The 44345-nt window shown below is 72.2% G+C and carries 44 protein-coding genes; 30 read left to right on the top strand and 14 right to left on the bottom strand.

The genetic code is table 11. The annotated features are described in order from the left end of the window. Positions 1 to 891: 891 nt before the first annotated feature. From L6E12_RS25965 to L6E12_RS25950, 4 genes are all read right to left on the bottom strand, one after another. The gene (locus L6E12_RS25965) at positions 892 to 1680 is read right to left on the bottom strand and encodes a hypothetical protein (RefSeq protein ID WP_236230535.1); all 789 of its coding nucleotides are present in this window, start codon (positions 1678 to 1680) and stop codon (positions 892 to 894) included. Between the two features lie 472 nt (positions 1681 to 2152). Further along, positions 2153 to 2491 (bottom strand): hypothetical protein, encoded by a 339-nt coding sequence (locus tag L6E12_RS25960; protein WP_236230534.1) that lies wholly within the window; start codon positions 2489 to 2491, stop codon positions 2153 to 2155. A 404-nt stretch (positions 2492 to 2895) separates the two neighbouring features. Next, positions 2896 to 3252 (bottom strand): hypothetical protein, encoded by a 357-nt coding sequence (locus tag L6E12_RS25955; RefSeq protein ID WP_035283535.1) that lies wholly within the window; start codon positions 3250 to 3252, stop codon positions 2896 to 2898. A gap of 423 nt (positions 3253 to 3675) precedes the next feature. Beyond that, positions 3676 to 4059, bottom strand: coding sequence for a hypothetical protein (locus tag L6E12_RS25950; protein WP_236230533.1), 384 nt, complete (start codon positions 4057 to 4059; stop codon positions 3676 to 3678). Positions 4060 to 4426: 367 nt separating this feature from the next. Here L6E12_RS25950 and L6E12_RS25945 point away from each other — a divergent pair, with 367 nt between their 5' ends. Both L6E12_RS25945 and L6E12_RS25940 read left to right on the top strand, forming a co-directional pair. Next, positions 4427 to 5797 carry a DUF2252 domain-containing protein gene (locus L6E12_RS25945; RefSeq protein ID WP_236230532.1) on the top strand — a complete coding sequence of 457 codons (1371 nt, stop codon included), beginning with the start codon at positions 4427 to 4429 and terminating at the stop codon, positions 5795 to 5797. Positions 5798 to 5953: 156 nt separating this feature from the next. Then, positions 5954 to 6565 carry a malonic semialdehyde reductase gene (locus L6E12_RS25940; protein ID WP_236230646.1) on the top strand — a complete coding sequence of 204 codons (612 nt, stop codon included), beginning with the start codon at positions 5954 to 5956 and terminating at the stop codon, positions 6563 to 6565. 53 nt (positions 6566 to 6618) lie between these two features. On the opposite strand, the gene L6E12_RS25935 is transcribed toward L6E12_RS25940, so the two are convergent. Further along, the gene (locus tag L6E12_RS25935) at positions 6619 to 8031 is read right to left on the bottom strand and encodes an LVIVD repeat-containing protein (protein WP_374201949.1); all 1413 of its coding nucleotides are present in this window, start codon (positions 8029 to 8031) and stop codon (positions 6619 to 6621) included. Between the two features lie 162 nt (positions 8032 to 8193). Between L6E12_RS25935 and L6E12_RS25930 the strand changes: the two genes are divergently transcribed. From L6E12_RS25930 to L6E12_RS25915, 4 genes are all read left to right on the top strand, one after another. After that, positions 8194 to 8835 (top strand): DUF305 domain-containing protein, encoded by a 642-nt coding sequence (locus L6E12_RS25930; protein WP_236230531.1) that lies wholly within the window; start codon positions 8194 to 8196, stop codon positions 8833 to 8835. Next, entirely contained in the window at positions 8832 to 9419 is a 588-nt protein-coding gene (locus L6E12_RS25925; protein ID WP_236230530.1) for a GNAT family N-acetyltransferase, read from the top strand. The genes L6E12_RS25930 and L6E12_RS25925 overlap by 4 nt, the downstream gene beginning before the upstream one ends. A gap of 103 nt (positions 9420 to 9522) precedes the next feature. Beyond that, positions 9523 to 11550, top strand: a complete 2028-nt coding sequence (gene thrS / locus L6E12_RS25920; protein WP_236230644.1) for a threonine--tRNA ligase — start codon at positions 9523 to 9525, stop codon at positions 11548 to 11550. A gap of 46 nt (positions 11551 to 11596) precedes the next feature. Further along, positions 11597 to 12142 carry an HIT domain-containing protein gene (locus L6E12_RS25915; RefSeq protein WP_236230529.1) on the top strand — a complete coding sequence of 182 codons (546 nt, stop codon included), beginning with the start codon at positions 11597 to 11599 and terminating at the stop codon, positions 12140 to 12142. Positions 12143 to 12578: 436 nt separating this feature from the next. Here the strand turns inward: L6E12_RS25915 and L6E12_RS25910 are convergent, their stop codons facing one another. Then, positions 12579 to 13136, bottom strand: a complete 558-nt coding sequence (locus L6E12_RS25910; RefSeq protein ID WP_236230528.1) for a YceI family protein — start codon at positions 13134 to 13136, stop codon at positions 12579 to 12581. Between the two features lie 96 nt (positions 13137 to 13232). On the opposite strand from L6E12_RS25910, the gene L6E12_RS25905 reads away from it, so the two are divergent. The 6 genes from L6E12_RS25905 (at position 13233) to pdxS (ending at position 18536) form a co-directional block, all read left to right on the top strand. After that, positions 13233 to 13808 (top strand): MarR family winged helix-turn-helix transcriptional regulator, encoded by a 576-nt coding sequence (locus L6E12_RS25905; RefSeq protein ID WP_236230527.1) that lies wholly within the window; start codon positions 13233 to 13235, stop codon positions 13806 to 13808. A gap of 86 nt (positions 13809 to 13894) precedes the next feature. Further along, a complete protein-coding gene (gene pgsA, locus L6E12_RS25900) occupies positions 13895 to 14506 on the top strand; it encodes a phosphatidylinositol phosphate synthase (protein WP_236230526.1) in 612 nt (203 codons plus the stop codon). Then, positions 14503 to 15414: a phosphatidylinositol mannoside acyltransferase gene (locus L6E12_RS25895; RefSeq protein ID WP_308075299.1), complete on the top strand. Its 912-nt coding sequence runs from the start codon at positions 14503 to 14505 to the stop codon at positions 15412 to 15414. Before pgsA ends, L6E12_RS25895 begins: the two co-directional genes overlap by 4 nt. Beyond that, complete coding sequence (locus tag L6E12_RS25890; protein WP_236230525.1) at positions 15411 to 16535, top strand: glycosyltransferase family 4 protein; 1125 nt, start codon at positions 15411 to 15413, stop codon at positions 16533 to 16535. The genes L6E12_RS25895 and L6E12_RS25890 overlap by 4 nt, the downstream gene beginning before the upstream one ends. Further along, positions 16532 to 17512 (top strand): NUDIX hydrolase, encoded by a 981-nt coding sequence (locus tag L6E12_RS25885; RefSeq protein WP_236230524.1) that lies wholly within the window; start codon positions 16532 to 16534, stop codon positions 17510 to 17512. The genes L6E12_RS25890 and L6E12_RS25885 overlap by 4 nt, the downstream gene beginning before the upstream one ends. Before the next feature lie 121 nt (positions 17513 to 17633). Continuing rightward, complete coding sequence (gene pdxS / locus L6E12_RS25880) at positions 17634 to 18536, top strand: pyridoxal 5'-phosphate synthase lyase subunit PdxS (RefSeq protein ID WP_308075295.1); 903 nt, start codon at positions 17634 to 17636, stop codon at positions 18534 to 18536. Positions 18537 to 18617: 81 nt separating this feature from the next. On the opposite strand, the gene L6E12_RS25875 is transcribed toward pdxS, so the two are convergent. After that, complete coding sequence (locus L6E12_RS25875; RefSeq protein WP_236230641.1) at positions 18618 to 19175, bottom strand: helix-turn-helix domain-containing protein; 558 nt, start codon at positions 19173 to 19175, stop codon at positions 18618 to 18620. Positions 19176 to 19248: 73 nt separating this feature from the next. Between L6E12_RS25875 and L6E12_RS25870 the strand changes: the two genes are divergently transcribed. From L6E12_RS25870 to L6E12_RS25850, 5 genes are all read left to right on the top strand, one after another. Then, positions 19249 to 19938 carry an AzlC family ABC transporter permease gene (locus L6E12_RS25870; RefSeq protein WP_236230523.1) on the top strand — a complete coding sequence of 230 codons (690 nt, stop codon included), beginning with the start codon at positions 19249 to 19251 and terminating at the stop codon, positions 19936 to 19938. After that, positions 19938 to 20243, top strand: a complete 306-nt coding sequence (locus L6E12_RS25865; protein ID WP_236230522.1) for an AzlD domain-containing protein — start codon at positions 19938 to 19940, stop codon at positions 20241 to 20243. Before L6E12_RS25870 ends, L6E12_RS25865 begins: the two co-directional genes overlap by 1 nt. 52 nt (positions 20244 to 20295) lie before the next feature. Continuing rightward, positions 20296 to 20925: a pyridoxal 5'-phosphate synthase glutaminase subunit PdxT gene (pdxT, locus tag L6E12_RS25860; protein WP_236230521.1), complete on the top strand. Its 630-nt coding sequence runs from the start codon at positions 20296 to 20298 to the stop codon at positions 20923 to 20925. A 33-nt stretch (positions 20926 to 20958) separates the two neighbouring features. Then, positions 20959 to 21708, top strand: coding sequence for a YebC/PmpR family DNA-binding transcriptional regulator (locus L6E12_RS25855; protein ID WP_236230520.1), 750 nt, complete (start codon positions 20959 to 20961; stop codon positions 21706 to 21708). A gap of 97 nt (positions 21709 to 21805) precedes the next feature. Next, complete coding sequence (locus tag L6E12_RS25850; protein ID WP_236230519.1) at positions 21806 to 22318, top strand: DUF4262 domain-containing protein; 513 nt, start codon at positions 21806 to 21808, stop codon at positions 22316 to 22318. Here L6E12_RS25850 and L6E12_RS25845 read toward each other — a convergent pair. Continuing rightward, positions 22315 to 22752, bottom strand: a complete 438-nt coding sequence (locus tag L6E12_RS25845) for a cupin domain-containing protein (protein WP_236230518.1) — start codon at positions 22750 to 22752, stop codon at positions 22315 to 22317. The genes L6E12_RS25850 and L6E12_RS25845 overlap by 4 nt on opposite strands. An 88-nt stretch (positions 22753 to 22840) precedes the next feature. Between L6E12_RS25845 and L6E12_RS25840 the strand changes: the two genes are divergently transcribed. From L6E12_RS25840 to L6E12_RS25795, 10 genes are all read left to right on the top strand, one after another. Further along, positions 22841 to 24601 (top strand): metallophosphoesterase, encoded by a 1761-nt coding sequence (locus tag L6E12_RS25840; RefSeq protein ID WP_236230517.1) that lies wholly within the window; start codon positions 22841 to 22843, stop codon positions 24599 to 24601. A gap of 52 nt (positions 24602 to 24653) precedes the next feature. Further along, entirely contained in the window at positions 24654 to 25244 is a 591-nt protein-coding gene (gene ruvC / locus L6E12_RS25835; RefSeq protein WP_236230516.1) for a crossover junction endodeoxyribonuclease RuvC, read from the top strand. Next, entirely contained in the window at positions 25241 to 25843 is a 603-nt protein-coding gene (gene ruvA, locus L6E12_RS25830) for a Holliday junction branch migration protein RuvA (RefSeq protein ID WP_236230515.1), read from the top strand. The genes ruvC and ruvA overlap by 4 nt, the downstream gene beginning before the upstream one ends. A gap of 38 nt (positions 25844 to 25881) precedes the next feature. Beyond that, entirely contained in the window at positions 25882 to 26955 is a 1074-nt protein-coding gene (gene ruvB / locus L6E12_RS25825) for a Holliday junction branch migration DNA helicase RuvB (RefSeq protein WP_236230640.1), read from the top strand. Positions 26956 to 27073: 118 nt separating this feature from the next. Then, positions 27074 to 27445, top strand: coding sequence for a preprotein translocase subunit YajC (yajC, locus tag L6E12_RS25820; protein WP_236230514.1), 372 nt, complete (start codon positions 27074 to 27076; stop codon positions 27443 to 27445). A 193-nt stretch (positions 27446 to 27638) separates the two neighbouring features. Continuing rightward, complete coding sequence (gene secD, locus L6E12_RS25815) at positions 27639 to 29486, top strand: protein translocase subunit SecD (RefSeq protein ID WP_236230513.1); 1848 nt, start codon at positions 27639 to 27641, stop codon at positions 29484 to 29486. Between the two features lie 70 nt (positions 29487 to 29556). After that, complete coding sequence (gene secF / locus L6E12_RS25810) at positions 29557 to 30708, top strand: protein translocase subunit SecF (protein WP_236230639.1); 1152 nt, start codon at positions 29557 to 29559, stop codon at positions 30706 to 30708. A 12-nt stretch (positions 30709 to 30720) separates the two neighbouring features. Next, on the top strand, positions 30721 to 31242 hold the full coding sequence (locus tag L6E12_RS25805) for an adenine phosphoribosyltransferase (RefSeq protein ID WP_236230638.1): 522 nt from the start codon (positions 30721 to 30723) through the stop codon (positions 31240 to 31242). A gap of 247 nt (positions 31243 to 31489) precedes the next feature. Continuing rightward, positions 31490 to 33793, top strand: a complete 2304-nt coding sequence (locus tag L6E12_RS25800) for a bifunctional (p)ppGpp synthetase/guanosine-3',5'-bis(diphosphate) 3'-pyrophosphohydrolase (RefSeq protein ID WP_374201950.1) — start codon at positions 31490 to 31492, stop codon at positions 33791 to 33793. Positions 33794 to 33847: 54 nt separating this feature from the next. Beyond that, a complete protein-coding gene (locus L6E12_RS25795) occupies positions 33848 to 34741 on the top strand; it encodes a hypothetical protein (RefSeq protein ID WP_236230636.1) in 894 nt (297 codons plus the stop codon). Here L6E12_RS25795 and L6E12_RS25790 read toward each other — a convergent pair. The 3 genes from L6E12_RS25790 to L6E12_RS25780 are packed head-to-tail and all read right to left on the bottom strand — an operon-like array spanning position 34735 to position 36982. Continuing rightward, positions 34735 to 35433, bottom strand: coding sequence for an AraC family transcriptional regulator (locus L6E12_RS25790; RefSeq protein WP_236230512.1), 699 nt, complete (start codon positions 35431 to 35433; stop codon positions 34735 to 34737). The two genes, L6E12_RS25795 and L6E12_RS25790, sit on opposite strands and share 7 nt — an antisense overlap. 14 nt (positions 35434 to 35447) lie before the next feature. After that, entirely contained in the window at positions 35448 to 36197 is a 750-nt protein-coding gene (locus L6E12_RS25785; RefSeq protein ID WP_236230511.1) for a peptidylprolyl isomerase, read from the bottom strand. After that, positions 36194 to 36982, bottom strand: a complete 789-nt coding sequence (locus L6E12_RS25780; RefSeq protein WP_236230510.1) for a peptidylprolyl isomerase — start codon at positions 36980 to 36982, stop codon at positions 36194 to 36196. The genes L6E12_RS25785 and L6E12_RS25780 overlap by 4 nt, the downstream gene beginning before the upstream one ends. Before the next feature lie 133 nt (positions 36983 to 37115). Between L6E12_RS25780 and L6E12_RS25775 the strand changes: the two genes are divergently transcribed. Both L6E12_RS25775 and L6E12_RS25770 read left to right on the top strand, forming a co-directional pair. Continuing rightward, entirely contained in the window at positions 37116 to 37823 is a 708-nt protein-coding gene (locus tag L6E12_RS25775; RefSeq protein WP_035290850.1) for an MBL fold metallo-hydrolase, read from the top strand. A gap of 1 nt (position 37824) precedes the next feature. Next, positions 37825 to 38445 (top strand): hypothetical protein, encoded by a 621-nt coding sequence (locus tag L6E12_RS25770; RefSeq protein WP_236230509.1) that lies wholly within the window; start codon positions 37825 to 37827, stop codon positions 38443 to 38445. A 25-nt stretch (positions 38446 to 38470) separates the two neighbouring features. On the opposite strand, the gene L6E12_RS35160 is transcribed toward L6E12_RS25770, so the two are convergent. The 3 genes from L6E12_RS35160 to pnuC are packed head-to-tail and all read right to left on the bottom strand — an operon-like array spanning position 38471 to position 41656. Continuing rightward, positions 38471 to 39964 (bottom strand): YibE/F family protein, encoded by a 1494-nt coding sequence (locus tag L6E12_RS35160; protein WP_374201948.1) that lies wholly within the window; start codon positions 39962 to 39964, stop codon positions 38471 to 38473. A gap of 13 nt (positions 39965 to 39977) precedes the next feature. Beyond that, on the bottom strand, positions 39978 to 41027 hold the full coding sequence (locus tag L6E12_RS35535; protein ID WP_236230507.1) for an AAA family ATPase: 1050 nt from the start codon (positions 41025 to 41027) through the stop codon (positions 39978 to 39980). Further along, positions 41024 to 41656: a nicotinamide riboside transporter PnuC gene (gene pnuC, locus L6E12_RS25755; RefSeq protein ID WP_236230506.1), complete on the bottom strand. Its 633-nt coding sequence runs from the start codon at positions 41654 to 41656 to the stop codon at positions 41024 to 41026. The genes L6E12_RS35535 and pnuC overlap by 4 nt, the downstream gene beginning before the upstream one ends. 256 nt (positions 41657 to 41912) lie before the next feature. Here pnuC and L6E12_RS25750 point away from each other — a divergent pair, with 256 nt between their 5' ends. Beyond that, positions 41913 to 43823, top strand: coding sequence for an intein-containing Rv2578c family radical SAM protein (locus tag L6E12_RS25750; protein ID WP_236230505.1), 1911 nt, complete (start codon positions 41913 to 41915; stop codon positions 43821 to 43823). Positions 43824 to 44345 lie beyond the last annotated feature (522 nt).

Raw genomic sequence — 44345 nt, 5'->3', positions numbered from 1 at the left:
GGGGGTGCCCGACTTGGCTGGTGTGCCCGACTTGGCTGGTGTGCCCGACTTGGCTGGTGTGCCCGGCTGGGTGGATGTGCTTGGCCGGGGCCCCTACGGCGATCATGTGGCCCAGCGTGACAGGGTGGGGCTGAAGGGATGCCCCACCGCCCAGGCAGGCTTGCACATGATCGCCACCCCCGGCCAAACACATCCACCCACCCGGGCAGTTGGGTAGCCGAGCCTGCGGTTTTCGGGGTGGCTGGTTGTCGCTGTGCCGGTGAGGTTTTGGGTGGCTGGTAGCCGGGCCGCCGGTTGGCGCTGTGCCGGTGGGTTCGCGGTGGCTGGTAGCCGGGTGGCCGGTTTGTGAGGCGGCTGGTTGGCCGCTGTGCCGGATTGCCTGGGTGGCCGCCAGGCCGGCGTTCGGCTGGCTGATGGCTGCGCCGATGGTGTTGGTGTGGCGGGTGGTCAGGCCGCCGGTCCGCTGAGTGGTTGTCGCTGCGCCGATGGTGTGGGGGCGGGGATGGTCAGGCCGCTGGTGTGGAGGGTGACTGGGTGTTGCTGCGCCGGTGGGGGTTGGGTGGCTGGGGCCGAGGCGCAGGTCGGGGGTGAGTCGTGGCTGTGCTGGTGGGGCTGGGGGCGGGCGGCAGTCGGGTCCGGTGGTGGAGGGGGCCTGGTCGGTCTGCTGGTCCGGTGGGGTTCGGGGTGGTTGGTGGCGTGGTGCCGGAAGCGCAGGCGCTCGAACCGGTGGCACGTGGACGTGTCCGGGCAGCGCTGTGGCCGGTGTCGTCCCTGCCGACACCGGCCACAGGTGGTCCACCCGGGTCACTCGCGGCTCGGCCCGAGCCGGGTGCGACCCGCCGAGCCCACCGGGTTGCCGTGCGTGGTGAGCTCGGTCGGGCTGGTCTGGTCTCAGTAGGCCGCCTGGTCCCGGTAGGGCGCCTGCTCCCGGTAGGTCGTGGTCCGGCGGGACCGGCGCGGCCAGGTCTTCGCCCCGAGCATGCCGCCGAGGGCCGCCGCGCCCAGCGACAGCGCCAGCCACAGGGCGCCCCACCCGGCGCTGCTGCGGGCGATCCGGAGGGCGGTGTCCTCGTCGACCCCGGGCTGCGGGTTCGCGCCGACCTGGACTGCCGCCTCGAAGGCGCTGCCGAGGAGGGCGGTGCCGCCGACCAGGGTGAGCAGGAGCAGGGCGGTCAGGCCGACGGCCCAGACCAGGGCGCCGTGGAAGGCTCCCTCGCCCACGCCGCGCCAGATCGCCGACGAGCCTGCGGCGAGGCCGCCGATGAAGAACGCGACGAGGGAGAGGATGCCGCTGGTGACGGCTGCCGCCGTCTCGTGGCCGTCGGTGACGTTGAGCCAGCCCGCCGCGAAGAAGGCGAGTTGCAGCACCAGGAAGACGGGCAGCGCGATCGCGGTGCCCGCCCAGACCGCGCCCCACCGCACCCGGTCGCGGCGGCGGCTCATGCCGTCGTTCGGGTCGCTGTCGACCTCGACCGCGGGGGCGCTCTCGGTGGGCCAGGCCGGTACGCCCTCGGGGTGGACGGGGGTCCTGGGGGACGGGGTGTGCGCCGTGGCGTGTTCGCTCCCCGGGTGGCTGCCGTAACCGGGCGCCCCGGTTCCGGGCACCGTCGTGGTGCCGCGGTCGGGGGTCGCGTAGCCGGGCTCGTACGCGTGGGTGCCGGACATACGTGGATCGGTCATGGCGCCATCTCCAGGGATGCGTGGGGTGGATCGAGCAGAACAGACCGCGAGGGCCGTACTCGGAATGAGCGGTGCGGCGGCCGGGGAAACACGCCAGACCCTGTTTCACCAGGTTGTGGTGGCTGCCAGTGGGACCCCGGCGGCTTCGGTCACGCTCGGTGGTCCGATATCGGGGTGGCGGGCAGGGGCCGAGGGCTCCTCCAGTCCACAGGCGACACCACGATCAGTCCTCTGTGTCCTGCGTTGTCACAACCGTGCTGTGGGGGTGAGTCCACCTCCGCAAGCGTTTGCCACCGGGTTTGCAGGTGCCTGCTCGGTGGCGCTGTCCTGGGCGAGCTGCTGCGGTGTGCGCTGCTCGGGCTTGTGCTGCCCCGCTACGCGAAAAGCGGTGGCGCGGAACCCGTTGTCGGGTTCCGCGCCACCGCGTGTCACTGCTCACGCCTCCTTCGCGGGAGGCGACGAAAGATCCGGGTCAGTTGGACTGGCCGATCCCGTTGTCGAGGATGCCGCCCTGGCCGCAGATGTCGGTGGCGATGCCCTCGTTCTCGTGCTCACCCGCGGAGCCCACCGGCGCCTGGACGCCGTTGAGGAGCTCCTCCACCGGCACCTGGACACCCAGGACGTTGATGTTGTTGTCGCACACGCTGGCGATGACGTTGACGTTGTGCGCCAGGCTGGTGTTGTCCAGGTTGATCAGACCCACCTGCGAGAGCTCGCTGGAGTCGACCGTGCCGGAGTTGCCCACGCCGTCGTGGCCCTGGGGGGTCGGGAGGTCCGCCTCGGGCGCACCCGCCGTGGTGGCAGAAGCCATACCGCCCAGCATGACCATGCCGGCAGCGGTCGCAGCCACAACGGCACCAAGCTTCTTGATCACTGAAAAGTCCTTTGGTAGTCACTAGCTCATGTACACCGGAGATACAGCCGCTCCGCATCGGCGCGAGGCGCGAACGGGCCCAGGGGCATTTCGGAGTCGGCTGCGAAGCGAACGTACAGCGTCCCCGTGGGGGATTCCAGCGGGATACCCGATCGTGTATTTCTGAACGGGTGGGAGTCGTGAGGACCTGCGGTTTTGTCGTTCCTGCCGGAGTGGATCGGGTACAAAGCGAAGCGGTGGTGCGAAGCTCCACACGGGAGTTCCACACCACCGCTTCACGGCCTTGAGATGACGAAGGCCGACCGATCGTGCCGCGTGCGCGGCTTGATCACTGGCTCAGCTCAGTTGTTCTGGCCGACGCCGCCGTCGAGGATGCCACCGGTGGCGCACAGGTCGGGGACCTCGGCCTCGTTCTCGGACTCGCCCGGGGACAGGATCGGCAGGTTGAGGCCGTTGGCCACGTCCTCGACCGGCACCTGGACGCCCAGGACGTTGATGTTGTTGTCGCACACGCCGACCACAGCGTTGACGTTGTGCAGGATGTCGGTGTTGTTCAGGTTGAGCAGGCCAACCTGGTCGAACTCGCTGTGGTCCACGCTGTCGTCGTTGCCGACCACCGGGCTGGCCGAGGCCATGCCACCGAGCATCACCATGCCTGCGGCGGTGCCAACGGCGATAGCACCCAACTTCTTGAACACAGAAAACTCCTCATTGCATCAATGGATCGGCTTGACTGGCAATCGTCTTACGGGTTCCTTATCGAAGGAAATCCACCGTATCGAGCTGAACCTGACTGCCGTGGAATGAACATACATCGGGCGTTCGGCTAAATCCACTTGGCGACACTATCGTGTGATAGTTGATCACAGAGTAAGGAGGAGCCCCCTCAATCGGGTGAGTCATTACCGGTTCGTGGCGGCGGTGGTCCCGAAGAACATAAAAGTGAATTCACTTTCACCGGTACACCTGATCGACCCGACACCCCCGGGAGGAGCTTGTGTCCTTTGTGGAGGAACGCGGCGGTGGGCCCCCGGTCCGGGGGGCCGCGCCCGGTTCGCCTGCGGGGGCGGTACGCCGCGGGCGGCGCCGGAGCGCCGCCCGCGGTGCATCCCCGCCCGCGGTCAGTTCCCCGCGGTGGCGCTGATGCGGGTGGAGGAGGCGCCCCCGTTCCCGGCGACGTCCTCGCCGCGGAAGTAGGCGACGTCACCGTCCTCGTCCGCGACGGCGATCACGTACTCGCTCACGGCACCCTCGGGGCCTGCGGCCGAGTGGGTCCCCACGAAGGCCGAGCCGTTGTCGTCGTCGTCGTGGCGGTAGCCGTGGTGGTGGTGGTGACCGAAGTGGTCGTTGTCGGTGCTCGCCGCGACCTGGGTGGTCGAGGCGCCCCACGGCCCGGCGACGGACTCCTGGGCCTGGTAGTCGTCCGCCAGGGCGGTTCCCGCGCCACCGAGCGCGAGGGGGACGGCGATGGCACCGGCGACGAACATGCGACGAAGCGAAAGCATGGAATTGCCTCCTACCTGCTGCTGCTGCTTGTGCTATTGACCGATCCCCGCGGTGCGGCGCCGGTGGAAACGGGGCGACGCTCCGCAGGATGTACGTAAATCTGCTTGGCCCCTCCCGCGGTCGCTCAGCGAAATTGCTGTGACCAGGGTCACGCGATTTTGGTGCATGACGGACATTTCCCATCCTGACGTCGAACTACGCGGAGCCGGATTCCGCTGATCAGCGCGTTCGACGCCCCCCGTGGTCACCTGGTCGAATGACGCACCTCCCGGTGGTTTAGCAGGCCCCGACCGGGGCTCGGCCCGCTCGCGCGCCGTCGACGATCGGAGGGTTGGGGGATCGACCCGCGGACTGGATGATGTGGACATGGGAAAGAAGGTCGAGGAGGAGGCGGCGCTCGCCTTCGGGCAGCGGGTCGACGCGGCCGAGGTGGCGGCCAGGGGTCGGGCGCTGCGCGACGAGGTGGGGCACGAGGAGCAGGGGGCGCTGTCGTTGGCCGCCGACCGGCCGAGCGCGGTGGAGTTCGTCGAGGCGAGCAACGCCGGGCGGCTGGCCGAGCTGGTGCCGCTGCGGGTGGGGCGGATGGTGGCCTCGCCGTTCTCCTTCTTCCGGGGCGCGGCCGGGCTGATGGCCGCCGACCTGGCGGCCGGGGTGCGGACCGGCGTGCACGCGCAGCTTTGCGGGGACGCCCACGCGGCCAACATGGGCCTGTTCGGCACGCCCGAGGGCAGGGTCGTGATGGACATCAACGACTTCGACGAGACGGTGCCCGGCCCGTGGGAGTGGGACCTCAAGCGGTTGGCGACCAGCCTGGTGCTGGCGGGCCGGGAGGGCGAGGTCTCCGAGGACGGGTGCCGCAAGGCCGCCGAGGACGTGGTGAAGTCCTACCGCAGGACGCTGAACCGGTTGGCCGAGCAGCCGTTCCTGGAGTCGTGGAGCGCCCTCGGCGACGAGTCGGCGCTGCGCGACGCCGAGGCGGACGCGCTGGAGGACGACTTCGCCAAGGCCGCCAAGAAGGCCGGGCGCAACACCAGTTCCCGGGTGGCGGCGCGGTGGACGCACCGGGCCGACGACGAGTGGCGGTTCGTCCCGGACCCGCCGCTGCTGTCCGCGGTGGACGAGGAGGTCCGGGGGGCGGTCGTCGCCGCGCTGCCGCACTACGTCACCTCGCTGCGGGAGTCCCGGCGCAACCTGGTGCTGCGGTACGGGGTGTCCGACGTGGCGTTCCGGGTGGTCGGGACCGGCAGCGTCGGGTTCCGCAACTACCTGGTCCTGCTGCACGGCAACGGTGACGAGGCGCTGGTGCTCCAGGTCAAGGAGGCGCCCCGGTCGGCGGTGGCCGAGGTGCTCGGCCTGCCGCCCGCCAAGCACGAGGGCAAGCGGGTGGTGCACGGGGCCCGGCTGGTGCAGGCCGAGACCGACATCCTGCTCGGCTGGACGACCGTGCAGGGCAGGCACTTCATCGTCCGCCAGTTCCGCAACCGCAAGGGTGAGATCGACCCGACCGCGCTGGGGCGCGGCCACCTCGACGACTACGGCAGGCTGGCGGGCGCGCTGCTGGCCCGCGCGCACGTGCGCTCGGTGGACCCCCGGCTGCTCGCGGGCTACTGCGGCAAGGACCTCGACGACGCGGTCGGCGGGTACGCGGTGGCCTACGCGGACCGGACCGAGGCCGACCACGCCGAGCTGGTGACCGCCGTGCGGTCCGGTCGGCTGCCTGCCGCCGGCGGGGTCTGACGCGGCGGAGTGTCCGGGCGAAGTGGACAGTTCGTACCAAGTGGACATATTCGGCCAGTCGGTCCACGTGGGCGTGGTCACACCAGCTCGGGAATCGTCAAGCGCTCAAGTATGTTGAGTCTGATTGAACGCTTGACTACCGTGGAGGCGGACGACATGACCATCGACCAGGGCACCCGGGAACTCCGGTTGGCGCAGGAGGCCCAGGACCTGCTGTTCCGGGAGGCCCGCACGGCGAACACCTTCTCCGCCGAGCCGGTGACCGAGGAGCAGGTCCAGGCCATCTACGACCTGGTGAAGTGGGCGCCGACCTCGATGAACACCCAGCCGCTGCGGGTACTGCTGGTGCGCTCGCCGGAGGCCAGGGCCAAGCTCGAACCGCTGATGTCCCCGGGCAACCGGGCCAAGACCGCGAGCGCGCCGCTGGTGGCCGTGCTCGCCGCCGACGTCGACTTCCACGAGCACCTGCCCAGCCAGTTCCCGCACTACCCCGGCGCGAAGGACAACTTCGCCGACGAGGGCGGCCGGGTCGACTTCGCCCGGTTCAACGCGCTGCTGCAGGTCGGCTACTTCATCCTCGGCGTGCGCGCCGCCGGGCTGGCCGCGGGCCCGATGACCGGGTTCGACGCCGCCGGGGTCGACGCGGAGTTCTTCCCCGACGGCAGGCGCCGCTCGCTCGTCGTGGTGAACATCGGCAACCCCGGCGACGACGCCTGGTTCGACCGCAACCCGCGGCTGGGCTACGAGCAGGTCGTCGAGACCGTCTGACGAGAACGGCGAAGGCCCCCGCGGGCAACCCGCGGGGGCCTTCGCCCGGTCGGTCAGTACGTGCCCTGGGTCTGCACGTTCAGCTCGGTGGAGCGGTGGAACTTGGCCAGGTCGGTCCGCGGGTCGTCGATCCGCAGCACGTCGAAGCCCTTGCCCAGGTCCGAGGCGTAGATGTAGCCGTTGTAGTAGTACGCCGACCAGACACCGCCGCTCTCGTCCGGGTCGGCCGCCGGGCCGCGCTCGAAGAAGCCGATCTCCTTCGGCGCCGTGGAGTCGGTGAAGTCGATGATCTGCACGCCGCCCATGTACCAGGCCTGGACCATGATGTCGCGGCCGGGCACCGGCAGCAGCGAACCGTTGTGCGCCACGCAGTTCTCTTCCTCGGTCTGCGTGCGGTTGATCTTGTAGAAGCTCTTGAACTCCAGCGCGCGCCGGTCGCCGCGGCCGGTGATGTCGTAGATGCCGTCGGCGCCGCGGGTCGGACCGATCTCCGGGTTGCAGGTGGCCGCGCCGCCGCCGCCCAGCTCGTCGGTGAACAGGACCTTGGTGCCCGCGTTGTTGAACGTGGCCGAGTGCCAGAACGCGAAGTGCTCGTCGTCCTGCACCCGGCTGATCACCCGGGGCTTCTCCCGGTCGGAGATGTCCATCAGCACGCCGTCGCCCATGCACGCGCCCGCCGCCAGGTCCTTCGCCGGGAAGACGGTGATGTCGTGGCAGCCGGTGGTCGCCGAGGTGTAGCCGGTCTCGATCGTGCCGGAGCGGCCGGGGTTGCCGCCGTCGGGGAACAGGTTCGGGGTGGCCACCAGCGCCGCCGACGCCGGGTCGCGCAGCGGGACCTTGACGATGGAGATGATGTCGTGCGGCGGCTGGCACTTGCTCAGGCTCGCCGCCGGGCTGTAGGACGAGACGTAGAGGTAGACGTCCTTGTTCTTCTTGCCCGGCACCAGCGTGTGCGTGTGCGAGCCGCAGGCGGTCTCGACCGCGGTGACGTAGCGCGGGTTGCGCTTGTCGCTGATGTCGAAGACCTTGATGCCCTCCCAGTACGGCTTGGTGCCGTCGCTCTGGGCCACCGAGTTGCAGGAGGCGTCGCTGCGCCGCGAGTCGGTCGACAGGAACAGCAGGTTCCCGCTCACCGAGACGTCGTTCTGCGACCCCGGGCAGAGCACCTGGCTGGTGATGGTCGGGCGCTCGGGGGTCTTGATGTCGTAGATGGTGAAGCCGAGGTAGTTGCCCGCGATGGCGTAGTCGCCGGTGAAGGCCAGGTCGGTGCCGACGGAGCTGGGCCCACCCAGCGGCGCGGTGGCCGGGATGTTGGCGACGTGCCGGACGTTCGGGCTGGTCACGATCTCATCGGCGGCGGGGAAAGCCCCCTGGGCGCTCGCCGAGGTCACCCCCGCGAGGGTCGACAGGGTCAGCGCGGCGGCACCCAGTACCGCTGTGGCCGACAGTCGTCGGGTGGAAGGCACGAGTAGCCCCTCTCGTGGAATGCGGAGACCGCAGTATGACTTCCCGGCCGGGCCTCGGACCAGCCACCAAGGTGGGATGTTTTCACCAGTTATGGGCGTCTTGTAGCCCCTGTCCGTGAACGGGTAGCGTCGGTGATCGTTGCTGGTGAGGGGAGTTGCGACGTGCGATGGCGACTGGTCGCGGCCTGTGCCGCCGCGCTGGCGGGCCTGACCGGGGCCGCCGGGTGCGCCACCGACGAGGCCCCGGCGAACCCGGTCGTCCAACCGGGACTGCCGGGCGAGGGGAACCGGACGCTGTCGGCGGAGGAGGCCGCCTCGAACGCCGCCGCCACCCCGCCGAACGAGGCCGACTACGCCTACGCGCGGGACATGGTCGCCCACCACCGCCAGGCGCTGGTGATGACCGCGCTGGTCCCCGACCGCGGCGCCGACCCCACCGTCAAGGCCTTCGCCACCCGGATCGCCGACACCCAGGGCCCCGAGGTGGACATGATGAACCGCTGGCTCACCAGGAACGGGCAGCCCGCGGTCGCCGAGCACGAGGGGCACGGCGGGCACGGCTCGCACCACGCGATGCCCGGCATGGCCACCGAGGAGCAGCTGGCGGCGCTGGCCGCCGCGTCCGGTCCGGCCTTCGACAGGCTGTTCCTGGAGCTGATGATCCGCCACCACGAGGGCGCGATCAGCATGGCCGACACCGTGCGCCGCTCCGGCTCCGACGTCCTGGTGCAGGAGATGGCCGACAACGTCGTGGCCGAGCAGTCCGACGAGGTCGCCAGGATGCGCGGCATGCTGGGGGCGTGAACGACCACTCCGCCAAGCCCGACCTGTCCGCCAAGCCCGTCCTGGTCGGCGAGCGGGTCCGCCTCGAACCCCTCGGCCCCGAGCACGTGGACGACCTGCTCGGCATGGTCACCGACCCCGCCCTCGACCGGCTGACCGGCACGCGCACCACCTTCACCCGCGAGCAGCTCGTGGCCTGGTGCGGCTCCCGCGCCGAGCAGGACGACCGCCTGGACTTCGCCGTCGTCGACCCGGTGGGCGGGGAGTTCCTCGGCGACCTGGCGGTCAACGACTGGGACCCGGACAACCTGGTGGCGGGCCTGCGCATCGCGCTGCGGGAGCAGCACGGCCGCGGCCTGGGCAGCGAGGCGCTGCGGCTGGTCCTCGACCACCTCTTCGACGTCGTGGGCGCGCACCGGGTGGGCCTGGAGGTCGTCGAGTACAACGAGCGCGCTGTCGCCGCCTACCGCAAGGTCGGGTTCCGCGAGGAGGGCAGGCTGCGGCAGGCCTGGCTGTGGGACGGCGAGCGGTACGACGTCATCGTCATGGGCGTGTTGTCCACAGACCGGCAAACCGGGGCGCGGGCCGTCGGGGCGGGTCGTTAACATCAACGCCGACCCGACACCGCTGACCTGCCCGGGTCGGCCCCGCACCGAGGAGTACACCGTGTCCCAGCCGCAGCCCGTCGCCGTCGCCCCCGCATCGAGCGTGGTGGTGAAGGCGGGCACCACCGCGGGCGCGGCCGTCCGGGAGGCGGGTCTGCCCGGCAAGGGGCCGGACGCGGTGGTCGTCGTGCGCGACCCCGGCGGCCAGTTGCGCGACCTGTCCTGGACGCCGTCGGCGGACACCGAGGTCGAGGCCGTGGCCGCGAACACCCCGGACGGGCGCTCGGTCATCCGGCACTCCTGCGCGCACGTGCTGGCCCAGGCCGTGCAGCAGCAGTTCCCCGAGGCCAAGCTGGGCATCGGCCCGCCGGTGCGCGACGGCTTCTACTACGACTTCGCCGTCGACCGGCCGTTCACCCCGGAGGACCTGCAGGCGCTGGAGAAGCGCATGAAGGCCATCATCAAGGGCTCGCAGCGGTTCTCCCGGCGGGTGGTCGAGTCGGTCGAGGCCGCCAAGACCGAGCTGGCGGCCGAGCCGTTCAAGCTGGAACTGGTCGACCTCAAGAGCAGCGACACCAACGCTGTGGACACCACTGAAATCATGGAGGTCGGCGGCGGCGAGCTGACCATCTACGACAACCTCGACCCGCGCAGCGGCGAGCAGGTGTGGGGTGACCTGTGCCGCGGCCCGCACGTGCCGACCACCAAGCACATCCCCGCCTTCAAGCTGACCCGCGTCGCGGCGGCGTACTGGCGCGGCAACGACAAGAACCCCCAGCTCCAGCGCATCTACGGCACCGCGTGGGAGTCGCAGGAGGCGCTCGACGCGCACCTGGAACTGCTCGCCGAGGCCGAGCGGCGCGACCACCGCAGGCTGGGGGTGGAGCTGGACCTGTTCAGCTTCCCCGACGAGATCGGCTCCGGGCTGGCGGTGTTCCACCCCAAGGGCGGGGTCGTGCGCCGGGCCATGGAGGACTACTCGCGGCAGCGGCACGAGGAGGCGGACTACGAGTTCGTCTACTCCCCGCACATCACCAAGGGCACCCTGTTCGAGACCTCCGGGCACCTCGACTGGTACCGCGACGGCATGTACCCGGCCATGCACCTCGACGCCGAGTACAACGAGGACGGCACGGTCCGCAAGCCCGGCCAGGACTACTACCTCAAGCCGATGAACTGCCCGTTCCACGACCTGATCTTCCGCTCCCGCGGCCGGTCCTACCGCGAGCTGCCGCTGCGGATGTTCGAGTTCGGCTCGGTCTACCGCTACGAGAAGTCCGGCGTCGTCCACGGCCTGACCCGCGTGCGCGGCATGACGCAGGACGACGCGCACATCTTCTGCACCCAGGACCAGGTGCAGGAGGAGCTGAAGTCGCTGCTGACGTTCGTGCTCGACCTGCTGCGCGACTACGGCCTCGACGACTTCTACCTGGAGCTGTCGACCCGCAACGACGAGAAGTTCGTCGGCTCCGACGAGGTGTGGGCCCAGGCCACGGAGACCCTGCGCATCGCCGCGGAGGACTCCGGCCTGGAGCTGGTCCCGGACCCGGGCGGCGCGGCGTTCTACGGCCCCAAGATCTCCGTGCAGGCCCGCGACGCCCTCGGCCGCACCTGGCAGATGTCGACCATCCAGCTCGACTTCAACCTGCCGGAGCTCTTCGAGCTGGAGTACACCGCCCCGGACGGCTCCCGGCAGCGGCCGGTCATGATCCACCGGGCGCTGTTCGGCTCCATCGAGCGGTTCTTCGGGGTGCTCACCGAGCACTACGCGGGCGCGTTCCCGGCGTGGCTGGCCCCGGTGCAGGCCGTGGGCATCCCGATCGCCGACGAGCACTCCGAGCACCTGCTGGCGGTGGCCAAGGAGCTGCGGTCGCACGGCATCCGGGTCGAGGTCGACCTGTCCGACGACCGGATGCAGAAGAAGATCCGCAACCACACCCTGCAGAAGGTCCCGTTCCTGCTGGTGGCGGGTGGCAAGGACGTGGAATCGGGCTCGGTGTCGTTCCGGTTCCGCGACGGCTCGCAGCTCAACGGGGTGCCGGTGGCCAAGGCCGTGGACGCCGTCCGGGCCTGGGTGGCCGGTCGGGAGAACGCCTCGCCGTCGTCGGAGACCTTCGTCGTACCGGAGTGAGTTCCGCGGCGTGCCCCACGGATCGGCCGGGCTCTAGGATCGGTGCATGGTCGATCCGGAGCTCGTCCCCCAGGAGGGTGTCGGCATTCCCGACGCGTTGCAGCGGTTGTGGACACCGCACCGGATGGCCTACATCCAGGGGGAGGGCAAACCCCGGGGGGACACCGCCGCCGGGTGCCCGTTCTGCGGGCTGGTGGAGCTGGACGACGCCGACGCGCTGATCGTGGCGCGGGGCAAGACCGTCTACGCGGTGCTCAACCTCTACCCGTACAACCCGGGGCACCTGATGGTGGTGCCCTACCGGCACGTGGCGGACTACGCGGACCTCACCGCTGAGGAGACCGTCGAGCTGGCCGAGTTCACCCAGCACGCCATGCGGGTGGCCCGGCGGGTCTCGGCGCCGCACGGGTTCAACCTGGGGATGAACCAGGGGGTGGTGGCCGGGGCGGGGATCGCCGCGCACCTGCACCAGCACTTGGTGCCCCGGTGGGGCGGGGACGCGAACTTCATGCCGGTGATCGGGCACACGAAGGTGCTGCCGCAGCTGCTGGGGCAGACGCGGCAGATGCTCGCGGACGCTTGGCAGGACTAGGCCGCGACCTCTGTCTCCGGGCTCCGTCGCCGGGCCTGTGGTTCGGCGTGCCGTGGTTCAAGGGCCGGGAGTTTTGGGGGCGTGCCCGGGTGGGTGGATCTGCTCGGGCGGGGCCCCTACAGCGATCATGTGCCCGGTGTGACCGAGTGGGGCGAAAAGAGTGCCCCACTGCCCAGGCAGGCTTGCACATGATCGCTTCCCCCACCCAAGCACATCCACCCACCCGGGCATTTGGTCACCGGGCCGGCGGTGTGTTGGGTGGCTGGTTTTCGCTGCGCCGGTGGGGTTCCGGGTGGCTGGCCGTCCGGCTGCTGGTTGGTGAGGTGGTCGGGGGCTGCGCCGGCGGGGTTCGGGGTGGTTGGTGGGGGTTCGGGCGCCGGGCAGGTCTGGGGGTACCCCGGCCGACCGGTCCGGGGACCGGTCGGCCGCGCGGGGGTCACGCCGTGCGGAGGACGGCCTCGACCTCGATGTGGATGTCGACCTTGTCACCGACGACGATGACGCCGTTCTGCAGGCCTTCGAAGTTGACGCCGAAGTCCTTGCGGTTGATCTGGGTCTTGGCGGAGAAGCCTGCCCGGGTGCCGCCGTAGGCGTCCGGGCCGAAGCCGTTGAGCTCGAAGTGCAGGGGGACGGTCTTGGTGACGCCCTTGAGGGTCAGTTCGCCGTTGAGGACGTAGCCGTCGCCGTCCTCCTGGAAGCCGGTGGCCGTGTAGGTCAGCTCCGGGTGGTTCTCGACGTCGAAGAAGTCCGAGGACTTGAGGTGGCCGTCGCGGTCGGCGTTGTAGGTGTTGATCGTGCTGAGGTCGATCTTCACCTGCACGCTGGAGGTGGCCGGGTCCTCGGTGGTGACGATGTGGCCGGAGACGCCGTCGAAGCGGCCCTTCACCTTGCTGACCGCCATGTGCCGCACGGAGAAGCCCACCTCCGAGTGCACGGCGTCGATGTCCCACGTGCCCGCGACGAAGTTCGGGATCTGGGTGAGTGCGGTGGTCATGGTTGCCCCTTCCGGTTGTTGAACGCTTTATTAAGCGTTCAACGAGCAACGTACACGCATGCGGTTGAGAGTTCAACCAGGGGGTACGCTGGGGGCATGGCTGAGGAGACGCGGTGGCTGGACGACGCCGAGCGGGACGTCTGGCGGACGTTCATCACCATGACGAGCGCGCTCACCGACTCGCTCGACCGCCAGCTCCAGCGGGACGCGAAGATGCCCTACACCTACTACGAGATCCTGGTGGTGCTGTCCGAGGCACCCCGGCGCGAGCTGCGGATGAGCGAGCTGGCGGGACTGCGCGGGTCCTCCCGCAGCAGGCTCTCCCACGCGGTGTCCAGGCTGGAGGAGGCGGGTTGGGTCGAGCGGCGGGAGTGCCCGACCGACAAGCGCGGGCAGCTCGCCGTGCTCACCGACGCCGGGTTCGCCGCGCTGGCGGCGGCCGCCCCCGGGCACGTGACCGCCGTGCGGGAATCGCTGTTCGACCGGCTCACCGCCGAGCAGGTCCGGGTGCTGGGCGAGATCAGCGCGGCCGTCCTCGGCGGCCTCGACCCGGACATGCTGCTGCCGGGCAACCACCCGCCCGACCCGGCGCGCGGCTGTGGCGGTGGGCACGTCGCCGAGCCCCCGCACACCCCTGAGGTGGGGCGGCCCGAGGTCGGCGCCGACACCTGAGCGGGTGGGGGGCGCCCGGGCCGGGGCGGGCCGGTTAGGCTGCGGGCACCAGGTCGTCTTGCCGGTTAGGTGTCCCCGACAGACTCATGCTCAACATCTTCGCCCGTGCCTCGGTCTCGCGCGCCACCGATCCCGTCGGGGCGTGGCTGGTCCGCCTCGGCCTCACCCCCAACGCCATGACCCTCTTCGGCACGGCGGGTGCCGTCGCGGGCGCCCTGTGGCTGTTCCCCACCGGTCACCTGCTCGCCGGGACCTTCGTGGTGTGGGGCTTCGCCATGTTCGACCTCATCGACGGCTCGATGGCCCGGGCCCTGGGCGGGGGCACGCGCTTCGGCGCGGTCCTCGACGCCAGTTGCGACCGCCTCGCCGACGGAGCCCTGTTCAGCGCCATCACCTGGTACCTGTTCACCGTGGTCGACCACCCGGTGCTCGCGGTGGCCGCGCTGCTCAACCTGGTGCTGTCGCAGGTCGTCTCCTACGTCAAGGCGCGCGCCGAGGCCTCCGGGCTCAGCGCCGACGGCGGGCTCGTCGAGCGCGCCGAACGCCTGATCATCACCCTGGTCGGCACCGGGCTCACCGGGCTGGGCGTCCCGTACGCCATCGACGTCGCACTGTGGCTGTGCGCGGTCGGCTCGGTCATCACCGTCGTGCAGCGGCTGCTCGCGGTCCGCCGCGCCGCCGAGGGGGCCGCCGCGTGAGCGGGCTCGCCGCCGCCGCGTACGGCCTGGGCTGGCGCCTCGTGCGGCTGCTGCCCGAGGCCGCGGCCAAGACCCTGTTCCGCGCCGGTGCCGACTGGGCCGCCCGCCGCGGCGGGCCAGGGGCGCGGCGGCTGCGCGCCAACCTCGCCAGGGTCGTGCCGCAGGCCGGGCCGGAGGAACTCGACGCGCTGGTCCGCGAGGGCCTGCGGTCCTACGCCCGGTACTGGATGGAGACCTTCCGGCTGCCGACGATGGACGTCACCGCGATCCACGCGAACGTCGCCGCCAACATCACCGGCGCCGAGTACATCACCGCGGGCCTGGCCGAGGGCAACGGCGTGGTGATCGCGCTGACCCACTCGGGCAACTGGGACGCCGCGGGCACCTGGCTGGTCCGCGAGCACGGGTCGTTCACCACGGTCGTCGAGCGGCTCAAGCCCGAATCGCTGTTCGAGAAGTTCGTCGCCTACCGCGAATCGTTGGGCTTCGAGATCCTGCCCGCCGAGGGCGGCGCCCGGATGGCCTCGGTGGTGATGGCCGAGCGGCTGCGCGAGAACCGGGTCGTCTGCCTGGTCGGCGACCGCGACCTGAGCCCGCGCGGCATCCCGGTCACCTTCTTCGGCCAGCCCGCCCAGCTACCCGCGGGCCCGGCCTACCTGGCCGCGCGCACCGGCGCGGTGCTGCTGCCCGCGGGCGTGTGGTTCACCGACGACGGCTGGGCCGTGCGCATCCACCCGCCGGTCCCGGTGGGCGGGGTCAAGGGCATCCCGGCCGCCACCCAGGCGCTGGCCGACGTGTTCGCCGCCGACATCGGCTCGCACCCGGCCGACTGGCACATGCTGCAACCGGTGTGGACCGCGGACAAGGAAGCCGCCAGGGCCGCGGCGGCCGGGGAAAGCGCGCGGTGAGGGTCGGCATCGTCTGCCCGTACTCGTTCGACGTCCCGGGCGGGGTGCAGGCCCACGTGCTCGACCTGGCCAGGGCGCTGACCGGGCTCGGCCACGAGGTCGACGTGCTCGCCCCGGCCGACGAGGACACCGAGCTGCCGGACTTCGTGCACCCGGCGGGTCGGGCGGTGGCGATCAAGTACAACGGCTCGGTCGCCCGGCTGGCCTTCGGCCCGGTGTCCTACGCCAGGGTCCGGCGCTGGATCCACGACCACGACTTCGACGTGCTGCACCTGCACGAGCCGACCGCGCCCAGCCTGTCCATGCTGGCCATGATGATCGCCGACGGCCCGATCGTGGCCACCTTCCACACCTCCACCCCGCGCTCGCGCACGCTCAGCGCGTTCCAGTCGGTGCTGCAACCGTTCCTGGAGAAGATCACCGCCCGGATCGCGGTGTCCGAGCTGGCCAGGCGGGTGCAGGTCGAGCACCTCGGCGGCGACGCGGTGGAGATCCCCAACGGCGTCGACGTGGGCTTCTTCCGCGACGCCGAACCGCTGCCCGGCTACCCGAGGGCGGGCGGCACGATCGGCTACGTCGGCCGCTACGACGAACCGCGCAAGGGCATGCCGGTGCTGCTCGACGCGCTGCGCCTGCTCGACGACCTGCCCGACCTGCGGGTGCTGGTGGTCGGCCGGGGCGACGAGGAGGAGCTGCGGCGCGCGGCCGGGCCGTGGGCGGACCGCATCGACCTGCTCGGGCAGGTCGACGACCCGACCAAGGCCCGCGCGCTGCGCAGCGTGGACGTCTACTGCGCCCCCAACACCGGCGGGGAGAGCTTCGGCATCATCCTCACCGAGGCCATGTCGGCGGGCACGGCCGTGGTCGGCAGCGACCTCGACGCCTTCCGCCGGGTGCTGCTCGACGGCCGCGCGGGCGTGCTCACCGCCGTCGGCGACCCGGCGTCGCTGGCGGCCGGGCTGCGCTCGGTGCTGACCGACCCCGCCCGCCGCGCCGCGCTGGTGGCCGAGGCGAACGAGCGGGTCACCGCGTTCGACTGGTCGGTGGTCGCCAGGCAGGTGCTGCGCGTCTACGAGCAGGCGGCGGCGGCCGTCCCGCGCGCGGTCGGGGAGGTCGGGTGAGCGGGTTCGGCCTGGCCATCCTGCTGGCCGGGCTCGCGTTGCTGGTCGTGCTGGGGAGCTGGCTGGTGGGCACGGCCAACCGGCTCGACCGGCTGCACGTGCGCACCGACGCCGCGTGGGCGGCGCTCGACGCGGCCCTGGCCCGCCGCGCCGTCGTCGCCAGGACCGTCGCCGGGACGCTCGAACCCCGGGCGGGCGACCGGCTGCGGGTGCTGGCCGACCGCGCCGAACGGGCGCCCCGCCCCGAGCGCGAACCGGCCGAGAACGCGCTGACCAGGGAACTCGCCGGGGTCGACCGCCATTCCACCCCGCTGGTGCTGGCCGCGGAACTGGTCGACGCCGAACACCGGGTCGTCATCGCCCACCGCGTGCACGGCGACGCCGTGCGCGACACGCTGGCGCAGCGGCGGCGCCGGGTGGTGCGCTGGTTCAAGCTGGCGGGCACCGCGCCGCAACCGGCCTACCTGGAGATCGCCGAACCGCAGCCCGCCGACCTGCCGCGCCCCCGCCCGGCGGCCAGGGTGGTCCTGCTCGACGCCGCCGACCGGGTGCTGCTGTTCCACGGCCACGACCCGGCCGACCCGGGGGACTCGTACTGGTTCACCGCGGGCGGCGGCGTCGAACCGGGGGAGGACCTGCGCGGCGCGGCCGTGCGCGAACTGCGCGAGGAGACCGGGGTGGCGCTGGCGCCGGACGCGCTGACCGGCCCGGTCTGGCGGCGGCGGGTGGCGTTCAGCTTCGAGGGCCGCAACTACGACGGCGAGGAGTGGTTCTTCCTCGCCCGCCTGCCCGAGGGCGCGGAGGTCAGCACGGACGGCTTCACCGAGCTGGAGGCCCGCACCATCGTCGAACACCGCTGGTGGACCGCCCAGGACCTGCGGGAGACCCCGGACACGGTGTACCCGGTGCAGCTGGCCGAACTCCTGCCGGACCTGCTCGACGAGACCTGGTCCGGTTCGCCGAGGACGGTCCGCTGAACCACGAAGTGGCCTGGTGGAATAGCGGCGGATTGGCCTCGGTGAGCGGGCCACCTCGGACGTAGTGTCGGGGGAGCGGCGGTGTGCCGCCACCCCCGACGAGAACTGGAAGGGCCCTCCCGTGTCCGAAACGCAGACCGCACCCGAGACCGGCACCACCCGCGTCAAGCGCGGCATGGCCGAGATGCTCAAGGGCGGCGTCATCATGGACGTGGTCAACGCCGAGCAGGCGAAGATCGCCGAGGACGCGGGCGCGGTGGCCGTCATGGCGCTGGAGCGGGTCCCCGCCGACATCCGCGCCCAGGGCGGCGTCTCCCGGATGAGCGACCCGGACATGATCGACGGCATCATCGCCGCGGTGTCCATCCCGGTCATGGCCAAGGCCCGCATCGGCCACTTCGTCGAGGCCCAGGTCCTGCAGTCGCTGGGTGTGGACTACATCGACGAGTCCGAGGTCCTCACCCCCGCCGACTACAGCAACCACATCGACAAGTGGGCCTTCACCGTCCCCTTCGTCTGCGGTGCCACCAACCTCGGCGAGGCCCTGCGCCGCATCACCGAGGGCGCGGCCATGATCCGCTCCAAGGGCGAGGCGGGCACCGGCGACGTCTCCAACGCCACCACCCACATGCGCAAGATCCGCGGCGAGATCCGCAGGCTCACCTCGCTGCCCGAGGACGAGCTGTACGTGGCGGCCAAGGAGCTCCAGGCCCCGTACGAACTCGTCCGCGAGATCGCCCGCACCGGCAAGCTCCCGGTCGTCCTGTTCACCGCGGGCGGCATCGCCACCCCCGCCGACGCGGCGATGATGATGCAGCTCGGCGCCGAGGGCGTCTTCGTCGGCTCCGGCATCTTCAAGTCCGGCAACCCCGCCCAGCGCGCGGAGGCCATCGTCAAGGCCACCACCTTCCACGACGACCCCGACGTGATCGCCAAGGTCAGCCGCGGCCTCGGCGAGGCCATGGTCGGCATCAACGTCGAGGACATCGCCCAGCCCCACCGCCTGGCCGAGCGCGGCTGGTAGTCGGAGCTTCCCGGGTGGGCGGTCGGATCGGTCCGACCGCCCACCCGGTGTCATGTGGACGGTCGACCCGCGCGGAGCCGATCAGTTGTGCTCGGACACCAGTGCGGCCGTGGTCCCGGCCTCCAGGGCCTCGAACACGTGCGGCAGGTCGCCCGGGTAGCTCATGAAGTCCCCCGGCAGCAGTTCCACCGGCGCCTCCGCGGGGCCCACCAGCGCCCGCCCCGTGCACAGCACCACGTGCTCCACCACCCCCGGCATGTGCGGGTCGGAGACCCGCCGGGAGCCCGGCTCGCTGGACACCAGGTAGATGTCGCGCCGGGCGTGCGGGGGGCTGGCCGAGAGCAGGGCGGTCCGGTACTCGGCCTGTTCCGACCGGACGGCGGGCCCTTCCCCGCGCCGGATCACCTGGACCGGTGTGCAGGGTGGGTCCACGAGCCTGCTGAAGGGGACGTCCAGGGCCAGGCTCAGGGCCCACAGCGTCTCGATGCTCGGGTTGCCCGCGCCCGACTCCAGTTGCGAGAGGGTCGACTTGGCGACTCCCGCGCGCTTGCCGAGTTCGCTCAGCGACAGGCCCACGCGTTCGCGTTCGCGCCGCAGTGAGCGGGCGATGATCTCGCGTGGTGCGCCCCGGTCCGGCATCGCCACCTCGTTCGGCACATCGGTCCGACCGTTCTCCTTGACGAACGATCGGTGTGTGTCCATGCTAGTGGCCATGCGTTCGTTGTGGCGAACACTCGATCCGGAGACCCTGCGGGGGATCGCGGCGATCGCGGGGTCGGCGGCGGTCAGCGGTGCCTCGTTCGGGGCCATCGCCGTGGCCACCGGGCAACCGCTGTGGGTGCCGATCGCCATGTCCACCCTGGTCTTCGCCGGTGGGTCGCAGTTCCTCGCCGTCGGGGTGCTGGCGAGCGGGGGTGGGCCGGTGGCCGCTGTGCTCGGCGGGCTGGTGCTCAACGCGCGGCACCTGCCGTTCGGGCTGGCCGTGGGGCACCTCGTGGGGCGCGGGCGGGTCGCGCGGGTGGTCGGGAGCCACCTGCTGGTCGACGAGTCGGTGGCGTTCGCCTTGGCGCAGCGTGATCCCGGGCAGGCCCGCGCCGCGCTCTGGGGGTGCGGCGCGGGCCTGTTCGCGGGGTGGAACCTGGGGACCCTGCTCGGCGCGCTGGTCGGTGACCTGATCGCCGACCCGGCCGCCCTGGGGTTGGACGTGGTGTTCCCGGTGGTGCTGCTGGCGCTGGTGCTGCCGGTGCTCACCGGGTCGGAGCGGCACGGCAAGCTGCGGCCGGTGCTGGTGGGTGCGGTGGTGGCGTTGGCGACGACGCCGTTCCTGCCCGCCGGTGTGCCGGTGCTGCTGTCCCTGGTCGGGCTGTTCGCGGTGCCCCGGCGCGCGGCGGCGGCGACGTGATGGTCGTGGCGATCCTGCTGCTCGCCGCCGGGACGTTCGCCTTCCGGTACGGCGGGACCGTGCTGCGCGAGCGGGTCGACCTGCCCGAGCGCGTGCGCGAACTGCTCTCCACCGCCGCGCTGGTGCTGCTGGTGGCCCTCGCCTCGACCGCCGCGCTGGCCAAGGGGCAGTCCTTCGCCGGGTGGGCGCTGCCCGCGGGGGTGGTCGTCGGCGGGGTGTTGGCGTGGCGGAAGGTGCCGTTCCTCGTCGCGGTGGTGGCGGGGGCGGGCACGGCCGCCCTGCTGCGGCTGGCCGGGGTGTCCTGACTAGGCTGGTGGACCGGCCGGGGTGGCCGGGGCGGCAGGAGGATGGACGAGGGTGTCGGACGGTCGACCGCTGATCGGGGTGCTGGCGCTGCAGGGCGACGTGCGCGAGCACACCGCCGCGCTGGAGTCCGGTGGCGCGCGCACGCTGGCGGTCCGCCGGGTCGGGGAACTCGCCGACGTCGACGGGCTGGTCATCCCCGGCGGGGAGTCGACCACCATCTCCCGGCTGCTGCAGACCTTCGACCTGCTGGAGCCGCTGCGCGCCCGGCTGGCCGACGGGATGCCCGCCTACGGTTCCTGCGCCGGGATGATCCTGCTCGCCGAGAAGGTCCTCGACGGCCGACCCGACCAGCAGCAGCTCGGCGGGATCGACATGACCGTCCGCCGCAACGCCTTCGGCAGGCAGGTGGACTCGTTCGAGGCCGACCTCGACCTGGCCGGACTCGACAGCGCGGCCGGGAAGATCCATGCTGTGTTCATCCGCGCACCCTGGGTCGAGGCGGTGTCGACCGGGGTCGACGTGCTCGCGACCGTGCCGGACACCCCGGCGGCGGGTGCCGCCGCCGGTAGGATCGTGGCCGTTCGACAGGGACCCGTGCTGGCGACCGCGTTCCACCCGGAGCTGACCGGCGACACCCGGGTGCACCGCCTGTTCGTGGACGTCGTCCGCGGCCGGGCCTGAAGCAGACACGCCTGAGTTACAGACGGAGGAGAGATGAGCGGCCACTCCAAGTGGGCGACAACCAAGCACAAGAAGGCCGCCCTCGACGCCAAGCGTGGCAAGCTCTTCGCGAAGCTGATCAAGAACATCGAGGTCGCGGCGCGGACCGGCGGCGGTGACCCGGAGGGCAACCCGACGCTGTTCGACGCCATCCAGAAGGCGAAGAAGAACTCCGTCCCGCTCGACAACATCGAGCGCGCCCGCAAGCGCGGCGGCGGCGAGGAGGCGGGCGGCGCCGACTGGCAGACGATCATGTACGAGGGCTACGGGGCCAACGGCGTCGCGGTGCTCATCGAGTGCCTCACCGACAACCGCAACCGGGCCGCGAGCGAGGTCCGCACCGCGATGACCCGCAACGGCGGTTCGATGGCCGACCCCGGCTCGGTGTCGTACATGTTCAACCGCAAGGGCGTCGTGGTCATCCCGAAGAACGACCTGTCCGAGGACGACGTGCTGATGGCCGTCCTGGACGCGGGCGCCGAGGAGGTCAACGACCTCGGCGACACCTACGAGATCCTCTCCGAGGCCACCGACATGGTCGCGGTGCGCACCGCGGTGCAGGAGGCGGGCTACGACTACGAGTCCGCCGACGCCAGCTTCGTGCCGTCCCTGACCGTCGAGCTGGAGGCGGAGGGGGCGCGCAAGATCTTCAAGCTGATCGACGCCCTCGAAGACTGCGACGACGTCCAGAACGTGTACGCGAACTTCGACGTGTCCGACGCCGTCATGGCCGAGGTGGACTGATTTCTGGTCTCATGGAGGCCCGGGCGCGCTGCGCCCGGGCCTTCGTCGTCTGAACCGCCCCCACCGAGTCCCCGCCCGGTCCCCAGAGGAGTCCCCGATGTCGCTGGACCACATCTCCGAGGAGGAGGCGGCGCTGCGCGAGTGGCTGCTGGCCACCTGCGAATCCGACGGGCACGCGGTGATCGAGGTCGAGGGCGACGAGTTCGGCGCCCCCTACGCCTTCTCCGTCGGCGCCTGGCGCTGCTTCGGCGCCCCCGAGGCGGTGGTGGTCGGCCTGCCCAAGGACATGGCCCGCCCGCTGATCGACCTCTACGTCCGCCGCGTCGCCACGGGGGAGCGCCTCTTCCCCGGCCTGCCCTACCTGGACTTCTTCGACGGCACACCGCTGGTGGTCGAGCGGGTCCACCAGGCGTTCTACCCCGAGTACCTCGGCAGCGCGATGCTGCTCTACCCGTCCGGGCAGTTCCCCGCGCTCCAGTTGATCGTCGCCACCCCGGAGGGCCACTTCCCGTGGAGCCGCCGCGCCCCGGCGGGCTTCGCCGACTGGCAGCCGGTGCTCACCGACTCGGGCCTGCCGGAGAGCTGGCGCCCGGGGATCGACGGTCCCTAGCGGGTCAGCCGGGTGATCAGCTCGTGGTGCTCCGGGAACTCCGCGAGCAGGGCCGCGCGCTCGGGGAAGTGCACGGTGTCGTCGGTGTAGGGCGGGACGACGACCGTGCCGACCAGCGACCACTCCGGGGTCTCCGATGCCTGCCACACCCCGGCCGGGACCACCAGTTGCGGGCGCTGACCGGCCACGACGTCCGGACCCAGCACGGTCGAGCGCAGGCCCTCGGGGCCCAACAGGTGCACGGTCAGCGGGGAACCGGCGTGGAAGGCGTACAGCTCCGGGTGGTCGAGCCGGTGCCATGCGGAGAACTCCGGGGCGACAAGCAGGTAGTGGATCGCGGAGAACGCCTCGTCGCGCCAGGACTGGCTCCAGCGGCCGCCCTCCACCGGCAGCGGTTCGAGGCCGAGCGCGGCGGTGATCTCCTCCGGTGTCACGCGGCGATCATGCCGGAACGGCCCTCCCGGCCTGTCGGGGTGCCTCGCTAGGCTCGGGCGGCCCGTCCCCCCTGGAGGTCTCACCGCTGTGACCGCGCCCGCACAACCGCCGCGCCCGCGCGACATGTCCGAGGACGAGCTGGGGTTCTGCCCGCAGCCCGCGGTGCGCTGGCTGGCGCCGAAGGTCCTGATCAGCACCGGCGTGCAGTCGCTGATCGCGTCGATCTTCGGCTCCTACGCCGACAAGCGCGAACTCCAGGGTTCGCTGCCCTCGGAGGTCCACCGCTTCTCCCAGGGGACCGACGAGGCGGGTGAGTTCTGGTTCGACTTCGTCGCCGACCTCGGCGACGGGTTCGACGCGACCTTCTCGGTGGCCTCCCTGCTCGCCGCGGAAACCCTCGACCTGCCCGGGGTGGGCCCGCTGCCGCGCGGGCGGCTGCTGGTCATGGGCGGCGACGAGGTGTACCCCTCCGCGTCCACCCGCGCCTACGAGGACCGCACCAAGGGCGTCTACAAGGCGGCGCTGCCGGTGGCCCGCGGCGAGGCGCCCACGCTGTTCGCCCTGCCGGGGAACCACGACTGGTACGACGGCCTGACCGCCTTCCTGCGGGTCTTCGCCCAGCAGCGGGCCATCGGCGGCTGGCAGACCGCGCAGCGCCGCTCGTACTTCGCCGTGGAGCTGCCGCGGCGGTGGTGGCTGTTCGCCATCGACACCCAGTTCGACGACTACGTCGACAGCCCGCAGTTGGAGTACTTCCGCCAAGCCGCCGAGGACCTGCGCCCCGGCGACGGGGTGATCCTCTGCACGCCGACCCCGGTGTGGGTGGACGCGGGCTCCGGGCGCGAACCCGGCGGCTACGACACCGTCGAGTTCTTCGACCGGGAGGTCGTCCGCCCGCACGGCGCCGAGATCCGGGTGATGCTCTCCGGCGACAAGCACCACTACGCCCGCTACGCCGAGGACGGCGGCGACCGGCAGCGGATCACCGCGGGCCACGGCGGCGCCTACCTGACCGCCACGCACGCCCTGCCCGCGCACCTGCGACTGCCCCCGCCGCAGTCGCGGGTCCGGGAGAAGGCCGAGCCGGTCGACTTCAGCCTCGCCACCCGCTACCCCAGGCGGATGGCCTCCGAGCGGTTCGCCGCGGGGATCTTCCGGCTGCCCTGGCGCAACCCCGGCTTCTGGGGCCTGACCGGCGCCCTCCAGACCGCCATGACGCTCGCGATCCTCTACGGGCTGGTGGAGACGCTGGGCACGCAGCGGCAGAAGGGGTTCTTCGGGCTGGTCGCGAGCTGGACGCCCGCGCTGATCGTCGCCGTGGTGCTGCTGCTCGGCGGCACCGCGTTCGCCAAGATCGAGCGCTCGCACGGCGGGCCCACCGCCACGGTCGCAGGCATCCTGCACGCCCTCGCGCACATCGGGTTGAGCACCGCCTGGGCCTTCGTCGTCATCTGGCTCTACACCCGGGTCCTGCCGGACGGGCCGGTCGAGGACTGGGCCACGCTGGTGATCGTCCTGGTGGGCACGCCGGTGGTGATCGGGCTGATCGACGCGGAACTGGTGGCGCTGTACCTGATGGTCGTGAGCCGGTTCGGGATCAACCTCAACGAGGTCATGGCCGGGCAGAGCATCGAGACCCACAAGGGCTTCCTGCGGCTGCGCATCGACGCGGGCGGCGCGCTCACCATCCACCCGGTGCGCCTGGACCGCATCGGCCGCCGCTGGAGCGCCAACCCCGACGGCGCCGAGCACGAGCCGTGGCTGCTGCCCGCCCGACCGCTGCGGCCGGAGCTGATCGAGCCCGCGGTCACCGTCCCCCGCGTGTCCGCCCCGGACCGGGCCCGGTGACCCCCTAAGCTCTCGAACGAGTGTTCACCGGTGTGAGGGAGAGCGGCCGACCGTGCGTGTCCTGGGTGTCGACCCCGGTCTGACCAGGCTCGGGATCGCCGTGGTGGACGGCGGGACCGGCCGCGCCGTGACCGCCGTGGCGGTCGACGTGATCCGCACCCCCGCCGACGACGACCTCGCTGTGCGGCTGCTCAAGGTGGCCGACGGCGTGGAGTCCTGGCTCGACCGGCACCGGCCCGAGGTGGTGGCGATCGAGCGGGTGTTCAGCCAGCACAACGTGCGCACCGCCATGGGCACAGCCCAGGCCGCGGGCGTGGTGGCGCTGGCCGCCGCCCGGCGCGGGCTGCCGGTCATGTTCCACACCCCCAGCGAGGTCAAGGCCGCGGTGACCGGGTCCGGCCGGGCCGACAAGGCGCAGGTGACGATGATGGTCACCAAGCTGCTGCGGCTCACCGAGGCGCCCAAGCCCGCCGACGCCGCGGACGCGCTGGCGCTGGCGATCTGCCACCTGTGGCGGGCCCCGGTGCGCAACCGGATGGCCGAGGCGGAGGCGAGGGCGGCGGAGTTCGCCAAGGCCCACCGTGCGAGGCTGGCCGCGGCAGCGGCTCAGGCCAGGAGCGGGAGCGGGACGGTGGCGAAGTGATCTCATCGGTGCGCGGGACGGTGGCGTCCATCGGGCTCGACCACGCCGTGGTCGAGGTCGGCGGCGTCGGGCTGGCCGTGCAGGCCACCCCGCACACGCTGGCCACCCTGCGCCGCGGCGACGAGGCGGCGCTGTCCACGGCGCTGGTGGTCCGGGAGGACTCGCTGACCCTGTTCGGGTTCGCCGACACCGCCGCGCGCGACCTGTTCTGGCTGTTGCAGACCGTTTCCGGCATCGGCCCCCGGCTGGCCCTGGCCACGCTGGCGGTGCTGGAGCCCGCGCAGCTTCGGCACGCCCTCGCCGACGGCAACATCACCACCCTCACCCAGGTCCCCGGCATCGGCCGCAAGGGCGCCGAGCGGCTGATCATCGAGCTGCGGGACAAGGTCGACGCCCTGGCCGGGTCGGCAGAGGCGCCCGCCGCGCCCGCCGCCGGGCAGGTCCGCGGCTCGGTCGTGGAGGCGCTCACCGGCCTCGGGTTCCCGGTCAAGCAGGCCGAGCAGGCCGTCGACGGGGTGCTGGCCGTGCCGGAGAACGCCGGTGACGCCACCCCCGCCGTGCTGCGCAAGGCCCTGGCCACCCTCGGCCGCAAGCGCTGATGGCGGACCTCGACGTGGACAGCGACATGGACAGCGACATGGCTGGTGGCCTGCCCGAGGACGTGGCGGGGGAGTGGGCGGAGACCCAGCTCTCCCCGCTGGCCGAGCCCACCGAGCGCGACGACGAGTCGACCCTGCGCCCGCGCCACCTCGACGAGTTCGTCGGCCAGCCCCGGGTCCGCGAGCAACTGCAACTGGTGCTGCAAGGGGCGACCCGGCGCGGCGCCCCACCCGACCACGTGCTGCTGTCCGGGCCGCCCGGGCTGGGCAAGACCAGCCTCGCCATGATCATCGCCGCCGAGCTGGGCAGGCCGATCCGGATCACCTCCGGCCCGGCCTTGGAGCGCGCGGGCGACCTGGCCGCGATGCTGTCCAACCTCGCCGAGGGCGAGGTCATGTTCATCGACGAGATCCACCGCATCGCCCGCCCGGCCGAGGAGATGCTGTACCTGGCGATGGAGGACTTCCGGGTCGACGTGGTCGTCGGCAAGGGCCCCGGCGCCACCAGCATCCCGCTGGAGATCGCCCCGTTCACCCTGGTCGGGGCCACCACCCGGTCCGGGACGCTGACCGGGCCGCTGCGCGACCGCTTCGGCTTCACCGCGCACATGGAGTTCTACACGCCCGAGGAGCTGGAGCAGGTGCTGCGCCGCTCCGCGCGCATCCTGGGCATCGAGCTGCGCGACGACGGCGCCGCCGAGATCGCGAGCCGGTCGCGGGGCACGCCGCGCATCGCCAACCGGCTGCTGCGCCGGGTCCGCGACTACGCCGAGGTCCGCGCCGACGGCCGGGTCGACCTGGCCGTCGCCCAGGCCGCGCTGGCCGTCTACGACGTCGACGAACTGGGCCTCGACCGCCTCGACCGGGCCGTGCTGACCGCGCTGGTCCGCTCCTTCGGCGGCGGACCGGTCGGGGTCGCCACGCTGGCGGTGGCGGTCGGCGAGGAGCCGACTACGGTGGAGGAGGTGTGCGAGCCGTACCTCGTGCGCGCCGGGATGCTGGCGCGCACGCCGCGCGGTCGGGTGGCCACCGCGCTCGCGTGGTCCCACCTGGGGCTCACCGCCCCAGCGGACGCGCCGGGCTGGACTGCGCCTACCCTGTTCGACGAGTGACCCTCGCGCACTGCTGACACACGGCGGCCACCGGGGCGCCGTGACCTGGCAGACTCGGGTGCACAACCCGAACAATCGGACTTTTCCCGCATCGGGAACGGTTCCCGAACGGAGAGAAATGAACTCAGCGCTCCTGCCCCTGCTCCTCGTCGCCGTGCTGGCCATCCCGCTCATCCTCGGCTCCCGCAAGCAGAAGAAGATGGCGGCTGAGCAGCAGAGCCTGCAGAACTCCCTCGCGGTCGGCGACCGGGTGATGACCACCTCCGGGCTCTACGGCACCGTCTCCGACGTCTCCGACGACGCCACCATCGGCATCGAGATCGCCCCGGGCTACGAGACCACCTGGCTGCGCCAGGCGGTCCGCGAGAAGGTCGGCCCGGACGTGCTCGACGAGGATGACGACCTCACCGCGGGTGACCACGAGGCCATCCACGACGACGACGAGGTGCGCGCCGACGTCGCGCCGCCGCTGGACCACGGCAAGAAGTAGGCACCGGTTCACCTCGTCCCCCGCGCCGGGGGACACCGTGACCCGGGCTACACCGGGTTGACTTCGCACCAGGTACGCTGCGCCCTCACCCACATGTGTCATCAGGGTGTGGGCGCAGCGTCATGACCACACCATCGCGGCGCGCAGGCCCCCGGGCGTGCGCACACGAGCGAGCCGAGGAGACGGACCGACCGTGGCACCACCGGTTGGGCAGATCCGCCCAGGGCGCTATCTGGCGCTCTTCGTAGCAGTCGTCGCCGTCCTCTACGCCCTGGTCTTCGCGACCGGCGACCACCAGGCGAAGCCCAAGCTGGGCATCGACCTGCAGGGGGGGACCCGGGTCAGCCTCACCGCCCGGACGGAGAGCGGCGCACCGCCGTCGAAGGAATCGCTCGACCTGTCCCGCGAGCTGATCGAGACCCGGGTGAACAGCACCGGTGTCAGCGGCGCCGAGGTCGTCCTGGACGGCGACACCCTGGTGATCACCGTCCCCGGTGCGAACGGCGACCGGGCCAAGGACCTCGGGCAGACCGCGCAGCTACGGTTCCGCCCGGTCCTCAACGCCGCGGCGAGCCAGCCCACCCAGCAGCGGCCGCAGGCGCCCCCGCCCGCCACCAGTGGCGCCGCGCCGACCAGTGGCGCCGCACCGTCCTCCGGTGCCCCCGCCGCGGGCCAGGCCTCGACCCCGGCCGCCCCGCAGGGCCGCCCGGCGCCCCGCCTGGCCCAGGAGCAGCCCACCACGCCGCCGTCGACCCCGGCCCCCGCGCCCACCGAGGACCCGCGGGTCGCCGCCGCCCCGGAGACGTGCAAGGCGTACGTGAAGCTGGCGGCGAAGAACGCGAACCCCGCCACCCCCCTCTCCGCCGAGGAAGAGGGGAACCTGATCACCGAGGGCAAGAAGTGCAGGCAGGACCCGCGCCTGGGTGAGAGCACCGACGCGAGCGGCGCGACCGTCCCGGCCGACCAGAACCTCCAGGCCGCCGTGGTGGGCGTGCTCGACTGCGCCCCCGGCCAGATCGACCCGTTGGTCGGCAACGACGACCCGAAGCTGCCGCTGGTCGCCTGCGACCAGGACGGCGCGGAGAAGTTCGTCCTCGGCCCGTCGTTCCTGGAGGGCACCGAGATCAGCAACGCCTCCGCGGGCCTGGACCCGCAGGGCGCCGGTTACCTGGTGACGGTGAGCTTCAAGCCCGGCGGCTCGGACACCTGGGCGAAGTACACCGCCTCGCACATCCAGCAGCGCGCCGCGTTCGTGCTCGACACCCAGGTCGTGTCCGCCCCGACCATCCAGGGCGCCATCGCGGGCGACACCACCATCACCGGCGGGCAGGGCGGGTTCACCCAGTCCGAGGCCACCCGGCTCGCCAACGTGCTCAAGTACGGCTCGCTGCCGCTGTCGTTCGACCCCTCCGAGGCCGAGACGGTGTCCGCGACGCTGGGCCTGGCCTCCCTGGAGGCGGGCCTGATCGCCGGTGGCATCGGCCTGGCCCTGGTGTTCATCTACTGCCTGCTCTACTACCGGCTGCTCGGCGTGCTGACGATCCTGTCGCTGGTGCTGTCCGCGGGCGTGGTCTACGCGGTGCTGGTGCTGCTCGGGCGGTGGATCGGGTTCACCCTCGACCTCGCGGGCATCGCCGGGTTCATCATCGCCATCGGCATCACCGCGGACTCCTTCGTCATCTTCTTCGAGCGGTTGAAGGACGAGGTCCGCGAGGGCCGCACGTTCCGCTCCGCGGTGCCGCGCGCCTGGATCCGCTCCCGGCGCACGATCCTCTCCGCCGACGCGATCAGCTTCCTGGCCTCCGCGGTGCTCTACGTGCTCGCCGTCGGCCAGGTGAAGGGCTTCGCGTTCACCCTGGGCATGTCCACCGTGCTGGACCTGGTGGTCGTGTTCCTGGTGACGCACCCGCTGGTCGTGCTCGCCTCGAAGTCCAAGACCCTGTCCAACTCGAAGCTCTCCGGCCTCGGCTCGGTCCAGCGGACCGCCGCCTCCGCGCGGGCAGCGCGGACCGCGGGCCCCGCCGCCGCGAAGGAAGTGTGACGTGTCGACTCCCACTGGCACCGGCCCGGCGAAGGCCCCCGGGCGCAAGCAGCCGAGCATCTTCGAGCGGATGCACGTCGGCAACGGCGCGTTCGACATCGTCGGCACCCGCAGGCGCTGGTACGTGCTCTTCGGCGCGCTGATGCTGATCTGCATCGCCTCGATGGTCTTCCGCGGCTTCAACCTCGGCATCGACTTCGAGGGCGGCACCCGGCTGTCGCTGCCCGCGCAGAACGAGACCAACCAGACCATCACGGTCGAGCAGGTGCAGGACTCCTTCACCAAGGCGAGCAACAAGGAGGCCGCGTCGGTCCAGGTGGTCGGCACCGGGGCCAACGCCACCATCCAGGTCCGGTCCGACACGCTGAGCAACGACGAGGTGGCGCGGGTCAAGGCCGGTCTGGCCAACGACCTCAAGCCGAAGGCAGCCGACGGCGGGACCGGGATCGGCCAGGTCAGCGACTCGGCGGTCTCGGGCACCTGGGGCGGGGAGATCTCGCGGCAGGCGCTGATCGCCCTCGGCGTCTTCCTGGTGCTGGTGACGATCTTCCTGGCGCTGTACTTCGAGAAGTGGATGGCCGTGGCCGCGCTGGCCGCGCTCGTGCACGACATCGTGATCACCGCGGGCGTCTACTCGATCGTCGGCTTCGAGGTCACCCCGGCGACCGTCATCGGTCTGCTGACGATCCTCGGGTTCTCCCTGTACGACACCGTCGTGGTGTTCGACAAGGTCAAGGAGAACACCCGGGGCCTGCTCGGCCTGACCAGGCGCAGCTACCCCGAGGCGGCGAACCTCGCGCTCAACCAGACCCTGATGCGCTCGATCAACACCTCGCTGATCGCGCTGCTGCCGGTGGTCGGCCTGCTGGTCGTCGGCGTCGGGCTGCTCGGCGTCGGCACCCTGGAGGACCTGGCGCTGGTGCAGCTCACCGGCATGCTGGCCGGTGTGCTGTCCTCGATCTTCCTGGCCACCCCGATCCTGGTGGACCTGAAGATGACCGAGCCGAAGTTCCGGCAGCAGGCCCGCAAGGTCGAGCAGCGCCGGGCCGCCCTGGCCAAGCGCGGCGAAGCCGGTGCCGATGGCGAGGACGCGCCGGAGGACGAGGGCGCCGAGGCGCGCAGGGAGAAGGCGTACGCGGGTGGTGTGCCCGGCCGCATCCCGAAGGCGTCCGACGCCCGCCGCACCGCCGCCGCCCGGCCCACCGGCAAGAAGCGCCGCTGACCGGTGGCGAACGTGAATCTGGACAGGGCGCTCGGTCTCGTCCGGGAGGTCCCCGACTTCCCGGAACCGGGCGTCCTGTTCCGCGACCTGAGCCCAGTGCTGGCCGACGCCGCCGCGTTCCGCGCGGTGACCGACGCCATGGTGGCCGCGCTGCCCCCGGGGATCGACACCGTCGTGGCCATCGAGGCGCGCGGGTTCCTCTTCGGCGCGGCCATGGCCGTGACCGCGGGCCTGGGGCTGGTGGCGGTGCGCAAGCCGGGCAAGCTGCCCGCGGTCGCCGACCGGGTCACGTACGCCCTGGAGTACGGCACGGCCACCCTGGAGCTGCCCGCGGACACGCTGGCCCCCGGTGCCCGGGTGGTCGTCGTCGACGACGTGCTCGCCACCGGCGGCACGGTCGAGGCCACAGCCGGGCTGGTGGCCCGCGCGGGCGCGCACACCGACGCCGTCGCGGTGGTCATCGAGCTGGCCGGTCTGAACGGTCGGTCCCGGTTGCCCGGTGGCGTCCCGGTCACCGCACTGCTCACGGTCTGAGCAGGACCGCCCACCCGCCGTCCCGGTTTCGCTCCTGGACGGGCGAAATCGCCGGAACCGGCCAGCCGTCGCCGGGCGGTCGCCCGCCGGGGACGCGCTTGCCCCCGGTGGGCAGTTCGTCGTCCCATGTGGGCAGTTCATCCCCCCGATGCCGCGAACCGGGCCCCGGCGGAGTTATTCTCGGTACCCGGGCCACACCCGTGACCCGGACACCCGAGAGTGGCCGGGAGCCGGTTTGACCCACGACGTGGAGACAGGTCTCGCCGGGCAGGTGGGTGCCGAGGCGGCGTCCACCCCGGCGGGCAGGCAGCCCTCGGCCACCCGGCGCGTCCGGGCCAGGCTGGCCAGGCGGATCACCGCCCAGCGGCCGACCGTGGTCAAGCAGGTCCTCGAACCGCTGGCCGCCGTGCACCGCGAACTGCACCCCAAGGCCGACCTGGCCCTGCTGCAGCGCGCCTACGACATCGCCGAGGAGATGCACCGCAGCCAGCGGCGCAAGTCCGGCGACCCCTACATCACCCACCCGCTCGCGGTCGCCACGATCCTCGCCGAGCTGGGCATGGACACCACGACGCTGGTCGCGGCGCTGCTGCACGACACCGTCGAGGACACCGAGTACTCCATCGAGGGCCTCACCGACGACTTCGGCGACGAGGTCGCGCACCTGGTCGACGGCGTCACCAAGCTGGACAAGGTGCAGCTCGGGACCGCGGCGGAGGCCGAGACCATCCGCAAGATGGTCATCGCCATGGCCCGCGACCCCCGGGTGCTGGTGATCAAGCTCGCCGACCGGCTGCATAACATGCGCACCATGCGCTTCCTGCCGCCGGAGAAGCAGGCCAAGAAGGCCCGCGAGACGCTGGAGGTGCTGGCCCCGCTGGCCCACCGCCTGGGCATGGCCACGGTGAAGTGGGAGCTGGAGGACCTGGCGTTCGCCATCCTGCAACCGAAGAAGTACGACGAGATCGTGCGGCTGGTGGCCAACCGGGCGCCCTCCCGCGACACGTACCTGCAGAAGGTCGTCGGCGAGCTGGGCACCAACCTGGAGGTCTCGCGGATCGACGCGCGGGTCGAGGGCAGGCCCAAGCACTACTACTCGATCCACCAGAAGATGATCGTCCGCGGCCGCGACTTCGACGACATCCACGACCTGGTCGGCGTGCGCATCCTGGTCGACGACGTGCGCGACTGCTACGCCGCGATGGGCGTGGTGCACGCGCTGTGGCAGCCGATGCCCGGCCGGTTCAAGGACTACATCGCCCAGCCCCGCTTCGGCGTCTACCAGTCGCTGCACACCACGGTGATCGGCCCGGACGGCAAACCGCTTGAGGTGCAGATCCGCACGCACGAGATGCACCGCACCGCCGAGTACGGCATCGCCGCGCACTGGCGGTACAAGGAGACCAAGGGCTCGCACGCCGGGGTCGAGGTCGACGAGATGGCCTGGATGCGCCAGCTCCTGGACTGGCAGCGGGAGGCCGCGGACCCGGGTGAGTTCCTGGAGTCGCTGCGCTACGACCTGGCCACCCGCGAGATCTTCGTGTTCACCCCGAAGGGCGACGTGGAGACGCTGCCCGCCGGGTCGACGCCGGTGGACTTCGCCTACGCGGTGCACACCGAGGTCGGGCACCGCTGCATCGGCGCCAGGGTCAACGGCCGCCTGGTGGCGCTGGAGCGCAAGCTGGAGAACGGTGAGGTCGTCGAGATCTTCACCTCGAAGGCCGAGGGCGCCGGGCCCAGCCGCGACTGGCTGGCCTTCGCCGCCTCACCGCGCGCCCGCGCCAAGATCAAGCAGTGGTTCGCCAAGGAGCGCAAGGAAGAGGCGATCGAGGCGGGCAAGGACGCGATCACCAAGGAGGTGCGCCGGGTCGGCCTGCCCATGCAGCGGCTGGTGTCGGCGGACTCGGTGACCGCGCTGGCCCGCGAGCTGCGCTACCCGGAGGTCAGCTCGCTGTACGCGGCGGTGGGGGAGGGGCACACCTCCGCCCGGCACGTGGTGCAGCGGCTGGTGGCCCTGCTCGGCGGGGTCGACCACGCCGAGGAGGAGTTGGCCGAGCGGTCCACGCCGTCCACCATCACCCGCCGCCGGGCCTCCGGCGACGCGGGCGTGATCGTCAAGGACGCCTCGGACGTGTGGGTCAAGCTGGCCCGCTGCTGCACCCCGGTCCCCGGCGACGACATCCTGGGGTTCGTGACCAGGGGCGGCGGGGTCAGCGTGCACCGCACCGACTGCACCAACGCCGACGACCTGCTGGGCACCCCGGAGCGGTTGCTGGAGGTGGAGTGGGCCCCGTCGGAGTCGTCGGTGTTCCTGGTCGCCATCCAGGTGGAGGCCCTCGACCGGCACCGGCTGCTGTCGGACGTGACCAAGGTGCTGGCCGACGAGAAGGTCAACATCCTGTCCGCGTCGGTGACCACCTCGCGGGACCGGGTGGCGGTGAGCCGCTTCTCGTTCGAGATGGGCGACCCCAAGCACCTGGGGCACGTGCTCAAGGTCGTGCGCAGCGTGGAGGGCGTGTACGACGTGTACCGGGTGACGTCGGCGTCCTGACCGTTTTCGCCAAGACGGGGTCCGCGCGCGGCGGTTAGGTTCGGTCGCGTGAAGATGCTGAGTGCTGAGGCCGCGGCGCGCGCCGAGACGTTCGTGTACCGCACGGCGCGGCTGTTGGAGCGGCGGCGGTTCGAGTACCTGTTCCGGTCCGGTTCGGCCGCCGCCGTGCTGGGGGCGCTGGCCGCCTACCGCAACGCCGACGGCGGTTACGGCAACGCGCTGGAACCGGACGGTCGGGGGCCGGGCAGCCAGCCGATCACGACGTTGTCGGCGCTGCACGTGCTGTTCGAGGCGGGTGCCGCGCCGGACGGGGTGGTCGAGTACCTGGAATCGGTGACGGCGCCCGACGGCGGGCTGCCGTTCGTGCACCCCAACGCGGCGGAGTTCCCCCGGGCGCCGTGGTGGCAGGTCGCGGACCGGTACGAGGGCGAGTTGCTCACGACGGCGAACCTGGTGGCGGCGCTGTGGCGGGCCGGTGTGGTGCACCCGTGGGTCGACCGGGCGGCGGAGTTCTGCTGGTCGCGCGTGGACGCGATCACCGAAACGCACCCGTACGAGGCGATGGGGGTCGTCCGGTTCTTGGACCGGGCCCCGGACCGCGCCCGCGCCGCCGCGGCGGCGGAGCGGATCGGCGCCTTGGTGCGCGGAGCCGGGTACGTGCGCCTGGGCTCCGGTGGGGTGACCCCGCCCGGGTACGCCGCCGGGGAACTCCAGGACCCGCACGACTACGCGCCCACACCGTCCAGCCTGGCCAGGGCCTGGTTCACCGACGAGGAGTTCGAGTCCAGCCTGGACTCCGTGGTCGACGCCCAGGGCGAGGACGGCGGCTGGCGGGTCCGGTGGCCCGCGTGGGCTCCGGTGACCGAGTTCGAGTGGGCGGGGGTGGCGACGGTGGAGAACCTGGTGCTGCTGCGCGACTTCGGCCGCTGGGAGTCGGAGGTCTACTGAGGACGGTCCGGTCCGACCAGGTCGCCCAGCGTGGTGCCCGCGAGGTCGCGGACCTCGTTGGCCAGGTGGGCCTGGTCGGTGAAGCCGCCCGCGTGGGCGACGTCGGCGAACGGGGTCCCCGCGCGGGCCAGGGAGACGGCCCTGGTGAAGCGGAGCACGCGGTGCAGCACCTTGGGGCCGTAGCCGAAGGCGGTGTGCGCGTGCCTGCGGAGCTGGCGGGGGCTGTAGCCGAGCCGGTCGGCCATCTCGGCCACGCTGCCGGTGCGCTCGGCCATGGCGCGCAGCGCGGCGGCCAGCGGATCGGGTTCGGCGGCCAGCGCCGAGACCAGGACGCGCTGCGCCGTGGCGGTGTCCGGTGTTTCGGCCAGCCGGTCGGCGAGGTCGGCGGCGCGGCGGGTCGGCCACAGGTCGGCCAGCGCCACCCGGGCGTCGCGCAGGTCCGCGGCGGGGACGCCGAGCGGGCGGGCCGCGCTGGGGAAGCGGATGCCGACGAGGGTGCCCGCGACCGGGGCGCTGAGCTGGGCCGCGGTGTCGGGTCCGGCGACCCACAGCGCGCCGGACTCGCGGTGCCAGATCACGTCGGCGCAGGCGTCGGGCAGGACGCGGACGGCGGCGGTGGCGCCGGATCGGGACCAGACGCAGTCGACGCCCAGCCCGGACAGGCCGGGTGGGCGTCGTTCCTGGTAGGTCATCGCGGCCGGGGTGCTCAGGTGGCCTCGGCGGACTGGATGTCGATCGGGGTTTTCGGCTTGCCGTCGCCGTCCGGGTCCGAACCGCCCTGCGCCACCTTGTCGACCACGGCGAGGCTCGCCTCGTCCAGGGTGCCGATGACCGCGTAGGTGGGGGCGAGCGTGGAATCGCCGTAGACCAGGAAGAACTGGCTGCCGCCGGTCCTCGGGCCCGCGTTGGCCATGGCCACCGTGCCGCGCGGGTAGACGACCGTGCCCGCGCCGGAGCCCTGCGGCAGGTCGGTCGGGTTCTCGTCCGGGATCGCGTAGCCGGGGCCGCCCGTGCCGGTGCCGGTCGGGTCACCGCACTGCAACACCTCGATGCCCTGGGTGGTGAGGCGGTGGCACGGGGTGGCGTCGAAGTAGCGCTGCGCGGCGAGGAACGCGAAGCTGCGCGTGGTGCACGGCGTCTTCGCCGTGGTCAGCGCCACGGTGATGTCGCCCTGGCTGGTCTTGAACGCCACCTTGGTCTGGTTGTCCTCGGTGGTCTCCGGCGGCATGCCGACGTCCTTGCCCGGCGCCGCCGTGCCCGTCTTGCGGTAGGTGCAGGACTTGACCCCGGTCGGCGCCGACGTCGTCTCCGAGGTCGAGGTGGCCGTGGTGGTCGAGGTCCGCGAGGAGGTCGTGGTCGTGGTGTCCGAGCCGACCGCGGACCCCGAGGTGGACGCGGAACAGCCCGCGGTCAGGGCCGCGCACGCCAGCAGCGCGCCGATCAGGAGCCTGCTCATTCGGCGATCACCACTTCGTTGATCTTGACCTCGTTCTTCGGCTTGCCGTCGCCCTGGCCCTCGGGGGTGTTGATGCCCGCCTTGGCGATCTCGTCGATCACCGCGAGGCCGGGCTCGCCGATGGTGCCGAACACGGTGTAGCTCGGCGGCAGCGAGGACGCGTCGCCGTAGACCAGGAAGAACTGGCTGCCGTTGGTGTTCGGGCCCGCGTTCGCCATCGCCAGGGTGCCGCGGGTGTACTTGAGGTCGGGGGTGACCTCGTCGTCGAAGCTGTAGCCGGGGCCGCCGGAGCCGGTGCCCGACGGGTCGCCGCACTGGAGCACCTGGATGCCCTGGGTGACCAGGCGGTGGCAGGCGGTGTCATTGAAGTAGCCCTGCTTGGCCAGGCTCACGAAGCTGTTGACCGTGCACGGCGCCTTGGTGCGGTCCAGGGTCAGGCCGACGTCCTTGCCGTTGAGCTTGAGGGTGGCGCCGACGGTGCCCTGGGTGGTGATGTTGGCGGTCTCCGGGGCCTGCGCGGGCTTGCTCGCGGGCCTGCCCTCCGAGGCGGGGTAGGAGCAGTTCACGGTGCCGGGCAACGGCTCGCTGGTCTCCTCGGCGGCGGTGTCGGTCGTGTCGCCGCCGATGTTGGCCAGCCAGTAGACCAGGCCCACCACGACGACCACGCCGACGACGGTGCTGATCAGGCCGATGGTGCGGCGCTTGCGCGCCCGCTCGGCCCTGTTCGCGAGCTGGCGTTCCAGCTTGCTCTTGGCCGCTTTCCGGCGCTGCTCGTTGCTCGGCACCTGCCACCCTCCCTGACCTGTCGCTTCCAGCAGTGGCGCAGTCTATGGGTGACCCCGGTAAGAACAGTGTGGTGGCCCCGGCCGATAGGCTGAGAACCAGCGAAGAATCCCGCCGACTTGGAGGTCCGTGCCCGTGCTGGTCGTCGGCTTTCCCACCGGATCGTTCCAGGCGAACTGCTTCCTGATCGCCCCCGGCGAGGGCGAGCAGTGCGTGATCGTCGACCCGGGCGAGGGCGCCGAGGAGCCGCTGGCCCAGGCGCTGCGCAAGCACCGGCTGACCCCGGTCGCCGCGCTGCTGACCCACGGGCACCTCGACCACGTGTACTCCGTGGCCCCGGTGTGCGACGGCACCGACATCCCCGCCTGGATCCACCCGGCCGACCGCTACATGCTCAGCGACCCGCTGCGCGGGCTCAGCCGCGAGTCGGCGGCCTTCTTCGGCGGCCTGGAGCTGCGCGAGCCCAAGGAGGTGCGGGAGATGACCGACGGCGCCGAGCTGGACCTCGCGGGCCTGAAGTTCGGCGTCAGCCACACCCCCGGGCACACCGAGGGGTCGGTGGTCTTCGGCCACGACACCGCCGACGGCGACCACCTGCTCTTCGCGGGCGACACCCTGTTCGCCGGGTCGATCGGCCGCACCGACCTGCCCGGCGGTTCCATGGCCAGGATGACCGAGTCGCTGCGCAAGCTGCTCGCCCTCGACGACGAGACGGTGGTGCTGCCCGGCCACGGCGGGGCCACCACCATCGGCCGGGAGCGGGCGAGCAACCCGTTCCTCACCGGCATGATCGACCTCGACGACCCGGCGTCCGGCCACAAGCACCGCGGCCGGGGCATCTGAGATGGCCGAGCGGATCCCGCTGAGCCTGGTCGAGGGAGCCACCCGCAGGCGGGGCTGCGCCGCGGCCGCCGTGGTGGTGGTGTTCGCCGCGGCCGTCGGCGGCGTCGTCGGCCTGATCGCGGGCAGGCTGCCCGCGCTGATCGCCGCCGGGGTCGTCGCCGTCCTGTTCGGCGTCCTGTTCTGGGGGTCCACCCGGCGCTCGGTGTGGCTGGAGGGCGACTCGGTCGTCGCCAGGACCTTCGGGCAGCGCTCCGTGGACCTGCGCAGGGCCGACCGGCTGGAGCTGGTCGTCACCGACATGCGCGGCACCCGCACGGTGGGCCTGCTGGTGGGGGAGGGCAGGCGCACGGTCAACGTGTCGCTGGCCGTCTACGCCGGGACCGGTGGCCGCGAGCTGGGCATCCTGGTGCTGCGCAGGCTCGCCGACATCCTCGCGGGCAGCGAGAACACCGCGGGCCTGGTGTTCTCCCAACTGCTGGTCGCCCAGTTGCGCGCGGAGGCCAAGGGCGAGCCCGCCCCGGACCGCCCGCTCTACCGGCTGGCCTCGGTGGCGCCCACCGGTCGGCTGGCCCAGCGGCTCAAGCCGGAGGCCGTGACCCGGTTCGTCGCCTCCCTGGACTGAGCCGCCGCCCCGGGTCGACCGGCGCTCACGCCGGCTCCCCGGCGGGTTCGCGCACCGCCACCAGCGCCGCCACCGCCGTGGTCACCGGCACCGCCGCCACCAGGCCGATGCTGCCCACCAGGGTCCGCACCACCTCCTGGGCGATCGACTGCGACTGCAGGATCGTGCCCAGGCCCACCCCGGAGATCGACGAGTACAGCAGCACCGGCAGCGCCGCCCCCGCGTAGGCCATGACCAGGGTGTTCACCGCCGAGGACACGTGGTCGCGGCCGATGCGCAGGCCCGCCGCGTACAGCGCGCGCCAGCCCAGCGCCGGGTTGGCCGCCCGCAGCTCCCACACCGCGCTGGTCTGGGTCACCGTCACGTCGTCGAGCACGCCCAGCGCGCCGATCACGATGCCCGCCAGCAGCAGCCCCCGGGTGTCGATACCGTGCCCCAGCGACCCGACCAGCGCCGAGGTGTCCTCGTCCAGGCCGGTCAGCGACGACACCGCGGCGAACAGCGCGCTCAGCACCCCGATCAGCGCCAGGCTGACCATCGTCCCCAGCACCGCCGTGGACGTGCGCGCGGACAGCCCGTGGGTCAGGTACAGCACCGCGAACATGATCACGCCCGCGCCGAACACCGCCACCAGCAGCGGGCTCTCCCCGGCCAGGATCGCGGGCAGCACGAACAGCAGCAGCACCGCGAAGCTCAGCACCAGCGCGCCCAGCGCCTTGAACCCCTGCCACCGCCCCAGCACCAGCACCGCCAGCGCGAACAGCGCCGCCAGCACCGCCAGCGGCACCCCGCGCTGGAAGTCGACCACCTGGTAGCTCTCCCCGGCCAGCGGGTCGCCGCCGGAGTAGGACAGCACGACCTCGTCGCCCACCGAGAACCGCGGCGTGCTCGGCTCCAGCGGCAGGGCGGTGCGCACGTCGCTGCCCGCCGCGGCGCCGTCCGACATCGCCACGGTGAGCACCAGGCACTGGTCGCCGCCGGAGTCGGTCGCGCCGCACGGGCCCGCCTGGGCGCCGGTGACCTCGCCGTGGACCGCCTGTTGCAGGGCGGAGTTCACCGCGGTGGGGGAGTCGCCGGTGGGGAACAGGACCACCATGCCGACCACCGATGCGAGCGCGAACGGGGCCAGCAGCAGGACCAGCAGCCTGCGCACCCGGTCGGACACCGGCCGCGCGGGTCCGTGCCCGTGCCCGTGGCCGTGCCCGGTGACGACGGGCGGTTCGGCGGGCTTCTCGCCCGGTGCGGGGCGCGCGGCGGGCTTCGGTCGCCGCCCGCGCTCCGCCCCTTCGCGCGGCTCGCGTTCCACGTCCCATGCGCGCTCCTGTGGTTCGCGCTCTCGGTGTGACTCGTGCTCCTCGCGCCGTTCGCGTTCCTCGCGCCGCGTGGGCCCAGGGCGCCGCCCGGGGGTCTCCCGGCGTTCGGGGGTCTGCCGCCGGTGCGGGGTCGCCGGGTCCCGCCGGGGCCGCTCGGCCCGGACCCGCGGTATCGGCTGGGTGTCCCCGTCATCCACGCCGTACATCCTCACACGCCGCTCAGAGCGGGTCGGTGAAGGTGAACCGGGCGGCCACCGCGGCCTCGCAGGCGCGGACCGCCCGGCGCAGCCGGTGCTCGCGGCTGCCGGTCAGCAGCAGCCACGGCACCCCGCGCCCGCGCAGGCCGCGGACGAACCGCGCGGTCATCCACGGCCGCAGGTGCTCGCCGTCGCGGGTGCCGTCCTGTTCGAACTCCACGGCCACGTGGTCGGTCAGCAGGTACAGCGCGGGCCTGCGGTCCCCGACGGCCGCGTCCACCTCGGGGTGCCCGGAGCCCAGGTAGCGCTCGCACCAGACGGTCGCCGCCCACGGGTCGTTGTCGCACACCAGGACCGGAGCGGCAGGAGCCGCCGCGTCCTCGTCCGCGCCCTGGCGCACCGCCACGTCGACGAAGTCGCCGACTGTCCACACGGGAGCATTCGCGGCGAGCTTGGCCGCGGTGTGCTCCCGGCCGTACTCGGGCACGGCGGTGCCGCCGTAGTGCGCGGCGAGCGCGGTGGCCAGGGTGGTCGTCCCGGTCGACTCCGCGCCCAGCACGACGACCCGGGTGGCCAGCCCGGCGCGGGTGGGCCGGGCCAGGTTCGCCCACTGGCCGCGCACGTCCGCGCGCACCGCCGTGCCGGAGACGGGGAACGCCAGCCGCCGCGGGTCCACCGGCACGTGCGTGGCGTCGAGCCGCCGCGCCAGCTCGACGCCGTAGTCCTCGCTGCTGAACACCGCGTCGACGGCCGCGCCCGCCGGGTCCCCGTCGGCGATGGCGCGGCGGGCGAGCACCGAGCGGGTGACCCCGACGTGCAGGTCCCACACGGCGTCGTCGGAGTAGTCCACCGGGTGGTCGTCGAGGTCGCCGACCACCCGCACCCCCGCGTCTGCGGCGTGCTCCTCGGCCAGCCAGCGCACCCGGTCGGAGATGGACAGGGACTCCGCGGACGAGCCGAGCACCGCGACCGTGGTGCGCTCCGATGCCGCCGCCGCGGTCCGGATGAGGTGGTGGTGGCCGGCGTGCGGCGGGTAGAACTTGCCCAGGACCAGGGCGTGCCGGAACCTCACGCGACCACCGGCCGCCGCAGGTCGGCCCGCCACGAGCGCAGCCCGAGCACGCACAGGGCGATGAACCCCAGGTACAGCAGCGCGGTCAGCCACAGGCCCTTGTAGGCGTAGAGCGGGACGTAGACGACGTCGGCGGTGATCCACAGCCACCAGCACTCGACCTTCTTGCGCGCCTGGCCCCAGGTCGCCAGCAGCGACAGCACGGTGGTGACCGCGTCCGGGAAGGGCACGGTGGAATCGGTGGCGTGGCCGAGGATCGAGGTCAGGCCCGCCGTGGCGACGACGCCGACCGCCAGCAGCGCCCACCACTGCGCCGCGGTCGTCCTCGACACGGCGAGCGCCCCGTTCCGCGTGCCGCCGCGCAGCCAGGCCCACCACCCGTAGAGCGCGAGGACGAGGTAGACGACCTGGAGCCAGGCGTCGGCGTAGAGGCCCGCGGTGGCGAAGAGGGCGAAGAACGCGACGTTGTTGACGATGCCGATCGGCCAGTTCCCCGCGTTCTGCCTGGCCACCAACCACACGCACAGCGCGCCGGTGACGAAGCCGACGACCTCCACCCACGAGGTCGGCGCCCCGAACGCGGTGAACGCGGTCGCCCGCAGCGGCTCCAGCACCTGGTCGAGCGACACCCGCGGACTCCGTTCCTCCAGTGGCAACCGGGTGCAGCCTACGAAACCGCCGCCCGGGCCCCGGCGGTCGCGGTCGCGGCGGTCGCGCGGTGATCGTTCCCAGGGCTCCCGAGACCCCCACCGGCCACACCGGCCCCAGTGATCACGGAGTCGGAAACACGCTGCTCACGGTGCGTGCCAGGGGGTCCGCTGCGGATCATCCACAACCCGGGAAACAGCGATTGCGCGATGATCGAACATGTGTTCGACTGTGCGCGTGCGATGGGACGGACAGCGAGCGGACCGGGACGGGCAGCAGGCGCTCCCCGGCCTGCCGGGGTTGGTGCGCAGCGTGCGGACCCCGGAGTTCAGCGGGGTGGTGTTCCACGAGGTGCTGGCGAAGTCGGTGCTCAACCGGGTGCCCGGCGGCTCGCCGCTGCCGTTCGAGTGGACGGTCAACCCCTACCGGGGGTGCTCGCACGCGTGCAGCTACTGCCTGCACGGCGACACCCCGATCCTGATGGCCGACGGCACCACCAGACCCCTGGCCGACCTGCGCGTCGGCGACCGGATCTACGGCACCGAGCGGCGTGGCAGCTACCGGCACTACGTGCCCACGGTGGTGCAGGACCACTGGTCCACGGTCAAACCCGCCTACCGGGTCACCCTGGCCGACGGCACCCAGCTCATCGCCAGCGGCGACCACCGGTTCCTCACCGAACGCGGCTGGAAGCACGTCACCGGCCGGATCTCCGGCCCCGACCGCCGCCCGCACCTCACGGTCGGCAACAAGCTCATGGGCACCGGCCACTTCGCCCCCGCCCCCAAGGACACCCTCGACTACCGCCGCGGCTACCTCACCGGTGTCGCCCGCGGCGACGGCGGCCCACCCCGCCCGGCCCAGGCCGCCGCCAGGGTCGCCGAGTACCTCACCAACGACTCCGGCCTCACCCTCCCGCTCGACCGGCCCCGCACCCCCACCGACGAGTGGCGCAAGGGCCTCCTGGCAGGCGTGTTCGACGTCGACGGCACCTTCGCCCACCGCATCCTGCGCCTGCCCAACCTGGGCGAGACCACGCTCACCGCGGTCCTGTCCGCACTGGAGCACTTCGGCTTCCAGGCCGCGGTCGAGGAACGCCGCCTCCCCAACGCCCGCCGCTGCGTCCGCATCGATGGCGGCCTGCCCGAACACCTCCGCTTCTTCCACACCGCGGACCCGGCGGTCACCGCCAAGCGCACCATCGACAACGCCGCCATCAAGTCCCCCGCCCGCCTGGACGTCGTCGCCATCGAACCGCTCGGCCTCGACCTGCCGCTGTACGACATCACCACCGGCACCTCCGACTTCATCGCCAACGGGGTGGTGAGCCACAACTGCTTCGCCCGGGGTAGTCACACCTACCTGGACATGGACGCGGGGCAGGACTTCAACACCCAGGTCGTGGTGAAGCTGAACGCGGCGCAGGTGCTCAACCGGCAACTCCACTCCCCGACCTGGCCCCGCGCGCACGTGGCGATGGGGACCAACACCGATCCCTACCAGCGGGCGGAGGGGCGGTACGGGTTGATGCCCGGGATCATCCGGGCGCTGCGGGAATCCGGGACACCGTTCTCCATCCTCACCAAGGGAACCCTCCTCTCCCGCGACCTGCCGGTGCTGGCGGCTGCGGCGAAGGACGTGCCGGTGGGGTTGGGGGTTTCCCTCGCGCTGCTGGACGAAGACCTGCAGCGGTCGCTCGAACCGGGGACGCCGTCGCCGCGGGCCCGGCTGGACCTGGTCAAGCGGATCACGGACGCCGGGCTGCCGTGCGGGGTGTTCGTGGCGCCGGTCCTGCCCGGGCTCACCGACTCCGTGGAGCAACTGGACGCGCTCCTGCGGGAGATCGCTCGGGCCGGTGCGACGGGGGTCACCGTGCTGCCGCTGCACTTGCGGCCGGGGGCTCGGGAGTGGTTCGCGGGGTGGTTGGCCCGGGAGCACCCGTTGCTGGTCCCGTTGTACCGGCGGATTTACGGGCGGGGGAGTACTGCTGCTTCGAGTTATCGGGCGGCGCTCGCCGGTCGGGTGGGGCCGTTGGTGCGGCGGCACCGGTTGGAACGGGGTGGGGCGGATCGGTGGCCGGAGGGGAGCATGCCTGGTGCGGTTGGGAGGGGTGTTGAGGTCAGGGAGGATCAACTGACTCTCTTGTGACTTGTGGTTCCGCGGGCCGTGCTCGAAGCGCCGGTCGTTTGGTGGTGGTGCCGGGGTGGGGTGATCTGCTTGGCCGTGGTTTCAAGGGCCGGGATTTTTGGGGGCGTGCCCGGGTGGGTGGATCTGCTTGGGCGGGGCCCCTGCAGCGATCATGTGCCCGGTGTGACCGAGTGGGGCGAAAAGAGTGCCCCACTGCCCGGGCAGGCTTGCACATGATCGCTTCCCCCACCCAAGCAGATCCACCCACCCGGGCCTTTGCGTAGCCGGGCCTGCGGTTGCGGGGGTGGCTGGTTTTCGCTGCGCGCGGTGGGGTTGGGCGTGGCGGGCCGCCCGGCTTGCGGTTGGTGGGGTGGTCGGCGGCTGCGCGCGGTGGGGTTGCGGGTGGGTGGGGCGCCGGTTGGCGGCTGTGTGGTTGGCCGTCGTGCCGGTGGGGTTCGGGGGGCTGGCCACTGGGTCGCCGGGGCTTGGGGGCTGCGCTGGCGGGTGGCGGGTGGCGGGGCAGGGTGGCCGGGCCGGCGGGGT

It is taken from the genome of Actinokineospora sp. PR83, from assembly GCF_021056305.1.
Classification (GTDB): Bacteria; Actinomycetota; Actinomycetes; order Mycobacteriales; family Pseudonocardiaceae; genus Actinokineospora; species Actinokineospora spheciospongiae.
Note: the sequence above shows the minus strand (reverse complement) of the source record. Positions and strands in the feature narration are given on the sequence as shown.

Coding starts and splice junctions, on each gene's coding strand:
- L6E12_RS25770 (WP_236230509.1), top strand. CDS start 37,825: ATGGCCGAGCGGATCCCGCTGAGCCTGGTCGAGGGAGCCACCCGCAGG.
- L6E12_RS25960 (WP_236230534.1), bottom strand. CDS start 2,491: ATGGCTTCTGCCACCACGGCGGGTGCGCCCGAGGCGGACCTCCCGACC.
- pgsA (WP_236230526.1), top strand. CDS start 13,895: ATGCTCAACATCTTCGCCCGTGCCTCGGTCTCGCGCGCCACCGATCCC.
- L6E12_RS25870 (WP_236230523.1), top strand. CDS start 19,249: ATGCGTTCGTTGTGGCGAACACTCGATCCGGAGACCCTGCGGGGGATC.
- L6E12_RS25850 (WP_236230519.1), top strand. CDS start 21,806: ATGTCGCTGGACCACATCTCCGAGGAGGAGGCGGCGCTGCGCGAGTGG.
- L6E12_RS25790 (WP_236230512.1), bottom strand. CDS start 35,433: ATGACCTACCAGGAACGACGCCCACCCGGCCTGTCCGGGCTGGGCGTC.
- L6E12_RS35160 (WP_374201948.1), bottom strand. CDS start 39,964: ATGTACGGCGTGGATGACGGGGACACCCAGCCGATACCGCGGGTCCGG.
- L6E12_RS25910 (WP_236230528.1), bottom strand. CDS start 13,136: ATGACCACCGCACTCACCCAGATCCCGAACTTCGTCGCGGGCACGTGG.
- L6E12_RS25785 (WP_236230511.1), bottom strand. CDS start 36,197: ATGAGCAGGCTCCTGATCGGCGCGCTGCTGGCGTGCGCGGCCCTGACC.
- L6E12_RS25940 (WP_236230646.1), top strand. CDS start 5,954: ATGACCATCGACCAGGGCACCCGGGAACTCCGGTTGGCGCAGGAGGCC.
- L6E12_RS25795 (WP_236230636.1), top strand. CDS start 33,848: ATGCTGAGTGCTGAGGCCGCGGCGCGCGCCGAGACGTTCGTGTACCGC.
- L6E12_RS25950 (WP_236230533.1), bottom strand. CDS start 4,059: ATGCTTTCGCTTCGTCGCATGTTCGTCGCCGGTGCCATCGCCGTCCCC.
- ruvB (WP_236230640.1), top strand. CDS start 25,882: ATGGCTGGTGGCCTGCCCGAGGACGTGGCGGGGGAGTGGGCGGAGACC.
- L6E12_RS25945 (WP_236230532.1), top strand. CDS start 4,427: ATGGGAAAGAAGGTCGAGGAGGAGGCGGCGCTCGCCTTCGGGCAGCGG.
- yajC (WP_236230514.1), top strand. CDS start 27,074: ATGAACTCAGCGCTCCTGCCCCTGCTCCTCGTCGCCGTGCTGGCCATC.
- L6E12_RS25915 (WP_236230529.1), top strand. CDS start 11,597: ATGGTCGATCCGGAGCTCGTCCCCCAGGAGGGTGTCGGCATTCCCGAC.
- secF (WP_236230639.1), top strand. CDS start 29,557: ATGCACGTCGGCAACGGCGCGTTCGACATCGTCGGCACCCGCAGGCGC.
- L6E12_RS25905 (WP_236230527.1), top strand. CDS start 13,233: ATGGCTGAGGAGACGCGGTGGCTGGACGACGCCGAGCGGGACGTCTGG.
- L6E12_RS25865 (WP_236230522.1), top strand. CDS start 19,938: ATGGTCGTGGCGATCCTGCTGCTCGCCGCCGGGACGTTCGCCTTCCGG.
- L6E12_RS25965 (WP_236230535.1), bottom strand. CDS start 1,680: ATGACCGATCCACGTATGTCCGGCACCCACGCGTACGAGCCCGGCTAC.
- L6E12_RS25875 (WP_236230641.1), bottom strand. CDS start 19,175: ATGCCGGACCGGGGCGCACCACGCGAGATCATCGCCCGCTCACTGCGG.
- L6E12_RS25855 (WP_236230520.1), top strand. CDS start 20,959: ATGAGCGGCCACTCCAAGTGGGCGACAACCAAGCACAAGAAGGCCGCC.